The 57,671-nt window shown below is 73.0% G+C and carries 44 protein-coding genes; 12 read left to right on the plus strand and 32 right to left on the minus strand.

Annotated elements, in window-relative coordinates:
* Window positions 1-308: 308 nt before the first annotated feature.
* From ACFV1L_RS26195 to eccD, 9 genes are all read right to left on the minus strand, one after another.
* Window positions 309-1,994, minus strand: coding sequence for a ribonuclease J (locus tag ACFV1L_RS26195; RefSeq protein ID WP_380370007.1), 1,686 nt, complete (start codon window positions 1,992-1,994; stop codon window positions 309-311).
* Between the two features lie 171 nt (window positions 1,995-2,165).
* Window positions 2,166-3,065, minus strand: coding sequence for a 4-hydroxy-tetrahydrodipicolinate synthase (dapA, locus tag ACFV1L_RS26200; protein WP_380370010.1), 900 nt, complete (start codon window positions 3,063-3,065; stop codon window positions 2,166-2,168).
* A gap of 316 nt (window positions 3,066-3,381) precedes the next feature.
* The gene (gene thyX / locus ACFV1L_RS26205) at window positions 3,382-4,167 is read right to left on the minus strand and encodes an FAD-dependent thymidylate synthase (RefSeq protein WP_035866708.1); all 786 of its coding nucleotides are present in this window, start codon (window positions 4,165-4,167) and stop codon (window positions 3,382-3,384) included.
* Between the two features lie 34 nt (window positions 4,168-4,201).
* Window positions 4,202-4,663, minus strand: a complete 462-nt coding sequence (locus tag ACFV1L_RS26210) for a hypothetical protein (RefSeq protein WP_380370012.1) — start codon at window positions 4,661-4,663, stop codon at window positions 4,202-4,204.
* A gap of 1 nt (window position 4,664) precedes the next feature.
* Window positions 4,665-5,411 (minus strand): 4-hydroxy-tetrahydrodipicolinate reductase, encoded by a 747-nt coding sequence (gene dapB / locus ACFV1L_RS26215; RefSeq protein ID WP_380370014.1) that lies wholly within the window; start codon window positions 5,409-5,411, stop codon window positions 4,665-4,667.
* A gap of 22 nt (window positions 5,412-5,433) precedes the next feature.
* Entirely contained in the window at window positions 5,434-6,789 is a 1,356-nt protein-coding gene (locus tag ACFV1L_RS26220) for a M16 family metallopeptidase (protein WP_380370017.1), read from the minus strand.
* A gap of 113 nt (window positions 6,790-6,902) precedes the next feature.
* Complete coding sequence (locus ACFV1L_RS26225; protein ID WP_380370020.1) at window positions 6,903-9,113, minus strand: polyribonucleotide nucleotidyltransferase; 2,211 nt, start codon at window positions 9,111-9,113, stop codon at window positions 6,903-6,905.
* Between the two features lie 376 nt (window positions 9,114-9,489).
* Complete coding sequence (rpsO, locus tag ACFV1L_RS26230) at window positions 9,490-9,780, minus strand: 30S ribosomal protein S15 (RefSeq protein WP_030462697.1); 291 nt, start codon at window positions 9,778-9,780, stop codon at window positions 9,490-9,492.
* Between the two features lie 88 nt (window positions 9,781-9,868).
* Window positions 9,869-11,335, minus strand: coding sequence for a type VII secretion integral membrane protein EccD (gene eccD, locus ACFV1L_RS26235; protein ID WP_380370023.1), 1,467 nt, complete (start codon window positions 11,333-11,335; stop codon window positions 9,869-9,871).
* A gap of 514 nt (window positions 11,336-11,849) precedes the next feature.
* On the opposite strand from eccD, the gene eccCa reads away from it, so the two are divergent.
* Together eccCa and ACFV1L_RS26245 are read left to right on the plus strand one after the other, a co-directional pair.
* Window positions 11,850-15,809 (plus strand): type VII secretion protein EccCa, encoded by a 3,960-nt coding sequence (eccCa, locus tag ACFV1L_RS26240; RefSeq protein ID WP_380370025.1) that lies wholly within the window; start codon window positions 11,850-11,852, stop codon window positions 15,807-15,809.
* A 468-nt stretch (window positions 15,810-16,277) separates the two neighbouring features.
* Window positions 16,278-17,687, plus strand: a complete 1,410-nt coding sequence (locus ACFV1L_RS26245) for an APC family permease (RefSeq protein WP_380370027.1) — start codon at window positions 16,278-16,280, stop codon at window positions 17,685-17,687.
* 109 nt (window positions 17,688-17,796) lie between these two features.
* Here ACFV1L_RS26245 and mycP read toward each other — a convergent pair whose 3' ends face one another.
* The 4 genes from mycP to eccB all read right to left on the minus strand — a co-directional run bounded on the left by mycP (window position 17,797) and on the right by eccB (window position 21,659).
* The gene (gene mycP / locus ACFV1L_RS26250; protein ID WP_380370029.1) at window positions 17,797-19,074 is read right to left on the minus strand and encodes a type VII secretion-associated serine protease mycosin; all 1,278 of its coding nucleotides are present in this window, start codon (window positions 19,072-19,074) and stop codon (window positions 17,797-17,799) included.
* A 163-nt stretch (window positions 19,075-19,237) separates the two neighbouring features.
* On the minus strand, window positions 19,238-19,528 hold the full coding sequence (locus tag ACFV1L_RS26255) for a WXG100 family type VII secretion target (RefSeq protein WP_380370032.1): 291 nt from the start codon (window positions 19,526-19,528) through the stop codon (window positions 19,238-19,240).
* 72 nt (window positions 19,529-19,600) lie between these two features.
* Window positions 19,601-19,903, minus strand: coding sequence for a WXG100 family type VII secretion target (locus ACFV1L_RS26260; RefSeq protein WP_380370033.1), 303 nt, complete (start codon window positions 19,901-19,903; stop codon window positions 19,601-19,603).
* A gap of 181 nt (window positions 19,904-20,084) precedes the next feature.
* The gene (gene eccB / locus ACFV1L_RS26265; RefSeq protein ID WP_380370035.1) at window positions 20,085-21,659 is read right to left on the minus strand and encodes a type VII secretion protein EccB; all 1,575 of its coding nucleotides are present in this window, start codon (window positions 21,657-21,659) and stop codon (window positions 20,085-20,087) included.
* 256 nt (window positions 21,660-21,915) lie between these two features.
* Between eccB and eccE the strand changes: the two genes are divergently transcribed.
* The 3 genes from eccE to ACFV1L_RS26280 all read left to right on the plus strand — a co-directional run bounded on the left by eccE (window position 21,916) and on the right by ACFV1L_RS26280 (window position 26,300).
* On the plus strand, window positions 21,916-23,298 hold the full coding sequence (gene eccE / locus ACFV1L_RS26270; protein WP_380370037.1) for a type VII secretion protein EccE: 1,383 nt from the start codon (window positions 21,916-21,918) through the stop codon (window positions 23,296-23,298).
* Window positions 23,298-24,056, plus strand: coding sequence for a hypothetical protein (locus tag ACFV1L_RS26275; RefSeq protein WP_380370040.1), 759 nt, complete (start codon window positions 23,298-23,300; stop codon window positions 24,054-24,056). Before eccE ends, ACFV1L_RS26275 begins: the two co-directional genes overlap by 1 nt.
* Window positions 24,057-24,266: 210 nt before the next feature.
* On the plus strand, window positions 24,267-26,300 hold the full coding sequence (locus ACFV1L_RS26280) for an AAA family ATPase (protein WP_380370042.1): 2,034 nt from the start codon (window positions 24,267-24,269) through the stop codon (window positions 26,298-26,300).
* Between the two features lie 66 nt (window positions 26,301-26,366).
* Here the strand turns inward: ACFV1L_RS26280 and ACFV1L_RS26285 are convergent, their stop codons facing one another.
* Window positions 26,367-27,311 (minus strand): bifunctional riboflavin kinase/FAD synthetase, encoded by a 945-nt coding sequence (locus tag ACFV1L_RS26285; RefSeq protein ID WP_380370045.1) that lies wholly within the window; start codon window positions 27,309-27,311, stop codon window positions 26,367-26,369.
* A gap of 63 nt (window positions 27,312-27,374) precedes the next feature.
* Complete coding sequence (locus tag ACFV1L_RS26290) at window positions 27,375-30,800, minus strand: serine protease (protein ID WP_380370048.1); 3,426 nt, start codon at window positions 30,798-30,800, stop codon at window positions 27,375-27,377.
* 198 nt (window positions 30,801-30,998) lie between these two features.
* On the opposite strand from ACFV1L_RS26290, the gene ACFV1L_RS26295 reads away from it, so the two are divergent.
* Window positions 30,999-31,508, plus strand: coding sequence for a GNAT family N-acetyltransferase (locus ACFV1L_RS26295; protein ID WP_380370049.1), 510 nt, complete (start codon window positions 30,999-31,001; stop codon window positions 31,506-31,508).
* 59 nt (window positions 31,509-31,567) lie between these two features.
* On the opposite strand, the gene truB is transcribed toward ACFV1L_RS26295, so the two are convergent.
* The 8 genes from truB to rimP form a co-directional block, all read right to left on the minus strand.
* Window positions 31,568-32,473, minus strand: a complete 906-nt coding sequence (gene truB, locus ACFV1L_RS26300) for a tRNA pseudouridine(55) synthase TruB (RefSeq protein ID WP_380370052.1) — start codon at window positions 32,471-32,473, stop codon at window positions 31,568-31,570.
* A 112-nt stretch (window positions 32,474-32,585) separates the two neighbouring features.
* Complete coding sequence (locus ACFV1L_RS26305; RefSeq protein ID WP_380370054.1) at window positions 32,586-33,701, minus strand: bifunctional oligoribonuclease/PAP phosphatase NrnA; 1,116 nt, start codon at window positions 33,699-33,701, stop codon at window positions 32,586-32,588.
* Window positions 33,698-34,135 (minus strand): 30S ribosome-binding factor RbfA, encoded by a 438-nt coding sequence (rbfA, locus tag ACFV1L_RS26310; protein ID WP_380370057.1) that lies wholly within the window; start codon window positions 34,133-34,135, stop codon window positions 33,698-33,700. The genes ACFV1L_RS26305 and rbfA overlap by 4 nt, the downstream gene beginning before the upstream one ends.
* A gap of 141 nt (window positions 34,136-34,276) precedes the next feature.
* Window positions 34,277-34,573, minus strand: coding sequence for a DUF503 domain-containing protein (locus ACFV1L_RS26315; RefSeq protein WP_380370060.1), 297 nt, complete (start codon window positions 34,571-34,573; stop codon window positions 34,277-34,279).
* 124 nt (window positions 34,574-34,697) lie between these two features.
* Entirely contained in the window at window positions 34,698-37,787 is a 3,090-nt protein-coding gene (gene infB, locus ACFV1L_RS26320; protein ID WP_380370062.1) for a translation initiation factor IF-2, read from the minus strand.
* A gap of 192 nt (window positions 37,788-37,979) precedes the next feature.
* Window positions 37,980-38,282 carry a YlxR family protein gene (locus ACFV1L_RS26325; protein WP_380370126.1) on the minus strand — a complete coding sequence of 101 codons (303 nt, stop codon included), beginning with the start codon at window positions 38,280-38,282 and terminating at the stop codon, window positions 37,980-37,982.
* Between the two features lie 88 nt (window positions 38,283-38,370).
* Window positions 38,371-39,363, minus strand: coding sequence for a transcription termination factor NusA (nusA, locus tag ACFV1L_RS26330; protein ID WP_380370065.1), 993 nt, complete (start codon window positions 39,361-39,363; stop codon window positions 38,371-38,373).
* A gap of 2 nt (window positions 39,364-39,365) precedes the next feature.
* Window positions 39,366-39,908: a ribosome maturation factor RimP gene (gene rimP / locus ACFV1L_RS26335; protein ID WP_380370067.1), complete on the minus strand. Its 543-nt coding sequence runs from the start codon at window positions 39,906-39,908 to the stop codon at window positions 39,366-39,368.
* Between the two features lie 259 nt (window positions 39,909-40,167).
* Here rimP and ACFV1L_RS26340 point away from each other — a divergent pair, with 259 nt between their 5' ends.
* From ACFV1L_RS26340 to ACFV1L_RS26350, 3 genes are read left to right on the plus strand one after another with little or no spacing between them, the layout of a single operon-like run.
* Complete coding sequence (locus ACFV1L_RS26340; RefSeq protein WP_380370069.1) at window positions 40,168-41,157, plus strand: ferritin-like domain-containing protein; 990 nt, start codon at window positions 40,168-40,170, stop codon at window positions 41,155-41,157.
* A gap of 30 nt (window positions 41,158-41,187) precedes the next feature.
* Entirely contained in the window at window positions 41,188-42,096 is a 909-nt protein-coding gene (locus ACFV1L_RS26345; RefSeq protein ID WP_380370071.1) for an aminoglycoside phosphotransferase family protein, read from the plus strand.
* A 49-nt stretch (window positions 42,097-42,145) separates the two neighbouring features.
* Window positions 42,146-42,697: a GNAT family N-acetyltransferase gene (locus ACFV1L_RS26350; protein WP_380370074.1), complete on the plus strand. Its 552-nt coding sequence runs from the start codon at window positions 42,146-42,148 to the stop codon at window positions 42,695-42,697.
* Between the two features lie 7 nt (window positions 42,698-42,704).
* On the opposite strand, the gene ACFV1L_RS26355 is transcribed toward ACFV1L_RS26350, so the two are convergent.
* The 8 genes from ACFV1L_RS26355 to ACFV1L_RS26390 form a co-directional block, all read right to left on the minus strand.
* Window positions 42,705-43,580, minus strand: a complete 876-nt coding sequence (locus tag ACFV1L_RS26355) for a GNAT family N-acetyltransferase (RefSeq protein WP_380370128.1) — start codon at window positions 43,578-43,580, stop codon at window positions 42,705-42,707.
* Window positions 43,581-43,663: 83 nt separating this feature from the next.
* The gene (gene ispG, locus ACFV1L_RS26360) at window positions 43,664-44,824 is read right to left on the minus strand and encodes a flavodoxin-dependent (E)-4-hydroxy-3-methylbut-2-enyl-diphosphate synthase (protein ID WP_380370077.1); all 1,161 of its coding nucleotides are present in this window, start codon (window positions 44,822-44,824) and stop codon (window positions 43,664-43,666) included.
* Between the two features lie 119 nt (window positions 44,825-44,943).
* Window positions 44,944-46,251: a M50 family metallopeptidase gene (locus ACFV1L_RS26365; protein ID WP_380370080.1), complete on the minus strand. Its 1,308-nt coding sequence runs from the start codon at window positions 46,249-46,251 to the stop codon at window positions 44,944-44,946.
* A gap of 26 nt (window positions 46,252-46,277) precedes the next feature.
* Complete coding sequence (dxr, locus tag ACFV1L_RS26370) at window positions 46,278-47,507, minus strand: 1-deoxy-D-xylulose-5-phosphate reductoisomerase (protein WP_380370082.1); 1,230 nt, start codon at window positions 47,505-47,507, stop codon at window positions 46,278-46,280.
* A 31-nt stretch (window positions 47,508-47,538) separates the two neighbouring features.
* Window positions 47,539-47,946 (minus strand): hypothetical protein, encoded by a 408-nt coding sequence (locus ACFV1L_RS26375; RefSeq protein ID WP_380370085.1) that lies wholly within the window; start codon window positions 47,944-47,946, stop codon window positions 47,539-47,541.
* Window positions 47,947-48,061: 115 nt separating this feature from the next.
* A complete protein-coding gene (locus ACFV1L_RS26380; protein ID WP_380370088.1) occupies window positions 48,062-49,504 on the minus strand; it encodes an aldehyde dehydrogenase family protein in 1,443 nt (480 codons plus the stop codon).
* A gap of 139 nt (window positions 49,505-49,643) precedes the next feature.
* A complete protein-coding gene (locus ACFV1L_RS26385) occupies window positions 49,644-51,209 on the minus strand; it encodes a PucR family transcriptional regulator (protein ID WP_035866641.1) in 1,566 nt (521 codons plus the stop codon).
* Between the two features lie 152 nt (window positions 51,210-51,361).
* Window positions 51,362-53,374 carry an ATP-binding protein gene (locus ACFV1L_RS26390; RefSeq protein WP_380370090.1) on the minus strand — a complete coding sequence of 671 codons (2,013 nt, stop codon included), beginning with the start codon at window positions 53,372-53,374 and terminating at the stop codon, window positions 51,362-51,364.
* 222 nt (window positions 53,375-53,596) lie between these two features.
* On the opposite strand from ACFV1L_RS26390, the gene gabT reads away from it, so the two are divergent.
* From gabT to ACFV1L_RS26405, 3 genes are all read left to right on the plus strand, one after another.
* Window positions 53,597-54,937, plus strand: coding sequence for a 4-aminobutyrate--2-oxoglutarate transaminase (gabT, locus tag ACFV1L_RS26395; RefSeq protein WP_380370093.1), 1,341 nt, complete (start codon window positions 53,597-53,599; stop codon window positions 54,935-54,937).
* A 485-nt stretch (window positions 54,938-55,422) separates the two neighbouring features.
* On the plus strand, window positions 55,423-56,043 hold the full coding sequence (locus tag ACFV1L_RS26400) for a phosphatase PAP2 family protein (protein ID WP_380370095.1): 621 nt from the start codon (window positions 55,423-55,425) through the stop codon (window positions 56,041-56,043).
* 121 nt (window positions 56,044-56,164) lie between these two features.
* Window positions 56,165-57,265 carry a glycoside hydrolase family 18 protein gene (locus ACFV1L_RS26405; RefSeq protein WP_380370097.1) on the plus strand — a complete coding sequence of 367 codons (1,101 nt, stop codon included), beginning with the start codon at window positions 56,165-56,167 and terminating at the stop codon, window positions 57,263-57,265.
* Window positions 57,266-57,277: 12 nt separating this feature from the next.
* Here ACFV1L_RS26405 and ACFV1L_RS26410 read toward each other — a convergent pair whose 3' ends face one another.
* A complete protein-coding gene (locus ACFV1L_RS26410; RefSeq protein ID WP_380370099.1) occupies window positions 57,278-57,610 on the minus strand; it encodes a DUF2218 domain-containing protein in 333 nt (110 codons plus the stop codon).
* Window positions 57,611-57,671: the final 61 nt, after the last annotated feature.

Consider the following 57,671-nt stretch of genomic DNA (forward strand, 5'->3'; position numbering starts at 1 on the left):
TGGCGTTGACTTTTGGCACGCTGTTGAGTTCTCAAGGAACGGACGCTTCCTTCGAGCCGCATTCCTGCGAACCCTCCGGGCGCTTCGTTCTTTCGCGTTTCCAGCTTATCAGATGTTTTCCGCTCCGTTTTCCGGAGTTTCGATCCGATTCGCTTTCGCCTTTCGGCGCTCCCGAACTCTATCAGAGTTTTTCGGCCTGTTTTCCCCGCCCCATTCGAACGAATTCGAGTCCTGGAGCGAAGCCGCACGACCGTGGGGCAACCCGGAAAACGTTACGCACCGGGCTGCCCCAGGTCAAATCAGGTCGGTCAGACCTCGACGACGACCGGGAGGATCATCGGGCGGCGCCGGTAGTTGTCGGCGACCCACTTGCCGATGGTCCGGCGGACCAGCTGCTGGACCTGGCGGACCTCCAGCACGCCCTCCCCGGCGGAGCGGGTGAGGGCTTCCTCCAGCTTGCCGGCGATGGGCACGAACGCGCTGTCGTCGATGCCGGAGCCGCGGGCCTGGATGGTCGGGCCGCTGACGATCTTGCCGTTGGTGGAGTCGACCACCACGAAGACCGAGATGAAGCCCTCTTCACCGAGGATCCGGCGGTCCTTGAGCGAAGCCTCGGTGATGTCGCCGACGGACGAGCCGTCCACGTACACGTAGCCGGCCTGGACCTTTCCGGCGATCCGGGCGACGCCCTTGTCGAGGTCGACGCAGACGCCGTCCTCGGCGATGACCACGCGGTTGCGCGGGACGCCGGTGGCGATGCCGAGGTCGGCGGCGGCGCGCAGGTGCCGCCATTCGCCGTGGACCGGCATCAGGTTCTTCGGCTTGCAGATGTTGAAGAAGTACAGCAGCTCGCCGGCCGAGGCGTGCCCGGAGACGTGCACCTTGGCGTTGCCCTTGTGGACGACCTTGGCGCCCCAGCGGGTGAGGCCGTTGATGACCCGGTAGACGGCGTTCTCGTTGCCGGGGATCAGCGAGGAGGCGAGGACGACGGTGTCGCCCTCGACGATGCGGATCTGGTGGTCGCGGTTGGCCATCCGGGACAGCGCGGCCATCGGCTCGCCCTGGGAGCCGGTGCAGATCAGCACCACCTCCTTGTCGGGGAGGTCGTCGAGGGTCTTGACGTCGACGATCAGGTTGCCGGGGACCTTCAGGTAGCCGAGGTCGCGGGCGATGCCCATGTTGCGGACCATCGAGCGGCCGACGAAGGCGACCTTGCGCTTGTACTCGTGCGCGGCGTCCAGGACCTGCTGGATGCGGTGCACGTGGCTGGCGAAGGACGCGACGATGATGCGCTTGTCCGCGTTGGCGAAGACGTTGCGCAGCGCGGCGGAGATGTCGCGCTCGTGCGGGATGAAGCCGGGGACCTCGGCGTTGGTGGAGTCCACCAGCAGCAGGTCCATGCCCTCCTCGGCCAGCTTGGCGAAGGTCGGCAGGTCGGTGAGCCGGCCGTCCAGCGGGAGCTGGTCCATCTTGAAGTCGCCGGTGGCGACGACCATGCCCGCGGGGGTGCGGACGGCGACGGCCAGGGCGTCGGGGATGGAGTGGTTGACCGCGATGAACTGGCAGTCGAACGGGCCGATCCGCTCGCGGTCGCCCTCGGCGACCTCCAGCACGTAGGGGCGGATGCGGTGCTCGGCGAGCTTGGCCTCGATCAGGGCGAGGGTGAGCTTGGAGCCGATCAGCGGGATGTCCGGGTTCTCCCGGAGGAGGTACGGGACGGCGCCGATGTGGTCCTCGTGGCCGTGGGTCAGGACGATGCCGTCGACCTTGTCGAGGCGGTCCCGGATGTAGCTGAAGTCGGGGAGGATCAGGTCGACGCCGGGCTGCTCGTCCTCGGGGAAGAGCACGCCGCAGTCGATGATCAGGATGCGGTCGCCGTACTCGAGGACCGTCATGTTGCGGCCGATCTCGCCGAGTCCGCCGAGCGGGGTGATGCGGAGGGCGCCCTCCTTGAGAGCGGGGGGAGCGCCGAGTTCGGGGTGCGGGTGGCTCAAAAGACTCTCCTCACGACGCACGCCATATGCCCGGGGGGTTCGTCCCCCGGTGACATATGGCGTGCGTCCATCGTGGTTACCTGACTGCCGATTGCCGCGCGCCGTCGGTCCCGGTCCAGCGGCGGACCCGGTCGGGTCCGGCGAGCCGGGGGCGCGCACGTCTGTTGTTGATTACAGGTGTACCCCGCCGGCGGCGAGATCCTCCCTCAACCGGGCGATCTCCGCGTCCGTGGCGGGGACCAGGGGCAGCCGGAGCGGGCCGGCCGGGTGTCCCTGCAGGTTCAACGCCGCCTTGGAGAGGATCACTCCCTGGGTGCGGAACATTCCGGCGTACACCGGCAGCAGGGTCTGGTGGACGGCGAGCGCCTTGGCGTGGTCGCCGGCGACGAACGCCTCGATCATGGCGCGCATCTCGGCGGCGACGACGTGGCCGACCACGCTGACCACGCCGACGGCTCCGACCGAGAGCAGCGGCAGGGTCAGGTTGTCGTCGCCGGAGTACCAGGCGAGGCCGGAGTCGGCGATCGCCCGGGAGGCCGCGGCGACGTCGCCCTTGGCGTCCTTGTTGGCGACGATCCGGGGGTGCTCGCCGAGGCGGACCAGGGTGTCGTGTTCGAGGGCGACGGCGGCGCGGCCGGGGATGTCGTACAGCATGACCGGCAGGTCGGTGGCGTCGGCGACGGCCACGGTGTGCCGGTAGAGGCCCTCCTGCGGCGGCTTGCTGTAGTACGGGGTCACCGCGAGCAGGCCGTGCGCGCCGGCGGCCAGCGCCTGGCGGGCGAGTTCGATGCTGTGGTGGGTGTCGTTGGTGCCGACACCGGTGATGACGTGGGCGCGGTCTCCGACCGCCTCGACCACGGCCCGGACCAGCTGGGCCTTCTCCGCATCGGTGGTGGTGGGCGACTCGCCGGTGGTGCCGTTGAGCACCAGGCCGTCGTTTCCGGAGTCCACCAGGTGGGCGGCGAGGCGCTGCGCGCCGTCGAGGTCGAGGGCGCCGTCGGCGGTGAACGGGGTGACCATCGCGGTCAGGACCCGGCCGAAGGGCGTCTGCGGTGTGGAGGTCGGAGCCATGGGTCCAAAACTACTCGTAGGGCGGTGGTCGGTAGCCACGCAGGTCCAGGGTTTGGACAGTCCGAAGGGCCGGGGGCCGGGCCCGACATGGGATTCCGGTGCTGCGCGCTCGGGGGTTCACGCAGCACCGGAATCCGTGTCCTGAGCGTATGGAGCGGCCGAGAATGCCGCAATCCAGACATGCCGGACGGTCCGGCCATCTGCCCGTCGGCGCAGGTCAGCGGCCGGATCGGGCGCCGTCCGGGACGGGCCGCACGGGTGAGCGCCGCGGGCCGGGATCCGACGGTCCGTCAGGTCCCGGCCCGGGGCCCGCAGGTCAGACCTTGCGCCAGCCGGGGACCCAGGCGCCGTCCTCGACGGTGTAGTCGCCGAACAGCGACGGGGCCTCCTTGACCATCAGCTCGCCGATCTTGCCGAACAGCAGCCGGATCTCCTCCTCGGCGCCCGGCGCGGTGCGGTTCTCGATGACGTGGCGCAGCGTGCGCACGTTCGCGGTCCAGACCAGGCCGGTGGCGAGGCCCTCGGGGGCGAAGCGGCGCATGAAGGAGGTCTTCTCCTTCTTCTCGTGGAACTTCACGCCCTCCTCGTCCAGCCCGAAGTGGTCGGCCATCCAGTGCTGGAACTCCTCGATCTGCTGCATCAGGCCGGTGGCGCGGCCCATCAGCTCCTCGTCCTGCTGGGCCCACTCGGGGAACCAGAACGGGATGTCGTCGAGGCGGACGAAGCGCAGCGACTCCTGGGAGACGGCGACGCCGGCCCGGTGGCGGACCAGCTCGTGGGTGACCACGCGGCTGACGTTGTGCAGGACGAAGGTGAAGGAGACGTGCTCCAGGACCGAGCCGTGCGCGCTGGCCAGGATGTTCTTCAGGTAGACGTCCTGATCGGTGCGGACCTTGGTGACGTTCGGGTTGAGGCCCGGCTTCCACGAGCGGTAGCAGATCCGGCCGGCGAACTCGGCGAGGTTCTGGGCGTCGTCCAGGTCGCCGCGGTCGACGCGCTCCAGCCAGCTCTCGCCGCCGACGTCCTGCAGGTAGGCCGCGACCTCGTCGTAGTCGAGCTCGGGGCGGGCGATCAGGTGGACCTGGGGTTCGACTGCGCGCATGGGTGATGTTCCTGGCTGTTGGGGGCGGTACGGGTCAGTTTACGGCGGTGGCCGCGGCGTCCTGGTCGTGCAGCTTGATCGCGTGCTGCATGGCCTTGCGGGCGCGCGGGACGTCGCCGGCGTCCGCGTAGGCGACGGCGAGCCGGAAGAAGTTCCGCCAGTCGGTGGGGCCGGCCTCGGCCTCGGCCTTGCGGCGGGCGAACACGGCGTCGGCGGAGGCGCGGTCGATCCGGCCGCCGCCGGTGCGCTTCAGCTCGTCGACGGGCAGGCCGCCCTCGGCCTCCAGCTCGCGGGCCAGCCGCTCGCTGGCCCGGCCGAAGCGGACGGTCTGGCGCAGGAACCAGACGCCGATCAGCGGGATGACGAAGGCGCACACGCCGATGCCGATGCCGAGCGGCTTGCCGGTGGCGACGAGCTGGACGCCCTCGCCGACGCAGACGACGCTGACCAGCAGCAGGACGCCGGAGAGGACGAAGAAGCCGGTGCGAGAGGTCATGTCACAGGTCCAGGAAGTGTTCCAGGCCGAAGGTCAGGCCCGGGTGGTCGGCGATCTTCCGCACGCCGAGCAGGATGCCGGGCATGAAGCTGCTGTGGTGCATCGAGTCGTGACGGATCGTCAGGGTCTCGCCGGTGTCGCCGAACATCACCTGCTGGTGGGCGAGCAGGCCGCGCAGCCGCACCGCGTGCACCGGGACGCCGTCCACGTCGGCGCCGCGGGCGCCGGGCAGGCTGTGCGTGGTCGGGTCCTGCTGCGGCGGCAGGCCGGCCTCGGCGCGGGCGGCGGCGATCAGCTGCGCGGTGCGGGTGGCGGTGCCGGACGGGGCGTCGGCCTTGCGGTCGTGGTGGAGCTCGACCACCTCGACGGACTCGAAGTACTTGGCGGCCAGCTGGGAGAACTTCATGCCGAGGATCGCGCCGATGGAGAAGTTCGGGGCGATCAGCAGGCCCAGCTCGGGGGCCGCGGCGAGCAGGCCGCGCACCGTCTCCAGGCGCTCCTCGGTCCAGCCGGTGGTGCCGGTGACCACGTGGATGCCGTGGGTCAGGCAGTAGTCGAGGTTGCCCATCACCGAGTCGGGGTGGGTGAGTTCGACGGCGACGTCGACCCCGGCGTCGGTGAGTTCGGTGAGCTTCGAGTCCCGGCCGAGGGCGGCCACCAGCTCCAGGCCGTCGGCGGCCTCGACGGCCTTGACGGCCTCGGAGCCGATCCGGCCCTTGGCGCCGATCACGGCGACGCGCAGCGTCATGTCAGTTGTCCTCTCGGGCGGGTCAGGCGAGCAGGTCGGCGAGCTTGGCGGCCCGCCGGTCGTTGATCGGGCCGATCAGCGCGAGCGAGGGCCGGTGCGCCCCCAGCACATCACGGGCGACGGCGTGCACGTCGTCCAGGGTGACGTCGGCCATCTTCTGCAGCATCTCGTCCACCGACAGGTGGTGGCCGTAGGAGAGTTCGGCCTTGCCGATGCGGTTCATCAGCGAGCCGGTGTCCTCCATGCCGAGCACGGTGGAGCCGGAGAGCTGGCCGATCGCGCGGCGCAGCTCGTCCTCGGTGATGCCTTCCTCGACGACCCGGGCGAGCTCCTCGCGGCAGATCTTCAGCACTTCCTCGACCCGCTTGGGCTGGCAGCCGGCGTAGATGCCGAACAGTCCGGTGTCGGCGTACGAGGTGGAGTAGGAGTACACGGAGTACGCCAGGCCGCGCTTCTCCCGGACCTCCTGGAACAGCCGGGAGCTCATGCCGCCGCCGAGGGCGGCGTTGAGCACGCCCAGCGCCCAGCGGCGCTCGTCGTGGCGCGGGATGCCGGGGACGCCGAGGACCAGGTGCGCCTGCTCGGTGGGCCGGTTGAGGACGGCGGCCCGGCCGGAGGTGCGGACCGCCTTGACGCCGCGGCGGACCTCGGCGGGGTGGCCGGCGGACTTGGCCAGCACCGGCGCGAAGGCCTTCTCGACCAGCTTGACCACCTTGGCGTGGTCGAGGTTGCCGGCCGCCGCGACCACCAGGTTCTCCGGCTTGTAGCGGCGGTGGTAGAAGCCGGCGATCTGGTCGCGGCTCAGCCCGGAGACGGTCTCCTGGGTGCCCAGGATCGGACGGCCGAGCGGCCCGGTCCCGAAGATCACCTTGGCGAACAGGTCGTGCACCACGTCGCCCGGGTCGTCCTCGGCCATCGCCATCTCTTCGAGGATGACGCCGCGCTCGGACTCCACGTCCTCGGGGCGGATCAGCGAGCCGGTGAGCATGTCGCAGACCACGTCGATGGCCAGCGGCAGGTCGGTGTCCAGGACCCGCGCGTAGTAGCAGGTGTTCTCCTTGGCGGTGAAGGCGTTCATCTCGCCGCCGACCGCGTCCAGCGCGGCGGAGATCTCCAGGGCGTCGCGCCGGGCGGTGCCCTTGAAGAGCAGGTGCTCCAGGTAGTGCGTGGCGCCGTTGAGGACCGGGGTCTCGTCCCGGGAGCCGACGCCGACCCAGATGCCGAAGGTGGCGCTGCGCACCGTCGGGAGGGTCTCGGTGACGACCCGCAGGCCGCCGGGGAGCACGGTGCGGCGGACGGTGCCCGCGCCGCCTTCGGTGCCCTTGAGCAGGGTCCGGGTGGTGCCGGGGCGCTGCTTCGCCGCCGAGGCCTGGGCCACGGGTGTTCCTTCCAGCTACTGCTTCACGAGTGGAGCTTCAACGAACTTCACGAACAGGGCGCGGCCCGCACGCGCCGGATGGGGCGTGCGGGCCGCGGGGTGTTACCGGGGTGTCACTCGGAGGCGGCGGCCTCGCCGCCCTCCTCGCCCTCGATGACGGGGATCAGCGACAGCTTGCCGCGCGGGTCGATCTCGGCGATCTCGACCTGCACCTTGGTGCCGACGCCGAGCACGTCCTCGACGTTCTCGACGCGCTTGCCGCCGGCCAGCTTGCGGATCTGCGAGATGTGCAGCAGACCGTCCTTGCCCGGCATGAGCGAGACGAAGGCGCCGAAGGTGGTGGTCTTCACCACGGTGCCCAGGTAGCGCTCGCCGACCTCCGGCATGGTCGGGTTGGCGATCTGGTTGATCGTCGAGCGGGCGGCCTCGGCGGCCGGGCCGTCGGCGGCACCGATGTAGATGGTGCCGTCGTCCTCGATGGTGATCTCGGCGCCGGTGTCCTCCTGGATCTGGTTGATCATCTTGCCCTTGGGGCCGATGACCTCGCCGATCTTGTCCACCGGGATCTTGATGGTGATGATCCGCGGCGCGTTCGGGGACATCTCGTCGGGCGAGTCGATGGCCTCGTTCATGACGTCGAGGATGTGCAGGCGGGCGTCGCGGGCCTGCTTCAGCGCGGCGGCCAGCACGGAGGCCGGGATGCCGTCGAGCTTGGTGTCCAGCTGCAGCGCGGTGATGAAGTTGCGGGTACCGGCGACCTTGAAGTCCATGTCGCCGTACGCGTCCTCGGCGCCGAGGATGTCGGTGAGGGTCACGTAGTGGGTCTCACCGTCGATCTCCTGCGAGATCAGGCCCATGGCGATGCCGGCGACCGGGGCCTTCAGCGGCACACCGGCGTTCAGCAGCGACATGGTGGACGCGCAGACCGAGCCCATCGAGGTGGAGCCGTTGGAGCCCAGCGCCTCGGAGACCTGGCGGATCGCGTAGGGGAACTCCTCGCGGGTCGGCAGGACCGGGATCAGGGCGCGCTCGGCGAGGGCGCCGTGGCCGATCTCGCGGCGCTTCGGCGAACCGACGCGGCCGGTCTCGCCGACCGAGTACGGCGGGAAGTTGTAGTTGTGCATGTAGCGGCGACGGGTCTCCGGGGAGAGCGTGTCGAGCTGCTGCTCCATGCGCAGCATGTTCAGCGTGGTGACGCCCAGGATCTGGGTCTCGCCGCGCTCGAACAGGGCCGAGCCGTGCACCCGCGGGATGGCCTCGACCTCGGCGGCCAGGGTGCGGATGTCGGTGACGCCGCGGCCGTCGATGCGGACCTTGTCCTTGATGACGCGCTCGCGGACGATCTTCTTGGTCAGCGCGTTGTAGGCGGCGCTGATCTCCTTCTCGCGGCCCTCGAACTCCGGGAGGAGCTTGTCGGCGGCGACGGCCTTGATGCGGTCCAGCTCGTTCTGGCGCTCCTGCTTGCCGGCGATGGTCAGCGCCTTGGCGAGCTCGTCCTTGACGGCGGAGGTCAGCGCGGCCAGCACGTCGTCCTGGTACTCCAGGAAGCGCGGGAACTCGCCGGTCGGCTTGGCGGCCTGCTTGGCGAGCTGCACCTGGGCGGCGCACAGCACCTTGATGAACGGCTTGGCGGCCTCCAGGCCGGCCGCGACGACCTCTTCGGTGGGGGCGTCGGCGCCGCCCTCGACCAGCTTGATGGTCTTGTCGGTGGCCTCGGCCTCGACCATCATGATCGCGACGTCGCCGTCCGGCAGGACGCGACCGGCGACGACCATGTCGAAGACGGCCGACTCCAGCTCGGAGTGGGTCGGGAAGGCCACCCACTGGCCGTTGATCAGCGCGACGCGGACGCCGCCGATCGGGCCGGAGAACGGCAGGCCGGCCAGCTGGGTGGAGGCGGAGGCCGCGTTGATGGCCACCACGTCGTACAGGTGGTCGGGGTTGAGCGCCATGACCGTGACGACGACCTGGACCTCGTTGCGCAGGCCCTTGACGAAGGACGGGCGCAGCGGGCGGTCGATCAGGCGGCAGGTGAGGATCGCGTCCTCGGACGGCCGGCCCTCACGGCGGAAGAACGAGCCGGGGATGCGGCCGGCGGCGTACATCCGCTCCTCGACGTCCACCGTCAGGGGGAAGAAGTCGAAGTGCTCCTTGGGCTGCTTCGAGGCGCTGGTGGCCGACAGCACCATGGTGTCGTCGTCCAGGTAGGCCACGGCGGAGCCGGCGGCCTGACGGGCCAGGCGGCCGGTCTCGAAGCGGATGGTGCGGGTGCCGAAGCTGCCGTTGTCGATGACGGCCTCGGCGTAGAAAACGTTCTCTTCCACCTGGAAGATCTCCTCTTTCGTACGTCTCCTCAGGAGCGCCCCTGCGCTTGCCTGCCGTGGCCCGGGCAGTTGGGCCGGTCTTCGATCGAAGCCACCGGTTCCGTCCCCGCGTGTCGGGGGTTCCGGCGGCCACTACCGAGGACCGGCGCCTTTCGGCGTGCGGCGGCGTCGGCGGATGGACGCTCCTGTGGTGCGGGCGGCTTCCGTTTGAAGCCTTGTCGGCCCGCAAGGGCGGGCATGCCCTTTACCTTACAAATTCACACCCTATCGAGCGCGGCTTTACGGCCGGCCCGTTCGCGGGGCGTGGTCGCGGGGTGGCGCGGAAAGCGCCGAGGGGCGGCTCCCCCGGTGAGGGGAGCCGCCCCTGCGAGCGGTGTCAGCGGGCGCCGCCGGCGGCACCGCGGCGGATGCCGAGGCGGTCCACCAGGGTACGGAAGCGCTCGATGTCCTTCTTGGCCAGGTACTGCAGCAGGCGGCGGCGCTGGCCGACCAGGATCAGCAGGCCACGACGCGAGTGGTGGTCGTGCTTGTGGAACTTCAGGTGCTCGGTCAGGTCCGAGATGCGGCGGGAGAGCATGGCCACCTGGACCTCGGGAGAGCCGGTGTCGCCCTCCTTCTGGCCGAACTCGGCGATGATCTGCTTCTTGACGTCAGCGGCGAGGGCCACGGGCATCTCCTTCGGTTTCTGCCGAGTGGTCCTGGTCGGAAGCACAGGACCTGACAAGACTCGGACGGATCAACGATAGCAGCGCGGCTCAGCCGGTCGCGCCGCGCACCACGTTGTAGATGTTGAGCACGGCCAGCGCCAGCGGCACCAGGGCGATCAGCATCAGGCTGTCGACCATGTCCAGGATGCGGCCCCAGAACGGGGAGACTCCGGAGCGCGGGACGATCAGCGCGATCGCGGTCATGATCGCGGCGCCGGCCGCGATGGACGCGGACAGCCACACGGTGCGCAGGTCGCCGCTGCCGCTGCCGGGCGTGGCCGCGGCGATCGCCAGGTGCAGCGGGGTGTGCAGGGCGAGGCCGAGGATCAGCAGCGCCAGGCCGGCCAGGCCGGCGATGGTGAGCGCGAACACCTGGGCGGTGTAGCGGAACAGCCGGGCGCGCAGCATGGTCGAGACGCCGATGGCCAGGGCCAGCAGTTCGGCCCAGGTGCGGTCGCTGAAGCCGAGCACGGTGCAGGCGCCGACGATGGTGGTGGCGGCGCCGCCGACCAGGCCGACCAGCACCTCGTGGCCGCGGCGGGCCTGGGCGGCGATCCGCTCGTACTGGACGGTCTCGGTGCCGGCGTTCTCCTCGCCGTAGGCGGTGCCGCGGGTGCGGGTCTGGCCGGGGGCGCTGAAGCCGACGGGCAGGCGGGCGAACCGGGCGGACAGCGCGGGCAGGAAGCCGACCGCGGCGACCGCGGCGACGCCGGTGACGGCGGCGATGTCGGTGATCGCGGTGCCGGACATCAGCACGGCGGCGAAGGTGGCCAGGGTGCCGGCGGCGGCCACGAAGGCGGCGGCGACGAACACCGAGTCCTTCTCCGGCAGCAGGCCCACCAGCAGGACCGAGACGACCAGCACGGTGACGCAGCCGACCAGGAACTGGAGGCGGCCGGGGCCGTCGCCGACGTTCGGGACGTCGATGATGCCGGAGCCGGCCAGCATGGCGTGCGGCAGCGCGCCGAGGCCGAGCGCGAGCGCGGCGACGTGGTCGTCGTAGACCCGGGCGCGGACGGCCGAGAAGGTCACCAGCACGACGGCGGTGACGCCGGACAGGATGCCGGGCAGGCCGAACATGTTGTGCCGCAGGTCGGAGAACCACAGCGCGAAGGCCAGCAGGGTGAGCAGCACCGCGCCGGCGATCAGGCCGAAGGCCCGCATCAGGTCGGGGCTCCAGAACCGGCGGTCCGCCTCGACCGCGGAGGCGATGGCGTCGGCGACGTCGTCGTAGACGGCCGGCGGCAGCGACTCGGAGAACGGACGCAGGCTCAGCAGGTCTCCGTCGCGGACCTGCTGGGCCGCCAGCGGCAGGCCGCTGTCGAGCACGGTGCCGTCCCGGCGCACCAGATGGAAGCCGGTCGGTGTCCCGTCCACCTGGGTCTGCCCGGAGAGCCGAAGCACCTCCGGGTAGATGTCCGCGAGCGGGACGTCCTCCGGCAGGGCGACGTCGATCCGGCTGTCCGGTGCCACCACGGTGACCCGGCAGAAACCGGTCGTAGCGTTTGTGCTCACCGGCCCTCTCCCCCTCGTTGGCTAGTCGGCAAGTCTGCTGACCACTCGTCGACGGGGTTCCGGAACTGTCACGGCCCGAACGAGAGTTGGCGCGGCGACACCTTACCCCCTCCTGGCAAGGGTGCACTGCGGCGGGGGCGTGGACGGTGCGGGGGCGGCGTGCGGGGATGGAGGCGGTGCGCAGGTGCGCCGGGGGTTGTGTGTTGACGCCGGGTCAGTACCCTGCGGGGTGGGCGACCCCGTGGACGAACGGCTTGGCGTGCGCAGTAGGATCGGCCCCTGCGCACGGCGTACGGGGGCGGCGATCGAAGACGCGACAGCCCCGGCGCGCCTGCGGTTCGGCGGAGCGGGGGCGGCGTCATCACACGGGGCGCCCTCACCGTACGTATCCAGATGCGTGAGGGCGGATTGTGAGCGAGCGATGGGGGTGCCCCCGACCCTGTGCCCGGGGAGGGCGCACCGTTGACGACGGGGAGTCGCGCGCTGCGGCTGCCGCTGGGGGCGGGGTGATCGCATGAGTACGGTGACGGTCAAGCGCCCGCCGCGGGCGTTCCCGCCTCCGGTGTCGGAGGAACCGGTCGAGCTGGTTCCGCCGCCGGAGCTGCCGCGGGGCGGCGGCGAGGACTGGATGATGTCGCTGCTGCCGCTGCTCGGCATGGGCGGTTCGGCGGCGTTCTTCTTCTCTCCGGGCGCGCAGGGCCCGATGAAGATGATGGGTGTCCTGATGGTCGCGTCGACCGCCGCGATGGCGGTGGCGCAGATCGTCAAGGCGCGCAAGGGCGGTAACGCGGCGACCTCGGACGAGCGCCGCGACTACCTGAAGTACCTGCAGCAGAAGCGCCGCGAGGTGCGTCGCACGGCCGAACGGCAGCGCGGTGCGCTGCTGTTCACCCACCCGGAGCCGGACCAGCTGTGGTCGATCGTGGCCGAGGGCCGCCGGCTGTGGGAGCGCCGTCCGACCGATCCGGACTTCGCGCAGATCCGGGTGGGCCTCGGCCCGCTGCAGCTGTCGACGCCGCTGGTGGCGCCGCAGACCGCGCCGATGGACGAGTTGGAGCCGCTCGCCGCCGAGGCGATGGGCACCTTCATCAAGACCCACGGCACGCTGCAGGACCTGCCGTTGGCGGTCTCGCTGCGCGCCTTCTACCACATCACGGTGTGCGGCGACCCGGACTCGGTGTACGGCAACGTCCGGGCGATGGTGGCCCAGTTGGCGACCCTGCACTCCCCCGAGGACCTGATGATCGGGGTGGCCGCCGCGCCCGGCGCGGTGGAGGAGTGGGAGTGGGCGAAGTGGCTGCCGCACACCCAGCACCGCAAGGAGAGCGACGGCGCCGGTTCGCGCCGTCTGATCGCCTCCGGGCTGGGCGAGTTGGAGGAGCTGCTGGCCAACGAGCTGGCCGGCCGCAAGGGCTTCTCCCGGGACAGCACGCCGAGCGCGGACCAGCCGCACCTGGTGATCATCATGGACGGCGCCTCGGTGCCGGTCGACTCGGTGATCGCCGGTCCCGAGGGCGTCCAGGGCGTCACCGTGATCGAGGTCGTCCCGGGTGACCTGGACGAGCCGAACGGACACCTGGTGATCACCGTCGGCAAGAACGACCTGCTGCTGGAGGCCGCGTCCGGGGCGAGCTACCCGGGCACCCCCGACAGCCTGTCGGGGTGGCAGGCCGAGGCGCTGTCGCGGCAGTTGGCGCCGTTCCGGGCGTCCGCGGGCGGCGACGACAGCGACCCGTCGCTGGTCTCGATGGACTTCACCGAGATGATGCACACCGGCGACCCGGGCTCCTTCGACCCGGCCCGGCACTGGCGTCCCAAGCCGATCCGCGAGAAGCTGCGCGTCCCGCTGGGCGTCGGCAGCAACGGCGAGTACGTCTGGCTGGACATCAAGGAAGCCTCGCTGGAGGGCATGGGCCCGCACGGCATGTGCGTCGGCGCGACCGGTTCCGGCAAGTCCGAGGTGCTGCGCACCATCGTGCTGGCGCTGGCGGTCACCCACTCCTCCGAGGTGCTGAACCTGGTCCTCGCGGACTTCAAGGGTGGTGCGACCTTCGCCGGCATGGCGGAGATGCCGCACACCGCGGCCGTGATCACCAACCTCGAGGGCGAAGCGACCCTGATCGACCGCATGCGCGACGCGATCGAGGGCGAGATGAACCGCCGTCAGGAGCTGCTCCGCGCGGCGGGCAACTACGCGAACATCAACGAGTACGAGCGGGCCCGCACCGCGGGTGCGCCGCTCGACCCGCTGCCCTCGCTGCTGATGATCATCGACGAGTTCTCCGAGCTGCTCACCGCGAAGCCGGACTTCATCGACCTGTTCATCCAGATCGGCCGCATCGGCCGTTCGCTCGGCATGCACATGCTGCTCGCCTCGCAGCGACTGGAGGAGGGCAAGCTCCGCGGCCTGGACACCTTCCTGTCCTACCGCCTGGGTCTGCGCACCTTCTCGGCCGCCGAGTCGCGGGCCGCGATCGGCGTGCCGGACGCGTACCACCTGCCGCCGATCCCCGGCGTGGGCTACCTCAAGTTCGGCTCCGACGTGATGGAGCGCTTCCGGGCCGCGTACGTGTCCGGCAAGTACCGTCCGCCGGGCCAGCAGCGCGCGGTCGGCGGGCGGGTCATCACCGCCCAGCCGGTGCTGTTCACCGCCGCCGAGGTCGAGGTCGTCGAGCCCGAGGTGGAGGAGATCCTTCCCGATCCGACGGAGGAGGAGGAGAAGGACGACGCGCTGCTGGACACCATGCTCGACGTGTTCGTCCAGCGGATGATCGGCCAGGGCCCGCCGGCCCACCAGGTGTGGCTGCCCCCGCTGGAGGCGCCGCCGTCGGTGGACAGCCTGCTGGAGCCGCTGCAGGTCAGCCCGGAGCGCGGTCTGACCCCGGCGTCGATCCGCCAGGGCAACCTGATCGTCCCGGTCGGCATCGTCGACAAGCCGCGCGACCAGCGCCGCGACGTGATGTACCTGGACTACTCGGGCGCGGCCGGCCACGGCATGATCGTCGGCGGTCCGCGGTCCGGCAAGTCCACCATGGTGCGCACCATCGTGGCGGGCTTCTCGGTCACCCACACGCCGGTGGAGACGCAGTTCTACCTGCTCGACTTCGGCGGTGGCGGTTTCGGCTCGCTGGCCGACCTGCCGCACGTCGGCGGCGTGGCGGGCCGACTGGACGTCGAGAAGGTCCGCCGCATGGTCAGCGAGGTGCACGGGGTGCTCAACCGCCGTGAGGAGCTGTTCCGCTCCCAGGGCATCGACACCATCGCCACCTACCGCACCCGCCGGGCGAACGGCCAGCTGCCGGACGAGCAGTTCGGCGACGTGTTCCTGTTCATCGACGGCTGGCTGACCTTCAAGCAGGAGTTCGAGGTCCTGGAGCCGGTCATCGCCGACATCGCGCTGCGCGGTCTCGGCTACGGCATCCACGTGGTGATCACCGCGGCCCGCTACGCCGAGGTCCGCCCGGCGCTGAAGGACCAGCTGCAGAACCGCGTGGAGCTGAAGCTCGGTGACTCCATGGAGTCGGAGATCGCCCGCAAGGTCGCCGCGAACGTGCCGGCGATCCCGGGTCGCGGTCTGACCCACGAGCAGCTGCACTTCCTGTCGGGCCTGCCCCGGATCGACGGCTCCAGCTCCACCGAGGACCTGGTGGACGGCGTCGCCGACATGGTCGCCCAGATCAACGCGGCCTGGACCGGCCCGCGCGCCCCGCAGGTGCGCATGCTGCCGCCGGTGCTGGACGGGAACTCGCTGCCCAAGGGCTTCGAGCACCCGGAGCTGGGTGTCGCGTTCGGTGTCGACGAGGTCGAGCTGGCGCCGGTGTTCGTCAACTTCGAGACCGACCCGCTGTTCGTCGTCTTCGGCGAGAGCGAGTCCGGCAAGTCGGCGATGCTGCGCATGCTGATCAAGCAGATCACCGAGCGGTACACCCCGGAGCAGGCCGGCATCGTGGTCGGCGACTTCCGCCGCTCGCTGCTGGGCGTCGTTCCGCCGGAGTACCTGGTGGAGTACGCGGCCGCCGCGCCCGCCATGTCGGCGATCGTGGAGATGCTGCGCGGGGCCTGCTCGCGTCGTCTGCCCGGTCCGGACGTCACGCCGGAGCAGCTGCGCAACCGCAGCTGGTACAGCGGCAAGGACATGTTCGTGATCGTGGACGACTACGAGCTGGTCGCCACCCAGTCGGGCAACCCGATGGCGCCGCTGGCGGAGTTCCTGCCGTTCGCGCGCGACATCGGTCTGCGTCTGATCATCGCCCGCAACGCGGGCGGCGCCGGCCGCTCGCTGTTCGAGCCGGTGATGCAGCGCATGCGCGAGCTGGGCGGCCAGGGCCTCGTGATGTCCGGTGACAAGGGCGAGGGCGCGCTGCTGGGCACGGTCAAGCCGCAGCCGCTGCCGCCGGGTCGTGCCGTGTTCGTCTCCCGCCGGATCCAGGCGGGTCAGACGGTGCAGACGGGTTGGCTGCCGATCCAGCAGTAGCCGCGGGGCGCAGTTCACGCACCGTGACCGATGGGGCCGGGTTCCGAAAGGGATCCGGCCCTTCGGCATCCCGGGGTGTGAACGGTGCCATAACGTTATCTTCCGTTTTTCGGCCCCCACCTTCGATTCCCGCACCCGGAACGCCCAACGACCTGGCTTTTCGGGCCGCAAACCCACCCCCGGGCAGGGCCTTTGAATCGGAGTTGCGCAGATCACTTCACCTTCGATTCAAGCGCAGTTCACCGGAGTTGACACCGCTGAAACATGTGTCCCACCCGCCGGACAGCTGCGTTCCGCAGGAAAGGGCCGGTTACGACAACGGATTCCGCAGCCGATCGCGCGTTGACGGGGCCTTTTCACCCAGGCAACCTGGCGCATCGGGAGCGATGCAGAACCAGACCCGCGAGAACGTGTTTCGGAGGCGATACCGCTCCCCTCCCCTCACCGCACAGTCGATCGGATGCCCCCATGACCGACACGCTTCCCCCGCAGGCAGCCGCGCCCTCCACGGGCGCCGCCACCGGCGCGGACGCCCCGAAGAAGCTCGCCCGATCGCTCGGCGTCGTGGGCGGCACCCTGCTCACGCTGTCCTGCGTGACCCCCGCGTCCTCGCTCTTCGTGCTCGTTCCCGACCTGTTCGCGGACCTCGGCACCTTCACCCTGATGGCCATCGCCATCGGCTCGGTGATCTGCATCGCCGTGGCGTTCTGCTACTCCGAGCTCGGCACCCTGGTGCCCTCGGCGGGCGGCGAGTACGCGATGGTCGGCACCCTGGCGGGCAAGTTCGCGGGCTGGCTGGTGTTCATCCAGTCGCTGATCGTCGTGATGATCGTGCCCTCACTGATCGCCATGGGCACCGCCGACTACCTGGAACCGATCGTCCACATCGACCCGAAGATCGCCGGCGCCGTGGTGATGATCGCGGCCACCGTCGCCGGTCTGCTGGACCTGCGGGCCAACGCCTGGATCACCGGCATCTTCCTGGTGCTGGAGGTCATCGCCTGCGCCGTGGTGTCCTTCCTCGGCTTCGCGCACACCGAGCGCGGCGCGAGCAACCTGGTGCACGGCGCGGTCGCGGACGCGGCCGGCGGCTCCAGCGGAGTGGGCTTCGCGGCGATCCTGGCCGCGATGGGCACCGCCCTGTTCGTCACCCAGGGCTTCTCCACCGCGATCTACCTCTCCGAGGAGCTGGAGAACCCGCGCAAGAACGTGGCCCGCACCGTGCTGTGGACGCTGGGCCTGTCGGTCGCCATCATCGTGATCCCGGTGGCCGCCATCACCCTGGGCGCGCCGGACCTGTCCGCACTGACCGAGGGCAACATCTCGCAGCTGGTGATCGGCTGGAGCAACACCGGCGTCGGCACCTTCATCAGCCTCTGCATCGCGCTGGCGATCATCAACGCCGGCATCGTGATGGTCATCCAGAACTCCCGGGTGCTGTTCGCGTCCGGCCGTGACAAGGCCTGGCCGGAGCCGGTGAACAAGGCCTTCGGCACCCTCAACAAGTTCAGCGCCCCGTGGATCTCCACCCTGGCGGTCGGCATCCCCGGCGCGGTGCTCTGCTTCGTTCCGCAGAACCTGCTGATGAACATCACCGGTGTCGCGGTCGCCGCGCTGTACCTGCTGGTCGCGGTCGGCGCGCTGTTCTCCCGCCGCGGCGAGCACAAGCACGCCCCGGCCTGGCGCCAGCCGCTGTGGCCCGCGCTGCCCGTCCTGGTGATCGTGGTGCTCGGCTACACGCTGACCCAGCTGGACGTCACCGCCCTGCTGTGGACCCTGGGCATCACCGTCGCCGCCAGCCTGTACTGGGCGTTCTACCTGCGTCCCCGCCAGGAGACCCGCTGGGTGATCACCCTCCCCGAGGACGAGCGGGTCTGACCCCCGCAGACCGCTCTCCGCTCGGCCCCGCCGGTTCCCCCCGACCGGCGGGGCCGACCCCTTTCCGGGGCCGGCCGCACGAGCCTGCGGAAGGGCTGCCGACGGGCCGTCAGCCCTGGTTGCGGCGGCGGCCCAGGTCGCGGGTGACGATCGCGCCGCCGGCCAGGCCGGCCACCAGCAGGGCGCCCACGCCGAGCACGAAGGTGCCGGTCTTCCGGTCCCGGTCGGCCTGCGTCTCGGCCAGGCCGAGCGGCTGCGCGACCAGCGGGGCGGTGTCCAGCTTGGTCGGGGCGTCCGGGTGCGGCAGCTCCTTCGGGCCCGGCACGGTCGGGTAGGTGACCGCCTTGACCGGGTCGACCACGCCCCAGCCGATCCACTTGTTGCGGCCGTGCTCGGTGCGCTGCGCGGTCTGCTCGATCACGGTGCGGATCTGCTGCGGGGTCCAGTCGCCGTGCATGCCCTTGAGCACCGCCGCCAGACCGGACACGTAGGGCGCGGAGAAGCTGGTGCCGTTGTCGGTGCACTGCCCGCCGGCCGGGACGGTGGAGAGCATGTCGACGCCCGGGGCGACCACGTCGACGAAGTCGCCGTACTGCGAGAAGGTGGCCCGCTCGTTGTTCCGGTCGGACGCGCCCACGGCCAGCACGGTGTCGTAGTACGCCGGGTAGGTGGGGCCCTCGGCGCCGTCGTTGCCGGAGGAGGCGACCACCACCACCTTGGCCGCCTCGGCGCGGTCCAACGCCCGCTTCAGGTCCGGCTCCTCGGCGAACGGCACGGCGTCGGCGGGCTTGCTCGGGTCGATCTCGACCCGGACGTCCTGCGAGATGTTGATGACGCCGGCGCCCATGTCGACGGCCTTGTTGATGGCGTCGATCAGCGTGCTGACGCTGCCGTGGCCCTCGGAGTCGTTCTGCCGGATCGAGATGATCGTCGCGTCCTTGGCCAGGCCGACGAAGCCGGAGCCGTCCCGCGGCGAGGCCGCGATGATGCCGGCGACCTTGGTGCCGTGGCCGACCTTGTCGGTCGTGCTGCCGCCCTCCGGCCGCTGCTGGCCGGCCTTCTGCTGCGCGTCGCCGAGCAGGTCCGGACCGGCCGTCACCTTGCCCTTCAGCTGCGGGTTGCTGTCGTCCACGCCGGTGTCGATCACGGCGACCTTGACGTTCTGTCCGCTGTGCGGCACCTTCTCGCCGGTGCCCCACAGCTCGTCCAGGAAGACCCGCTGGAGGGCCCAGGGCTTGGCCGGGACGTCCTTGGAGGGGAAGGTGCAGTCACCGGCCGCGGCGATGGCCACCGGGGCCCGGTAGGCCCCTCCGGAGGCCGCGGGCGAGGGCTCGGCGTAGGCGGGCGCCGCGGCGGCAGTGCCGACCACCCCGAGAACCAGCAGCACCGCACCGGTCCGGCGCAACGATCCTGACGACACCTGAAGTCCACCCCTCATTGCTTCCACCCGTGTTCGGCGCGTGCCCCGTGCCACGCGCGAAGGGCGGGCGCCCCGTGGGACGCCCGCCCTGAAGAAGAGCGCTACCGCGCAGAGTCCCGGTTCGGGAGCCTCAGCTCCAGAGACCCTCGTTCTGCTTCTCGGTGTTCTGGTAGCTCTGCGCGGCGTTGTCCAGCGCGCCGGCGATCTGGCCGAGCACCTGCTGCAGGTCGGCGGCCTTGGCGTCCCACTGGGCCTGGCGGGCCTGGTAGCCCTGCTGGGCCGCGCCCTCCCAGGAGGAGGCGATGCGCTGCACGCCCGACTTGAGGTCGTCCAGCTGCGACTGGATGCGAGAGGCGGTCTGGCGGACCTCCGAGCTCGCGTTCAGGATCGTCTGGAAGTTGACGAGAATCTGTCCGGACATGATTTGTCTCCTTGTCGATGGATGCACAGTGCGCCCCCGCGAGGGCGCGTGTGACGGTTACCGGTTCCGGCGTCAGCCGGAGATGCCACCGACCGCGGCACGCTGCTCTTCTTCGGTCATCGAGTAGAGCTTGGTGGTCGCCTCGATGGCCTGCCGGATCTCGTCGAGCACCTTGTTCAGCGCGTTGGCGTCCTCGTTGAAGCGCTCCTGCATCTGCTGGTACGCGGTCGCAGCCGCGCCCTTCCAGCCGGAAGCGATCTCGGAGACCAGGTTGTTGAGGCGACCGATCTCGCTCTGCACCTGCTGGTTGACCTCGCCGATGCGGTTAGCGAACGCGGTCATTTCCTCCGCGGTCGTCGTGAACTGACCTGCCATGATCCACCGTCCCCCATGAGACAGACTTCGTCCGGACGCCCCTGTGGCGAACGCCCGTACGGGCACCACTTGGTGTGGTGCTCTCCAGCACTGTAACGGCCAAGTGCGACAGACCCAACACCGGGTAGCGGGTAGTTACCAGACCATGACACTGAACCGCCGCACCGCCGTTGACGATCCGTCAGGCGTTCTGGGCCTGAAGTGCAGTGTTCGTGTTGAGCACCGGACCGGCCGGCACCAGCTTCGACCAGACGATCGGCACCTTCTGCGGGTTGACGGACTTGTAGCCCAGGCGCACCTGTGACTCGTTCGTACCCTTCTTCTCGCCGCCCTGCGGGTTGGGGCTGGCGCTCGCACCGCCGTTGCCGCCGTCGCTGTTGGCGGGCAGCGAGTAGCGCAGGCCGGAGTCGGTGATCAGGAAGTCGCTGCCGGAGCCGTCGTCGCCCCCGTTGCCGTCCAGCGCGCGGTACAGCAGGCCGTGACCGGGCGTCACGTGCGCGCTGACCGAGTCGGTGGCGATGTCCGCCGGGTAGGCGGTGCTGGCCCACACGGTGCGCTTGATCTGGTTGTTCTCGTAGCCGGTGAAGGTCGAGCAGATCACCGTGCGGGGCGTCTTGCCGGTCACGTTGACCGCCGGGGACTTCTGGGTCGGCAGGTTCTTGGAGCGCTCCATCAGCTCCTTGCTGATCTTCGACTGGAGCTTGCTGATGTCGCCCGCGCCCAGGTCGCCCATGGCCGGCGGGCCGCCGTACGCCGCCTCCTGGACGTTCGGGTCGTTCAGCATCAGGTTCGCCTGGAACTCGGTGATCTGGTACAGCTTCGAGGCGCCGACCGCGTAGAAGGTGTTGTCCTGGAACTTCATCACCCGGCCGACCTTCTTCTCCTCGGGCTGCGACAGTTCGAGGCCGGAGTTGGCGGGCCGCTTGGCGGCGATGCCCTCGATCCGGGGGAACTCCACCGGGTCGCCGTTCTCCAGGGTGTCCAGCCACTCGTTGGTGACCCGCTGCGGCACCGCGTCCGAGCCGAACAGCGCGGTCACCAGCGACCTGCGGTCGGTGTCGCTGGTGTCGAGCACGCCGACCGCGTGCTTCACGCCGCGGTTGTCCACCAGGTACATCGAGCCGGGACGGCCCGGCAGGTCCGGCTGCTGCACGAACAGCGACTGCCCGTCGCCGAGCATCCGGTCCGGCGCCTGCAGGGTCTTGACGTCCGCACCGGCCGCGACGAACACCGACTGGGCGATCGTGGAGGGCAGGTTGTCCTGGCCCTTCTTGTCGCACACCGACCACAGCTTGGTGGTGCCCGCGTCGTCGCCCTTGGGCAGCTTGTCCGGGGCGTACGGGATTCCGATGGCGGCGCCGCGCCGCGGGTACTTGTCCAGCACGTCGTCGGCGACGGTCTGCACGGTCGCGCCCTCGGACAGCACCAGCCGGGCCGAGGACATGTTCAGCACCTGGTGCAGGGTCGGCTTGTTGCCGTTCGTCGGGTCCGGCAGGATCACGTAGCGCGTGGTCGAGGACTTGCCCTGCAGGATGAACTTGCCGTTGTCCCAGTTCGGCGGCGCACTCGGCTTGATGACGCCCCACATGCCGAAGCCCGCCACGATCACGGCCCCGATCACGAAGCTCGGCAGCACCGCCCGGATCGGACGCGGCGCGTCCTCGTCGTTGCCGCCGCCCCCCGGCTGCAGGAAGGCCCCGACCATCCGCTTCCGGGCGAAGGTGTAGGCGTTCAGCTCGTCCCGGCGTGATGCCATGCTCGTCCCCGTCTCCCCTGTGTGACCCGACCTGCGGGTGTCAACGCGCTTGTGCTGTGCGTGAGTCTGCCACCCGACGGGCGTCCGGAACGGTCAACCCTCTACGATGCGGCAGCAGACGGTGAGTACGGTAACGGGTAGGCTCCGACGGTCCGCCATCCGGGCCGCCGACCCGGCCCGCGGCCGACGGCCCCTTCCGGCCGCAGCCGCACGGGGATCTGACGGCACATCTGAAGCAGAGAGGGCAATTCGGGGGATGCCAAGCCAGTCCGCTCCAGCACGACGACGCTCCACCTCGCACGGTCGGAGGCCGGACGCCCAGGGCGGCCGGCGGGCCCGCACCGCCCCGGCCCCGGTGCCCACCGGCCCGGTCGCCCTGCGGCTGCTGCCCAGGCCCGGGCTGCTCGCCCGCCGGCTCGAACTCAAGCAAATCGTCCAACTCGAGGTCGCCGTCGCACTGGTGGCCGTCGGCTGGTCGATCAACAAGCTGATGGCCGCGGTCTTCGCGGTGCCCGCCGTGGTGCTCGTCGTGGTCGCCCTGCTGCGCCTCGGCGGCCGCACCATGGGCGAGGCGATGAGCGTCCGCTCCGCCTACAACTCCCGTCGCCGGGAAGCCAAGTACAACGTCCCGCCGCCCGGCACCGACCCGGCGCTGGCGCCGGTGATGGAGCTGGAGCCGGCCCTGCGCACCTGCACCCACGCCATCGAGACCGACCTCGGCGACGGCCGTCCGCTGCGCCGCGAGACCGGCATGGTCGGCGACGGCACCTTCTTCACCTCGGTGCTGCTGGTGCAGTCCAAGGACCAGCCGCTGCGCCCCGGCCGGGCCACCTCCGCGCTGCCGCTGGACCTGATCTGCTCGGTCCTCCAGGTCGACGACATCCCGCTGGAGTCGGTGCAGCTGATCCAGCACACCCAGCCGGCGCCCGCGCCGCACCTGCCGGAGCACTCGCTGGCCGCGCGCGCCTACCAGCAGGCACCCGGAGGAGTGAACACCCCGGCGCTGCGGCTGACCTGGATCGCCGTCAAGCTCGACCCGGAGCGCGCCTCCACCGCCGTGCTGGCCCGCGGCGGCGGCGAGGAGGGCGCCCGCAAGGCCCTCCAGCGGGTCACCGACCAGCTCGCCGGCCGGCTGAACAGCGCCGGCTTCACCGCCACCGTCCTGGACGAGCGGGAGCTGATCGCGGCGCTGGCCATCTCGGTGTGCGCCAACCCGGTCGCGGTCGCGGGCCGGCAGGGCTCCGGCGGCGGCGGGGTCGGCGTGCGCCGGGCCCAGGAGTCCGCGAAGTTCTGCCGGATCGACGACCGCTGGCACACCACCTACTGGATCTCCAAGTGGCCCGAACTGTCCCGGCCGGGCGCCGGCGGCGGCCGGGTCGCCGCCCCGGACCTGGTCAACCAGCTCACCAGCACCCCGGCGTTCGCCTCCACCTTCTCGGTCACCGCGACCCGCGCGATGGGCGGCTCGGTGGCGCTCAGCGGGCACCTGCGGCTGACCGGCCGCAACGAGAGCGAGGTCGCCCAGGTGGGCCGCCTGGTGGAGTCCCGCGCCCAGCACGCCGGCACCTCGATGACCCGGCTCGACCTGGAGCACGCCCCGGGCCTGCTCGCCACGCTGCCCCTGGGGGGGACTTCCTGATGGCCTACCAGACCTACTCCGGCCAGGCCCCGCAGCCGACCGAGCAGCGCCGGGTCCGGGTCCGTCCCGGCTTCGGCCTGCGCGGCCCGCGCCGGGAGAAGCACGTGCTGACCGTCGAGGACCTGTCGGCGCTGTCCTTCCCGGTCGGCGACGACGGCGTGGTGATCGGCCTCGACCAGCAGCAGCAGCCCGCCGTGATCGGCCTGTTCCGGCCCACCCAGTACGACGTGGTGCTGGTCGGCGGCATGTGGACGGCGCAGCTGATCGCGCTGCGCGCCGCCGCGACCGGCGCCCGGATCGCGGTGGAGACCGGCCGTCCGCAGGCGTGGGCGCCGATGGCGCAGGCCGCGGGCGGCGGGCAGCCGTGCGTGACGGTGCACCAGGTGGGTCGCCTGGGCGCGCAGGGCGCGTCGGTGGCGTCACCCGTCCTGGTGGTTCGCGACCTGGGTGCGCGCCCCTCGCGCAGCCGGCTGTCGGCGTCGCCGTGGCAGACCACGCTGACCGTGCTGCCGTACCTCGGTCCGAACGCGAGCCGGGTGCTGAACGCCGCCGACCTGATCGGCCTTCAGCGGGTGTCGCCGCAGGAGTCGGAGCTGGTGGGCCGGTTGCTGTCGCTCGCTCCGGGCGACGTCAGCGCGCTGCCCACGCTGCCGGACCACATCACCCTGTGGGCGACCCGGATGCGGCGCCAGTACGTGATGACCAATCCGGGCGAGGCCGAGACCCAGGTGCTGGGCGGCCCGCGCCGCATGGACTGACGAGGTGCGGCCGGGCGGGCCGCATCCGTGCGGGCCGGCCGGCCGGCGCGCCCGTGGGGACGGTGTTCCCCGTGGGGCGGGCCGGTCGGCCGCGTCCGCTCCGATCCGCCGTCAGGTCGGGCTCCGCCTTCATCGGACCGCCCTGCACGGCCTAGTCTTGTTGCCCGACGGCAACCGCCGAAGCAATTCGGCGAGAACGAGGGAGCCCCAGTGAGCAGCGATCGGGACGGCGTCTACGTCGGCGACAACGCGGCCGAGGACGACGATGACTGGTCCGACGCCCCGGACTACACCCCTCCGTCCTGGTACACCCAGAGTGCCGCTCCCGGTCCGGCCGCGCCGCAGCAACAGCAGCCGCAGCAGCAGCCCGTTCAGCAGCCGCCGGTCCAGCAGCCCCCGGTGCAGCAGCCGCCGCAGCCGGTGCAGCCGGAGGTCCAGCAGCCTCCGGTGACGCCGCAGCCGCCGGTCGTGCCGGACGCGCCGCAGCCGCCGCAGCCCGTTCAGGCCCAGGTCCCGCCGCCCGGTCCGGTGGCGCCGGGCCCGCCGGGCCCCCCGGTGGAGCCGGTGACGGCCGTGCCGAACGCGGCCCCGCCGCCGCCCCCGCCGGGCCCCGAGCAGCAGGCCGGGCCGGCCACCGACGGGCAGGGCGTGCCGACCGCGCCGCCGGTGGAGCTCGCGTCCACCCCGAATCCGGTGCCGGACGCGCCGCAGCCCCAGCCGCCGGTCCAGCCGCAGCCCCCGTACCCGCAGCAGGGCCAGCAGCCGCCCGTCCAGCAGCCCCCGGTGCAGCAGCAGCCGCCGGTGGCGCAGCAGCCGTGGCCGAACCAGCCGCCGCAGCCGCAGCCCCCGTACCCGCAGCAGGGCCAGCAGCCGCCCGTCCAGCAGCCTCCGTACCCGCAGCAGGGCCAGCAGCAGTGGGCCGGGCAGCCGCCGGTGGATCCGCGGGCGGGCGGGTGGCCGCAGCAGGCCGGGCCGGGCCCGGCGTACCAGCAGCACTCGGGTCTGCAGAACGCCCCGCAGGCGCCGGCGCAGTTCCAGCAGCCGGGGCCGCAGGCGGCGGCGCACGGCGCGGCGCTGGGGTACACGGCGGCGGTCGAGCTCTCCTCGGACCGGCTGCTGCGCGGTCAGCCGAAGGTGCAGAAGCAGTCCCGGTTCCAGTTCGGCGGCAAGTCGGCGCAGGCCGGCAAGCAGCAGAAGCTGGAGCTGATCCGGCATCCGGTGATGACCTGCTACCGGATCGCGGTGATCAGCCTCAAGGGCGGTGTCGGCAAGACCACGACCACCACCTCGCTGGGCGCGACGCTGGCCAGCGAGCGGCAGGACAAGGTCATCGCGATCGACGCGAACCCGGACGCGGGCACCCTGGGCCGCCGCATCAAGCGGCAGACCGGGGCGACCATCCGCGACCTGGTGACGGCGATCCCGCACGTGCGCAGCTACATGGACATCCGTCAGTTCACCTCGCAGGACCCGAACTCGGGCCTGGAGATCGTCGCCAACGACGTGGACCCGGCGGTCTCCACCACCTTCGACGACTCGGACTACCGCCAGGTCATCCAGGTGCTCGGGCAGCACTACCCGATCATCCTGACCGACTCGGGCACCGGTCTGCTGTACTCGGCGATGCGCGGCGTGCTGGACCTGGCGGACCAGCTGATCGTGGTGGCCACGCCCAGCGTCGACGGTGCGTCGAGTGCGTCCACCACGCTGGACTGGCTGTCCGCGCACGGCTACGCGGACCTGGTGCAGCGGTCGATCACGGTGGTCTCCGGGGTCCGCGAGACCAGCAAGATGATCAAGGTCGAGGACATCGTGGCGCACTTCCAGACCCGCTGCCGCGGCGTCGTGGTCGTGCCGTTCGACGAGAGCCTGGCGGCCGGCGCCGAGGTCAACCTGGCGATGATGCGGCCCAAGGTCCGGGATGCGTACTTCGAGCTGGCCACCCTGGTCGGCGAGGACATCGCCCGGGCCCAGCAGCAGGCCGGCTGGCAGGGGCAGCAGCAGGGCGGCTGGCAGCAGGGCCCGCCGCCGCAGCAGCAGTACCCCCAGCAGTACCCGCCGCAGCAGCAGGGCGGTTACCCGGCGCCCGGCCAGCCGTGGCAGCAGCAGCCGCCGCAGCAGTACCCGCCGCAGCAGCCCGGCGGCTACCCGCCGCAGGGCCCGCCGGTGCCGGGCTACGGCTACCCGCCGCCGCACGAGGCCCCGCCGCCCGGCTACGGGTACCCGCCGCCGCAGCACGGCTGAGCGCACGTCAGAAAGCCCCCCGCGAAGGATTCTCTCCTCCGCGGGGGGCTTTCCCGTGTCCGCCGGTCAGGGGCGCTCGGTGAGCTCCCGGGCGCGCTTGACGTCCTCGGCCATCCGCTCCAGCAGGGCGTCGATGGAGTCGAACTTCTCCATGCCGCGCAGCCAGGCGAGGAAGTCGACGGCGACGTGCTTGCCGTACAGGTCGAGGCCGACCCGGTCGATGGCGTACGCCTCGACGGTGCGGGTGGTGCCGTCGAAGGTCGGGTTGGTGCCGACCGAGATCGCGGCGGGCATGGTCTCGCCGTCGGCGGTCAGCCAGCCGGCGTACACGCCGTCGGCGGGGATCGCCGAGTGCGGGACGGTGTCCACGTTGGCGGTGGGGTAGCCGAGCTCGCGGCCGCGCTGGGCGCCGCGGACGACCTCGCCCTCGACCCGGTGCGGGCGGCCGAGGACCTCGGCGACGCCCGCCATGTCGCCGGCCGCGACCAGCCGGCGGCACAGGCTGGACGAGAACGGCTCGCCGTCGCCGGCGGCGCCGCGCACCTGCAGGTCGACCACCTCGACCGCGAAGTCGTCGGCCCGGCCGAGCTCGGCGAGCAGCTCGACGTTGCCCGCCGCGCGGTGCCCGAAGCGGAAGTTGGGGCCCTCGACGACGGCCTTCGCGCGCAGCGCGTCGACCAGCACCGACCGCACGAAGTACTCCGGCGACTCCTTGGAGAACTCGGCGGTGAACGGCAGCACCAGCACGGCGTCCACGCCGAGCTGCTCGACCAGTTCGGCCCGCCGCGGCTGCGGGGCGAGCAGCGGCGGGTGGCTGCCCGGGCGGACCACCTCGCTGGGGTGCGGGTCGAAGGTGACGACGACGGACTTCGCCCCCAGCTCCCCGGCCAGCTCCACCACCCGATTGATGATCAACTGGTGTCCGCGGTGGACCCCGTCGAACGATCCGATGGTGACGACGCTGCGCCCCCAGTCCCCGGGGATCTCCTCCAGGCCGTGCCAGCGCTGCACCTGACCGCTCCTTGTTCCTACGGTGTGCACACCCGGTGCACTCGAAAGACCGAAACCGAACCCCTATAGCGTGCCATGCGACCGACCCTGCCCAGGTACCGGAAGGCCCCCGGTGTGACCGGTCAGACGGCCGCCGGGGCGGTCGACCTGCCGTTCCGCCTCCGCGGCGGCGTACTGCGGGTCGCGGCCGGCCGCGGTGAGCGCCCGCATCACGGCCAGGCGGGGCCCTGCGGGCGGCGGCGGGGCGTCCGCGGGCCAGTCGGCCAGCAGCCGGGCGAAACCCGCCCAGCGGCCCGCGCAGCGCACCAGGACGGCGTCCGCGCCGGGCCAGCGGTCGGCGACCCGGCGGAGCAACTCGCGTACCCGCGACGGCGGGTGGCCGGCGTGCCGGGCCGCCAGCGCCTCCACCACGGCGCCCAGCACCACCGGTTCCCGCTCGGCCGCCAGCAGGGCGTCCAGCAGCCCCGCACGGCCGTTCCCGGGGGCGGCCAACACCGGCGCGAACCTGGCCCGCTCGGGCGGGGCGGCGGCCAGCACCGCGGGCAGCAGCGGGCGGCCGTCGCGGCCGGCGTCCAGCAGCCGGTCCAGGTGGTCGGCGATCTGCCCGGCCTGCTCCGGCCGTTCGCGCAGCAGTTCGGCGGCGAACAGCATCCCGGAGCGCACCACCGCCGGGTCGACGGCCCGGCCGAGCGCCCGCAGCCCGTCGCCGGCCCGCGCCCCGGGCACCGCCAGCCGGGCCCGGACCGCCTCCAGCACCTCCACCGGGTACTCCTCGACGAGTTCGCCGAGCACGTCGTCGGTCAGGAACGGGTCGCCCGCCCGGTACGCGGCCAGCGCGGCCGGCAGGTGCTCGGCCCGGGCCTGCGGGTCGCGCACCAGCAACGCCAGCGCGGCACCGTGCAGGCCCGGTTCGTCGTCCCGGGCGAGCAGCGTGCGGGCGGCCAGCCGCAGCAGCTGCGCGCCCGAGCCGCCCGCGTGCGGGGCGGTGCGCAGGGCGTGCACGGCGGCGGCCACGTGCCGTTCGGGGCGCGGGTCGTGGCTCCACCGGTCGACCGCGCGGCACAGCGCGGACGGTTCGCGTTCGGCGAGCCGGCCGAGCAGCGCGTCGGCGCGCGGGTGGGCGGCGGCGACCAGGGCCTCCGTCAACTCGTCGAGCGCCAGCGCCCGGTGCTCGAACAGCAGGGCGTCGGCGAGGTCCGCGGCGGCCGGCCCGGCCTGCTCGTACCAGCCGCACAGCAGCGGCAGCACGGTGCGCGGGTCGGCGGCCAGCAGCTCGGCGGCGCTCCCGCGGACCGTGCCGACCCGGTCGGCGGGGCCGTCGGCGAGCCGGCCGAGCAGGGCGATCCGGTCGGCGGCGGGCAGCGGGAGGCCGGCCCAGAACGCGGGGCCGAACCGTTCGTCGTGGCCGGCCCGGGCGGCGAGCAGCTCCAGCAGTTGCCGGTGCGCGCCGGGCTCGGGGCTGCCGGCGATCCCGGCGGTCAGCAGCCGGCCCGCCCACCAGTCGGCGTCCCCGCCGCGTTCGGCGCGTTCCAGCGCCAGCCGGATCCGGTGCAGCCACCCGTCCAGCGCGCCCGCGCCGCGGGCCGCCCCCACCCGCCGCAGGGCGCCCACCACCACGCCCACCCGGGCCCGGCCGACCGGTCCCTGACGGATCGTCGTGCCGCCGGCGGGCGGCTCCTCCGCCGGCGGCAGCGCCGCCGGTCCGCCCGCGCCGACGGCGGCGCCGGCGCTCCGGCCGTCCTCCGCGAGCAGCTGGCGCAGCGCCGCGCCGAGGTCCAGGTGCAGGCTCTGCAGCCACTCCCCCCACGCCTCGTGGCCGGCCCGGTGGCCGGCGCCGGCCGGTACCAGCAGGTGCTCCTCGCGGACGGCCCGCGCCCAGCCGCCCGCGGCCGGGAACAGCCGGTCGAACTCGTCGGCGGGCAGCGCCCCGTCGCCCGCGCCGAGCATCAGCCGGGCGGCCTCGTGCAGCCGCCCGGCGGCGACGGCGGCCAGCCGCCGCACCTGCCGGGCGTCCTCACCGGGCGGGACGGGCGCGCCGCGCCGGTGCCGGCGCTGACCGCCGGACGCCTGGGCGACCCGGCGGGCGACGGCCAGGCAGGCCAGGTCCAGCCAGCCCTCGAAGAGTTCGGCCCGGTCGGCGACCGGGCCGTGCACGCCCGCCGCGCGCAGGTCCCCGGCCAGCCGCAGGGCCAGCGGGTGGCCGCGCTCGGCGGGGCCGAGGAAGCCCTCCGGCAGGCCGTAGCGCCGCCCGGCCCGGGCCGCCGCGTCGTCGGTGAGCGGGCCCAGCCACAGCGCCCGGGCGGCGGTCCGCCACGGGCCGAGCTGCTCCCAGCCGTCCGGGCGGCAGGCGACCAGCGCCCGGGCGCGGTGCGCGCGCAGCCAGTCGAGGCCGGCGGCCAGCCAGTCGGCGGACAGCGCCAGCGGCGCCTCCTCGGGCCCGTCGAGCACCACCAGCAGCGGGCGTCCGCCGTCCGCGCAGCGTTCGGCGAGCTCCGCCGGGCCGGCCTCGGGGAGGCCGGAGCGGCGGGCCGCGGCGGCGAGCCGGCGGCGCAGCGCGTCTTCGAGCGAGGCGTCGCCGGCGGCCAGGTCGGCGCCGCGCAGCCAGAGCGTGGGCAGCGGTTCGGCGGCGCCGGCCCGGCGGACGGCGAGCGCGGCGAGTTCGGTGCTGCGCCCGCTGCCGGCGTCGCCGAGCAGCACGGTCAGGGTGTCCTGCGGTTCCTCGCCGCTCAGGCCGTCCGGCCGGTCGACCCGGTCGGCGGCGAGTTCGGTGATCCGGCCGGGGCCGGCGGTGGCGGCGTCCAGCTGGGCGGCGGTCAGGCGCAGCCCGCCGGCCAGGTTGAGGGCCCGGCCGAACGCGGGCACGCCGGCGGCGTTGCGGGCCAGCAGCCCGCCGAGCGGGCCGTCCCCGGACGGCCGGTCGACGGCGAGCGGGACGGCGGCCACGCCGGGCCCGGGGACGGCGCGCACCCGGGGCGCGACGACGGCCAGCACCGCGCCGGTCGCGGGGTCGAGGACGGGCGAGCCGGCCACCGGCGCCGCCGCGAGGTCGAGCAGCAGCACGCCGGGCACGGTGCGGACCTGTGCGCCGTCGCCGCAGCGGCCGTTCTCCCGGCCCAGCGGGCCGCCGCGGGCCAGCGCCGGTGCGCCGTCCTCCCAGCGCTGGTGCGGCACCACGACCTGGCCGTCGACCTCGCCGCGCCCGATCGGCAGCGCGGGGCCGGGCACGCCGCCGACCGCCGCCGTCCGCAGCAGGGCCAGCCCGCGGTCGGGCAGCAGGTCGACGCTCTCCGGGCCGAGCACCCGGGACTGCCCGCCCGGGGTGTGCAGCACCAGCCGGGGCAGGCCGGCCACCACCTCGTGCGCGGTCACCACCGTGCCCTGCCGGTCGGCGACGAACCCCAGGCCGCACAGCCGGCCCTGCACGTCCCGGATCCGCAGCAGCCCGTGCGCCGGGTCCGCCACGAAGCCGGCGCTCGCGCCCTCGCCCATCCCGCCAGTCCTCCCGCCGCTCTACCAGCCGCCGGTCAGCCTGCCCCCCACCAGCCCCACAGCACCCCGCGCGCCCCGCTCACCACACCCGTTCACCTCGCGCGCCCCCGGCGACACGCCGCGCACCGCCCCGGCCGCCCCGCTCCCGCCGCCGGAAAACCGCGTGCCGGGCGGCTCCCCCGCTGTCACCATCCCGGCATGGATGTCCGCCTCGTTCCCTGGTCCGAGTCCCACTTCTCGCTGCTGGAGCGGATCAACACCCCGCTGATGCGCCGTCACGTCGGCGGTCCCGAGAGCGCCGAACAGCTGCTCGACCGGCACCGCCGCTACCTCGGGCTCCCGTCGCTGGGCGGCGTGATGTTCGCGGTCCTCGCCGACGGCGCCCCGGCCGGCTCGATCGCCTACCACCGCCGCGACTGGCAGGGCGAGGAGATCTACGAGACCGGGTGGAACGTGCTGCCGGAGTTCCAGGGCCGCGGCCTCGCCGTCGCCGCCGGCCGCCTGATGCTCGCCGCGCTGCGCGGCGCCGTCGCCGCCGACCCCGCCGCGCCCGGGACGCTGCACGCCTTCCCCGCCACCGGCAACGCCGCGTCGAACGCGCTCTGCGCCCGCCTCGGCTTCACCGACGCCGGCCCCTGCGCCTTCGAGTACCCGCGCGGCTCCGGCCGCTTCCTGCACAGCAACGACTGGCGCCTGGCACTGCGTTGAGACGCCGAGCGGCCCCGGCGGATGCTCCACCGGGGCCGCTCGCGCCGCATGACGGGCCGTCAGCCGACGAACACCGCGACCGGCTTGGCCTTGCCGCCGTGCTCCTCCACCAGGGCCAGGAAGCGGCCGTCCGGGTCGAAGACCGCGATCGGGCCGTCCACGCCGAGGCCGGGGGCGGGCAGCCGCATGCCGTTGGAGAGCAGCCTGGCCTGCTCGGCGTCGATGTCCCAGCGCGGGAACGCGGCCGCGGCGGCGTCCGCGATCGGCAGGACGTCGAGCTTCTCCTCCAACTGCTCCAGGGTGTGCGCCGATTCGACCGCGTACGGGCCGACCTTGGTGCGGCGCAGCGCCGTCAGGTGCCCGCCGACGCCGAGCGCGGCGCCCAGGTCGCGGGCGAGCGCGCGGATGTAGGTGCCGGAGGAGCACTCCACGGTGACGTCGAGGTCGAGCACCGGCGTGCCGTCCTCGGCGACGGCGCCGCGCACCTCGTGCACCGTGAAGGAGTGCACGGTGGTCGGCCGGGCGGCGAGTTCGAAGTCCTCGCCCTCGCGGACCCGCGCGTACGAGCGCTTGCCGTCGATCTTGATGGCGCTGACCTTGGACGGCACCTGCATGATCTCGCCGGTGAGCTTCGCGATCTCGGCGTCGATCGCCTCCCGGGCCACCCCGTCCGCGGGGGTGGCGGCGGTGACCTCGCCCTCCCGGTCGTCGGTGATCGTGGTCTGGCCGAGCCGGACGGTGGCGTCGTACGTCTTGGCGGTGAGCATCAGGTGCCCGAGCAGCCGGGTGGCCCGTTCCACGCCGATCACCAGCACGCCGGTGGCCATCGGGTCGAGGGTGCCGGCGTGGCCGACCTTGCGGGTGCCGGCCAGCCACCGGAGCTTGGCGACCACGCCGTGCGAGGTGATGCCCTCCGGCTTGTCGACGATCACCAGCCCGTCGGGGCCCGTCCCTTTACGCTTCATCGCTTCATCGCTTCATCGTCGTGTCGAAATCTGCACGCGTTCCCGCGCCGCAGCCGCCCGGGCAACCCGTCCCACCGGCCGGTCGGCGAGCCGTCCACCGAACCGGACGAGCCTAGCGCGCGCACTCCTCGGCCAGCGCCACCCGGAACCGCTCGACGGTCTCCGGCACCCCGTCGCGGGCGGAGAACCCGGCCGCGAAGACGTGCCCGCCGCCGCCCAGCCGGGCGCACACCGCGGCTACGTCGACCGCGCCGCGGGAGCGGCAGGAGCCGCGCAGCGTGCCGTCCGGGTCCTGCTTGAGCACCAGCGCGACGTCCGCCTCGGCGGGCTTGCGCAGCACGTCGATCAGGCCCTCGATCTCCTCGACGGTGACGCCGAACAGCGCCAGGTCCTGGTACGGCACCCAGGTCCACACCAGTCCGTTCCCGCCGGCCTCCTCGGGTTCGAAGGCGGCGCGGTCCAGCGCCCCGGCGAGCACCTTCAGGAAGCCGAACGAGGTGGTGTCCCACAGTTGACGGGAGATCAGGTCGTGCCGGATCCCGGTGGCCAGCATCCGGCCGGCCATCTCGTGGGTGGCGGGCGTGGTGGCCCGGTACTTGAACGAGCCGGTGTCGGTGGCGATGCCGGTGTACAGGCAGGCCGCGATCGACCGGTCCAGCGGGACGCGCAGCCGGCGCAGCAGTTCGTCGACCAGCACGGCCGTGGCGGGCGCGGCCGGGTCGATCAGCCGGACGGTGCCGAAGCCGGGGTTGGAGGCGTGGTGGTCGAGGACCACCAGCTCGCCGGCCGCGAACGCGTTGTCGCGCAGCAGGCCGAGCCGCTCCTCGGAGGCCGCGTCGAAGGCCAGCACCAGCGCGGGCGCGGCGGGCACCTCGGCGGCGGGGACGATCAGTTCCTGCCCGGGCAGGAAGGACAGCGACTCCGGGATGATCTGCGGGTCGTCGCCGAACGACACCCGGACCCGCTTGCCCAGCCCGCGCAACGCCAGTCCGGCGGCCAGCGCCGAGCCCAGCGCGTCGCCGTCGGGGCAGATGTGGCAGATCAGGTCGATCTCGTCGGCGTCCGCGACCAGTTCCAGGGTGCGCGCCCACTGGGCCTCGAACGGCCCTCCGGAGTCGGGCGACGACTCGCTGCGCTGGCCCGGAAGCACCGCGAGGGCGGTCTCCACCTCGACAGTGGAGACCGCCCCCGCGGCGCCGGACTCGGCCGGCTTCCCGGCCGTGGTCACTCGTCCTCGTCGTCGTCGCGGGCCGACTTGTAGGGGTCGGCGTCGCCGGCGTAGGCGGCCCCGGCCGCGGCGGTGCGGACGGCGGCGTCGGAGATCCGCGCCTTGTCCAGCAGGTCGTCGATGTTCCGGGCGTTGTCCGGCAGGGCGTCGGCGACGAAGGTCAGGGTCGGCGTGAACCGCACCCCGGTCTGCTTGCCGACCTCGGAGCGCAGGATGCCCTTGGCGCTCTCCAGCGCGGCCGCGCTGGACTCCCGCTCGGTCTCGTCCCCGTAGACGGTGTAGAAGACGGTGGCCTCGCGCAGGTCACCCGTCACACGGGCGTCGGTGATGGTGACGTACCCGAGTCGCGGGTCCTTGATCCGGCGCTGCAGGGTCTCCGCCACGACCACCTGAATGCGGTCGGCGAGCTTGCGCGCCCTTGCGGTGTCGGTCACGTTGCCTCCTCGTGCAGTAGGCGCGGTACCCGGGTCATCACGCTCGACCCGGTGGGGCCCTCTCCCCAACGTACCCGCCCGCGCCCAGCCTTGTGGGCGCTCTCGGTCCGGTGCGGGTGTGACGGTGGTGACGCCCGCAGGTCATTCGTCGTCGTCGTGGTGGTACCGCCTCCTCGCGGAGAGCAGCATCACCTCGGGGCGGCCGGCGACGAGCCGCTCACAGCTGTCCAGGATCTCGTTGACGTACCCGGCGTCGCCGGACACCACCGCACAGCCGATCTCGGCCCTGCGGTGCAGATCCTGGTTCCCGACCTCTGCGGCGCACACGCTGTACTTGCGCTGCAGTTCGGCCACGATGGGCCGCACGATCGACCGCTTCTCCTTCAGCGAGTGCACGTCGCCGAGGAGCAGGTCGAAGGTGAGAGTTCCTACGAACATGTAGTGACAGGCCTGGCCGGCCTGGGGGCCTCGAAGGATTCCCGACAGCCAGGACCCTAACAGCGCGGCCGGGGCCGGCCAACGGGATAACTGCACCCCGTCGGCCGACCCCGGTCAGCAGCCGTTACGCGCGCGGCTTCTCGCGCATCTCGTAGGTCTCGATGACATCGTCGATCTTGATGTCGTTGAACGAGCCCAGCGTGACACCGGCCTCGAAGCCCTCGCGGACCTCGGTCGCGTCGTCCTTGAAGCGGCGCAGACCCTCGATGTTGAGGTTCTCCGCCACGACCTTGCCGTCGCGCAGCAGGCGGGCCTTGGTGTTGCGGCGGATGATGCCTTCGCGCACCAGGACACCGGCGATGTTGCCGAACTTGGAGGAGCGGAACACCTCGCGGATCTCCGCGGAGCCGAGGCGCACCTCCTCGTACTCGGGCTTGAGCAGGCCCTTGAGCGCGGCCTCGATCTCCTCGATCGCCTGGTAGATGACCGAGTAGTACCGGATGTCGACGCCCTCGCGCTCGGCCGCGGTACGGGCACGCCCCTCGGCGCGCACGTTGAAGCCGATGATGATGGCGTCCGAGCCCATCGCCAGGTCCACGTCGGACTCGGTGATGGCACCCACACCGCGGTGCAGGACCCGCAGCTCGACCTCTTCGCCCACGTCCAGCTTGACGAGGGCGTCTTCCAGGGCCTCGACCGAACCGGAGACGTCACCCTTGATGATGAGGTTGAGCTTCTCGATGTTGCCGGCGGCCAGCGCGGCCTCGAAGCCCTCCAGCGACACGCGGACGCGGCGCTGGGCCATCGAGGCGTTGCGGTCGCGGGCGGCGCGCTTCTCGGCGATCTGACGGGCCGTGCGGTCCTCGTCGACGACGATGAAGCTGTCGCCGGCGCGGGGCACCGAGGTCAGACCGAGCAGCAGCACCGGACGGGACGGGCCGGCCTCGGAGAGGCTGTTGCCGTTCTCGTCCAGCATCGCGCGGACGCGGCCGTAGGAGTCGCCGACGACGATCGAGTCGCCGACCCGCAGGGTGCCGCGCTGGACGAGCAGCGTCGCCATGGCGCCGCGGCCCTTGTCCAGGTGGGCTTCGATCGCGATGCCCTGGGCGTCCTGCTCCGGGTTGGCGCGCAGGTCGAGCGAGGCGTCCGCGGTCAGGACCACGGCCTCCAGCAGTTCCTCGATGTTGAGGCCCTGGCGGGCGGAGATGTCGACGAACATGGTGTCGCCGCCGTACTCCTCGGCCACCAGGCCGAACTCGGTCAGCTGGCCGCGGACCTTCGTCGGGTCCGCGCCCTCGACGTCGATCTTGTTGACCGCGACCACGATCGGCACACCGGCGGCCTTGGCGTGGTTGAGCGCCTCGACCGTCTGCGGCATGACGCCGTCGTTGGCCGCGACCACCAGGATCGCGATGTCGGTGGACTTGGCACCACGGGCACGCATGGCGGAGAACGCCTCGTGACCCGGGGTGTCGAGGAAGGTGATCGGGCGCTGCTCGCCGTTCACCTCGGTGACCACCTGGTACGCACCGATGTGCTGGGTGATGCCGCCGGCCTCGCCCGCGACCACGTTGGTCTTGCGGATCGCGTCCAGCAGTCGGGTCTTACCGTGGTCGACGTGACCCATGACGGTCACCACCGGCGGACGCGGAGCCAGCTGCTCCTCGTCGCCCTCGTCCGCGCCGAAGTCGATGTCGAACGACTCCAGCAGCTCGCGGTCCTCGTCCTCCCGGCTGACGATCTCCAGCACGAAGCCCATCTCGTCCGCCAGCAGCTGCAGCGTGGCGTCGGAGACCGACTGCGTCGCGGTGACCATCTCACCGAGGTTGAACATGACGGAGACGAGCGCGGCCGGGTTGGCGTTGATCTTCTCCGCGAAGTCCGTCAGCGACGCACCGCGCGACAGGCGAACGGTCGAACCGTTGCCGCGCGGCAGCATCACACCGCCGACGGACGGGGCCTGCATGGCCTCGTACTCCTGGCGCTTCGCGCGCTTCGACTTCCGGCCGCGCGCCGGACGGCCACCGGGGCCGCGACCGAACGCACCCTGCGTGCCGCCACGGGCACCCGGGCCACCGGGACGACCGCCGAAGCCGCCGGGACGGGCACCGCCGCCGCCGAAGCCGCCGCCACCACCGGCACCGGCCGGACGGGGACCGCCGAAGCCGCCACCGGCCGGACGCGAGCCCGGACCGGCCGGACGGCCCTGGAAGCCGGGACGGGCACCACCCGGAGCACCCGGACGCGCGCCGGGACCACCCGGACGCGGACCCGGACCCGGGCGCGGGCCCGGACGCTGCGGCATCATGCCGGGGTTCGGACGGGGCATCCCGGACGGGCTCGGCGCACCGGGGCGCGGAGCGGCCGGACGCGGCATGCCGTCGGGACGCGGAGCGCCGGCACCCGGACCACCGGGACGCGGGGCGCCGCCGGGACGGGGACCGCGCTCACCGGCCGGGGCACCCGGACGCGGAGCGCCGGCACCCGGACCACCGGGACGCGGGGCACCGGCGGGACGCGGACCGCGCTCGCCGGCCGGACCGCCCGGACGCGGAGCACCCGCGCCGGGAGCACCCGGACGCTGGCCGCGCTCGCCGGCCTGACCGCCCGGACGCGGGGCGGACGGACGGGCCATGCCCGACGCGCCGCCCGAGGTGAAGGGGTTGTTGCCCGGACGCGGGCCGGCCGGACGCGGGCCCGGACGGGCCGCGGGGTTGGCCGGGGCCGGCCGCGGAGCGGCCGGACGCGCCGGAGCCTCACCGGCCGGAGCCGGGGAGGAGAACTCGGCCGCCGGGGCGGGCGCGGCCGGAGCGGCCGGCGAAGCCGGACGGGCGGCCGGGCGCGGGCCCGGGGTCGGCGCCCCGGCGGGCTTCGGCGCAGCCGAGCCCGCGGCGGGCGCGGGGGTGGTCGGACGGGGGCCCGGCGTCGCGGTGGGACGCGGGCCGGGGGTGGGGGCACCCGGCTTGGGTGCAGCCGCACCGGCACCGCCGGACGGCTGGGGCGCCGCGGGCTTCCGCGGGCCAGGCTTCGCGGACGACGCGCCGCCGGACGGCGGGGTCGCTCCCAAAGCGTCAGTCAACTTGCGCACGACCGGCGCCTCGATCGTCGAGGACGCCGAACGCACGAACTCGCCCAGCTCGGTGAGCTTGGCCATGACGGCCTTGCTCTCCAAGCCAAGCTCCTTGGCGAGTTCGTATACCCGGACCTTAGCCACTTCGCTCCTGTCTATACGTCCGGGGTATTCGTCCGCCGGACTGTCGCTACTTCATGGGCGTACTCATCGCGTACTCATCGAGTGCTCATCGCAATCTCGACCTACTTCCATCTCGCGAGGTACCTGACCTTGTGGCGCACGGCGGCGTACCCACTGCCGTGCGCTGGTGCGTGTTGCCGGGCGCGATGCCCGTCAGCGGGCCGACTGACCGTCGGCCGGACTTGCTCCTGCCCCGAGGTACTCCCGCAGGGCGCCGGGTTCGAGCGCGCCCTGGACCCGGAGGGCCCTCGGGAACGCCCGGCGGCGGACCGCGAGGTCGAGGCAGGTCGGGACGGGGTGCAGATACGCACCCCGGCCCGGCAGTGTGCCGCGCGGATCGGGGACGCACTCGCCCTCGCCCGCCACGACACGCAGCAGCTCGTGCTTGGCCGCCCGCTTGCGGCAGCCCACGCAGGTGCGTTCAGGGCATGCGCGGACATGCGTCCGGCCAGACACGCTCAAGTCTACCCCTCCGAAGGGACTCGCCGCCTCCGAGTAGATCTCCGAAGGCTTTGTTCAACGCTGGTACTGCCCGGCCTGTTCCCTACTGGGCGTCGGCCGGGGCCTCGGTGTCCGGGCGGATGTCGATCCGCCAGCCGGTGAGGCGGGCGGCCAGGCGGGCGTTCTGCCCCTCCTTGCCGATCGCCAGCGACAGCTGGTAGTCCGGCACGATCACCCGGGCGGAGCGCTGGGCCAGGTCGACGATCTCCACCTTCGTCACCCGCGCGGGGGACAGCGCGGCGGCGACCATCTCGGCCGGGTCCTCCGACCAGTCGACGATGTCGATCTTCTCGCCGTGCAGCTCGGCCATCACGCCGCGCACCCGCATGCCGTTCGGGCCGATGCAGGCGCCCTTGGCGTTCAGGCCCGGTCGGCGCGACCAGACCGCGATCTTGGTGCGGTGGCCGGCCTCGCGGGCGATCGCCGCGATCTCCACCGAGCCGTCCGCGATCTCCGGGACCTCCAGCGCGAACAGCCGCTTCACCAGGTTCGGGTGGGTCCGCGACAGGGTGACCGACGGGCCGCGCACACCGCGCCGCACGCCGACCACGTAGCACTTCAGCCGGGTGCCGTGCCGGTAGTCCTCGCCCGGGACCTGCTCCTGCGGCGGCAGGATGGCCTCCAGCTTGCCGATGTCGACCAGGATGTTCTTCGGGTCGTTGCCCTGCTGGACGACACCGGTGACGATGTCGCCCTCCTTGCCGGCGTACTCGCCGAAGGTCTGGTCGTCCGCGGCGTCCCGCAGCCGCTGCAGGATGACCTGCTTGGCGGTGGACGCGGCGATCCGGCCGAACCCGCTCGGGGTGTCGTCGAACTCCTTGGGCTCCACGCCCTCGTCCAGCTCGGCCGCGTCCTCCAGGGCCCACACCGTCACGTGGCCGGTCTTGCGGTTCAGCTCCACCCGCGCCCGGCGGCGCGATCCCTCGGTGCGGTGGTACGCGATGAGGAGGGCCGACTCGATCGACTCGACCAGCAGGTCGAACGGCACGCCCTTCTCGGTGACCAGCCCGCGCAGGGCACTCATGTCGATGTCCACGATTACGCCTCCTCTTCCTCTTCGTCCGTGTCCGCGATGTCGGCGGCGGCGTCGAGCAGTTCCTCGTCCTTGCGGTTGAACTCGACCTGCACCCGGGCCCGCGCGATCTCCGCGAACTCCAGTCGGCGCTCCTTGGGGCGGCCGCGCCCCTTCACCGGCTGCACCTCGACCAGCGCGCCGTCCTCGTCGCTCTCCAGCACCCGCGCGGTCAGCTCCGCGCCGTCCACCAGCTTGATCGCCGCCAGCCGGCCGGTCGCCCGGCGCCAGTGCCGCGGCTCGTTCAGCGGACGCTCGGCGCCCGGCGAACCGACCTCCAGCACGTACGGGGCGTCGCCCATCAGGTCGGAGTCGTCCAGCGCCTGGCCGACCAGGCGGGAGAACTCGGCGATCGCGTCCAGGTCGACACCGCCGTCGGCGTCCACGTCGATCTGCACCTGGCGGCGGCTGCCGGCCTGGGTCACCTTGACCTCTTCGAGGTCCAGCCCGGCCTCGGCTGCCAGCGGCTCCAGCAATGTGCGCAGCCGGTCAGTGGGGGTGGTGCTCATCCGGGTGACTCCTCGGCCGCGTCTGCTGTTGTCAGAGGTGCTAACTCACGGCGAAGCCTATCCGGTCAACCCCCGAACCGCCGATTCCGACCCTCCCCCGGCCCCAAGGGGGAACTGGGAGGCGCCCCCGGCCGGGCCACCCCGCTGCGAGGAAGGTCACACCGACCCGGTACCGTCCAAGCTCCCGCCGGGCGCGCCCGGCTCCGGTCAAGATTCTCCCGACGGGGGCTTGCGGCCCCCCGAACACGCTGGAGTGCCGATGCCCGCGCCCACACGGCGGACCGTCCTGGCCCTCGGGGCGCTCGGCGGCCTCCAGTTCCTCTGCGGCTGCACCGGCGACCACTCCCACGCCGCCGACAAGGCGGCCGAGGACACCGACCGACCGCTGCGCCTGCGCCAGCTCGCCGCCACCGACGCGCTCCTCGCCGACTACGACGCCGTGCTCGCCGCCGCCCCCGCCGACCCGGACCGGCTCGCCGACCAGCGCGACGACGTCGTCCAGCACCGCGAGGCGCTCGCCCGGTCCCTGCCCGCCTCCCCGCCGTCCGCGAGCCCGGGTGCGAGCGCCTCCGCGGTCCGCACGGTCGCCGACCTGGCCGCGTCCGAACGGCGCACCGCGGGCCTGCGGCTGGCCGACCTCGCGGCCGCCTCCCCCGCCCTGGCCAGGACGCTCGCCGCGGTGTCCGCCTCCGGGGCCGCGCACGCCGCCGCCCTCGGCGACACCGGCCCGGTCGCCGCCGACGGCCCCGCGCCGTCGGCGACCCCGTCGCCGTCCGCCTCCCCGTCCGGCTCGGCGACGCCCGCCGCCCTGGCGAGCGCCGACTCGGACGCCCTGCAGGCGGCGCTCGCCGCCGAGCACGCCGCCGTGTACGGGTACGGCGTCGTGGGCGCGTTCCTGCCGGTCGGCCCCCAGCGCGAGGACGGGCGCGCCGCGTACGCCGCCCACCAGGCCCGCCGGGACGCCTGGCAGCGCCTGCTCGCCACCGGCGGCGTCTCCCCCACCGCGGCCGCCCCCGGCTACCGGCTCCCGTTCCAGGTGACCGACGCCGCCTCCGCCGGCCGGCTCGCCGCCTTCCTGGAGACCCAGCTCACCGCCGCCTACGCCGACCTCTGCGCCGCCCCCGCGCTCCGCGCGCAGGCCGCCGCAGCCCTCCGCGAGTCCGCCCTGCGGGCCGCCCACTGGGGCGCCGACCTCCCCGCCCTGCCGGGCCTCGCCGCCGACCCCGCGCCGTCCGCCTCCGCGACGTGACGGCCCGGCGGCTGGGCGATGATGGACCGCATGTCCGCACAGCCCGCGCAGTTCACCGTCCCCGAGCGTCTGGTCGAGTCCGTCCGGTCGGGGGGTGACCCGGAGGACGCGCAGTGGCTGGCCGCGCTGCCGGGCCGGTTCGCGGAGCGGGTGGCGGGCTGGGGGCTGGTGCCGGAGCGGGTCGCCGTGCCCGGCGGACGGGACAGCCTGGTGGGGTACGCGCACCGGGCCCGGGACCGCACGCCGGTGGTGGTGAAGGTGCCCCGGCCCGGCGCCCGCGTGGCGGGAGAGGCGGCGGCGCTGCGGGCCTGGGCCGGACGCGGGGCCGTGCTGCTGCTGGACGAGGCGGACGGGGCGCTGCTGCTGGAGCGGCTGCACGGCGAGATCCCGCTGCGCTCGCTCGCCGAGGCGAAGGCGACGCTGGAGGCCACCAGCCTGCTGCGCCGCCTCTGGGTGCGGCCCCCGGCCGGGCACACGTTCGACACCCTGGAGGAGCGGGCCGGGCGGCTGGCCCGGCGGATCGCCCGGCACCGGGCGCTCGCGGCGGACGCGGCGCCGCTGGTGGACGAGGCGCTGGAGGCGGTCGCGGCGGCCGCGGACGACGACGGGTGGCTGCTGCACGGGGACTTCCACCACGGGCGGGTGCTGGCCGCCGACCGGGCGCCGTGGCTCGCGGTCGGGCCGCGCCCGCTGGTCGGCGACCGGGCGTACGACCTGGCCCGGCTGGTACTGGACCGGGTGGACACCCTGGCGGCCTCGCCGGGCCCGCGCGGGGCGGCCCGGCGGAGGCTGGCGCAGCTGTCGGAGGCCGTGGAGCTGCCCGCCGACCGGGTGCGCGCCTGGACCCTGCTGCGGGCCGTGGACGCCGCGCTGACGGCCCTGCGGCGGGGTGACGCGGCGGGGGCGGAGCTCCGTCTGGAGTTCGCGGCCTGGCTGTGAGGACGGGCCGCGCGGACTCCCGGGACGGCAGGTAGTAACGTCCCGCTACATGGAGCAGCGCACCGGGGTGACGATCGAGGCCATCGACCTGGCGGCGTGGGCGCCCGCCGTGCTGGAGGTCCAGGCGGTCGCGTTCGGGCTGGGTCCGCAGGAGGTGGCGGTGCGGCTGCCGATCGTCGGCCGGCACGCGCTGCAGCCGGGAGTGATCGCGCTGGGGGCGATGGCGCAGGGCCGGCTGGTGGGGTTCGGCTACGGGATGCCCAATCAGCGCACCCACTGGTGGTCGACGGTGATCGAGCCGTACCTGGCGGCGCGCGGCCACGCGGACTGGCTGGACGGGGTGTTCGCGGTGACGGAGCTGCACGTGCTGCCGGAGTTCCAGGGCCTCGGGGTGGGCACCCGGCTGATCCGGGCGCTGTGCGAGCGCTCCGGCCTGGACCGTTCGATCCTGTCGGCGATCGACGCGGAGACCCCGGCCCGCCGGCTGTACCGCTCGCTCGGCTACCGGGACCTGGCCCCGGCGGTGCGCTTCCCGAACACGGTGCGCCCGTACGCGGTGATGGGCGCGCACCTGCCGCTGCGCGACCCCGCCCGCCCCTGAGGCGCCGTCAGAACAGCACGCTCATGAACGCGCCGACCTCGCGGAAGCCGACCCGGCGGTAGGCGGCGCGGGCCCGCAGGTTGAAGTCGTTGACGTACAGCGACACCACGGGGGCGACCTCGGCCAGCGCGGTGTTGACGACGGCGGCCATGCCGCTCTCGGAGAGCCGCTTGCCGCGGTGCTCGGGGGCCACCCAGACGCCCTGGATCTGGCAGGCGCCGGCGGTGACGGCGCCGATCTCGGCCTTGAAGACGACCTTGCCGTCCTCGTCGAAGCGGGCGAAGGACCGTCCGGAGGAGACCAGTTCGGCGACCCGGGCCTGGTAGAGCAGGCCGCCGTCGCCGGCCAGCGGGGAGATCCCGACCTCCTCGGTGAACATGGCGACGCAGGCCGGCATCAGCGCCTCGATCTCGCCGCGGTGCACCCGCCGCACCAGCGGGTCGGGTTCGACGTCGGTGACGGGCGTGGAGGTGGCCATCAGCGGCTGGTGGCCGCGCACGTCGCGGGCCGGGCCCCAGGAGCGCTCCAGCAGCGCCCACAGGGCGGCGGTGGGTTCGGCCGGGCCGACGATCGAGGAGCAGCGGCGGCCCTGCCGGCGGGCGCGCTCGGCGAACGCGCGGACGGCCTCCGGGCCGGCGTTGACGGGGACCAGGTTGGCGCCGGCGTAGCACAGCGCGTCGAGCCGCCCGTCGGCGTCGTGCCAGCCCCACATCTCGCCGCCGAGCCGCCACGGGTCGAGGCCGACGGCCTCCACCCGGGTGGCGACGAAGGCGTTGGCGACCGGGTCGCGGTGCAGGATCTCCAGCGCCTCGTCGAGGTCGGGCGCCTCCAGCACGCGGGTTGCGGCCAGTGCCCGGGCGACCTGGAACGGTCCGGGCAGCATCACACCTCGGTCGAGCACGGGAGGCACCTCTCGCAGGGGGGCGGGACCGTCCGGGGACGGCCCCGCCCGGGGAGTTCAGACCGTCACTCGGCGGCCACGACGACGGGAGCGCCGGACTCGACGCCCTCCTCCTGCATCTGCTCGGCCAGCTTCATGGCCTCCTCGATCAGGGTCTCGACGATCTTCGACTCGGGGACGGTCTTGATGACCTCGCCCTTGACGAAGATCTGGCCCTTGCCGTTGCCGGAGGCGACGCCCAGGTCGGCCTCGCGGGCCTCGCCGGGGCCGTTGACGACGCAGCCCATGACGGCCACCCGCAGCGGCACCTCCATGCCCTCCAGGCCGGCGGTGACCTCCTCGGCGAGCTTGTAGACGTCCACCTGGGCGCGGCCGCAGGACGGGCAGGAGACGATCTCCAGGCCGCGCTGGCGCAGGCCCAGCGACTCCAGGATCTGGTTGCCGACCTTGATCTCCTCGGCCGGCGGGGCGGACAGCGAGACCCGGATGGTGTCGCCGATGCCCTCGGCGAGCAGCGCGCCGAACGCCACCGCGGACTTGATGGTGCCCTGGAAGGCGGGGCCGGCCTCGGTGACGCCCAGGTGCAGCGGGTAGTCGCAGGCGGCGGCGAGCTGCCGGTAGGCGTTGATCATCACGACCGGGTCGTTGTGCTTGACCGAGATCTTGATGTCGCGGAAGTCGTGCTCCTCGAACAGCGAGCACTCCCACAGCGCGGACTCCACCAGCGCCTCGGGGGTGGCCCGGCCGTACTTCTCCAGCAGGCGCTTGTCGAGCGAGCCGGCGTTGACGCCGATCCGGATCGGCACGCCGGCGTCCTTGGCGGCCTTGGCGATCTCGCCGACCTTGTCGTCGAACGCCTTGATGTTGCCCGGGTTGACGCGCACCGCGGCGCAGCCGGCGTCGATCGCGGCGAACACGTACTTGGGCTGGAAGTGGATGTCGGCGATCACCGGGATCTGCGACTTCTTGGCGATGATCGGCAGCGCGTCGGCGTCGTCCTGCGAGGGGACCGCGACCCGGACGATCTGGCAGCCCGACGCGGTCAGCTGGGCGATCTGCTGGAGCGTCGCGTTGACGTCGGAGGTCAGCGTGGTGGTCATCGACTGCACCGAGACCGGCGCGTCGCCGCCCACCGGTACGTTGCCGACCATGATCTGCCGCGAGTACCGGCGCTTGGCCAGCGGCTTGAGCGGCAGGGAGGGGATACCGAGCGAGATCGCGGTCATGTGCGCAGTGTTTCCTCTGCAGAATTTCGGTGAGCCGACGCACGCCGCAACCGGCGCGCCCGGCGTCCAACGGTACGGCACGGCCGGGCGGCGGAGCACACCCGGCCGTGGTGGCGCGGCTAGTTGAGGCGCACCGGATTGACGATGTCGGCTGCCATCACCAGGGCGGTGAAGCAGATGAACACCCCGGCCACCACGTAGGCCAGCGGCATCAGCCGGGCCACGTCGAACGGTCCGGGGTCGGGGCGGCGCAGCAGCCGGGCGGCGCCGCGGCGCAGCGACTCCCACAGGGCGCCGGCGATGTGGCCGCCGTCCAGCGGGAGCAGCGGCAGCATGTTGAACAGGAACAGCATCAGGTTGATCCCGGCCAGCAGCTGGACGGTGAACGCGAGCTGCTGGGTGGCGGGCAGGTCCATCGCGAAGACGTCGCCGCCGAGCCGCGCGGCGCCCACCATGCCGATCGGCGAGTCGGTGTCGCGCGGGGTGCCGTCGACCACGGCGTGCCACAGGCCGGGAATCTTGCCGGGCAGCTGGGTCAGCGACTCGATGCTGTGCCGGGCCATCGAGTCCATCTGGTCGACGCTCTCGCCGAACGACAGGTGGTGCACGCCGGTGGCGGGGGTGATGCCGAGGAAGCCGGCGGTGACGGTCTGCCCCTTGATCGGGGTGCCGTCCTTCTCCTGCGCCTGGAGGGTGTTGGTCTTGATGTCGGCGCTCAGCGTGGCGAGGCTGCCGTCCTTGTGGCGGACCTCGATGGCGACGTGCTTGCCGGCCGAGTCCCGGATCAGGTTGGACAGCTGCGGGTAGTCGTGGATCGGCACGCCGCCGAAGCTCAGCACGGTGTCGCCGGCCCGCAGGCCGGCCAGGTTGGCCGGGGTCTTCTCGGCGCCGGGCTCGCAGGTGTCGGTCTTCGCGCCGACCGGCACCACGCATTCGCTGACGGACTGCACGGTGGGCACCGACTGCTGGATGCCGATGCCCATGAACAGGGTCAGGAACAGGCCGATCGACAGCACCAGGTTCATGCCCGGGCCGGCGAACATGACGATGACCCGCTTCCACGGCTTGCGGGTGTAGAACAGCCGGTTCTCGTCGCCGGGCCGGATCTCCTCGTAGGACGCCGCCCTGGCGTCCTCGATCATGGTCCGCCAGGGCGAGCTGGACCGCTTCGTTATCCGGCCGTCCGCGCCGGGCGGGAACATGCCGATCATCCGGATGTAGCCGCCGAACGGGATCGCCTTCAGGCCGTACTCGGTCTCGCCGCGCTTGACGGACCAGATGGTCTTCCCGAAGCCGACCATGTACTGGGGCACCCGGATGCCGAACAGCTTCGCGGTGGAGAGGTGGCCGAGTTCGTGCCAGGCGATCGAGAACAGCAACCCGACCACGAAGATCAGGACGCCCAACACCCACATCAGCTTGTCCACCGCGTCGCCTCCGTCGTCCTACTGCCTCAGCCGGCCGCCAGTTCGCGGGCCCGGGCGCGGGCCCAGCTCTCCGCGTGGAGTACGTCCTCCACCGTGAGCGAAGTTCCCGACTGCGGGGTGCCGTGTTCGGCGACCACCTTCGCCACAGTGTCCACGATTCCGGTGAAGGGCAGCGCGCCCTTCAGGAAAGCGTCCACACATTCCTCGTTGGCGGCGTTGAAGACCGCCGGGGCGGTCCCGCCGAGCGTACCGACCTCGCGGGCCAGCTCCACCGCCGGGAAGGCCTCGTTGTCCAGCGGGAAGAACTCCCAGGTGGCGGCCTTCGTCCAGTCGCAGCCGGGGGCGGCGTCCGGCACCCGGTCCGGCCAGCCGAGGCCCAGTGCGATCGGCATCCGCATGTCCGGCGGGCTGGCCTGGGCGAGCGTCGAGCCGTCCACGAACTCCACCATCGAATGAACGACCGACTGCGGATGGACCACCACCTCGATCCGGTCGAACGGCACGTCGTACAGCAGGTGCGCCTCGATCACCTCCAGGCCCTTGTTCACCAGGGTCGCCGAGTTGATCGTCACCACCGGGCCCATCGCCCAGGTCGGGTGCGCCAGCGCGTCGGACGGCGTGACGCCCGCCAGCTGCTCGCGGGTGCGGTTGCGGAACGGGCCGCCGCTGGCGGTCACCACCAGCTTGCGGACCTCGGCGCGGGTGCCGCCGGCCAGCGCCTGGAACAGCGCGGCGTGCTCGGAGTCCACCGGCACGATCTGGCCGGGCTGCGCCACCGCCTTCACCAGCGGGCCGCCCACGATCAGCGACTCCTTGTTGGCCAGCACCAGCACCCGGCCGGCCCGCAGCGCGGCCAGCGTCGGCGCCAGGCCGATCGAACCGGTGATGCCGTTCAGCACCGAGTGGCACTCCACCGCGGCCAGCTCGGTCGCCGCGTCCGGGCCCGCCAGCACCCGCGGCAGCGGCGCCCCCTGCGCCCTCGCCGCCAGCGCCTCGCGCAACGGCCGCTCGGCGGCCGGGTCGGCCACGGCGACGGTGTGCACGCCCAGCGCGACGGCCTGCTCGGCGAGCAGCTCCACCCGGCCGCCGGCCGCGGACAGCGCGACCACCCGGAACCGGTCGGGGTTGCGGAGCACCACGTCGACGGCCTGGGTGCCGATCGACCCGGTCGAGCCGAGGACGACCAACTCCCGCGGCCCGTCCGGGTCGGCGACGGTGGGGGTGAAGCGCAGTTGCGGATGGGCGAGCGAGTTCATGCCCCCCATTGTGGCGGGTGCGGTGCAGTGGTCACCGCCAGGCCCAGAGCTTCCCTTCGGCGTCGCCGTCCGCCGAGGTCTCCCATTCGAACACGCCCGCGACGCCGCGCAGTTCGGCGAACTCGGGCGAATCGCTCTCGTACACGATCGCGCCGCGGAAGCTGTTGCCGCCGCTCTCGGTGAACGTGCCGACGCCGTGGCCGCGCCAGCTCGCGTGCGCGCCGCCCGGGCCCATCAGCACGCCCTGGCCGGCGCCCTCCAGGGTGCCGTCCGCGCGCAGCCGCGACGTGTAGGTGCCCAGGTCCCGGACCCGGACGCCCAACAGGGTGCCGCTCGCCGCGAACGAGGACTCCACCGTGGGCGGCAGCCCGTGCTCCCCCGCCAGCACCCGCTGACCGGTGATCCGGCCCTTCTCCTCGCCGATGAGGTCGCCCAGCATGACGGGACCTCCTTCCTTCCTGCCTCCCGGCCTACGCCCGGCCCCGGGAGCTGTCAAGGCAGGCCGACGCCCCGCCGCCGCAGGCGCGGTGACGGGGCGTCAGGAAGCGGCCCGATCAGAGGTCGAGGCCGGTCAGCACCATGACCTTCTCGAAGGTGAAGTCGTCCATCGCGTAGCGGACGCCCTCGCGGCCCACGCCGGAGTCCTTCACGCCGCCGTACGGCATCTGGTCGGCGCGGTAGGACGGCGCGTCGCCGATCACCACGCCGCCGACCTCCAGCTCGCGGTGGGCGCGGAAGGCGGTCTGCACGTCGTGCGTGAAGACGCCCGCCTGCAGGCCGAAGTCGGAGTCGTTGACCATCGCGAAGGCCTCGTCGGTGGACGACGCCTTGTGCAGCGACAGCACCGGGCCGAACACCTCGGACTTCGCCAGGATCGCGTCCGCCGGCAGGTCGGCGAGCACGGTCGGCGCGTAGGCGGCGCCGTCCCGCTTGCCGCCGGTGAGCACCTTGGCGCCCTTGGCGACGGCGTCCTCGACCCAGGACTCGACGCGCTTGGCGGCGTTCTCGTCCACCAGCGGGCCCACGTCGGTGGCCTCGTCGCGCGGGTCGCCGGTCACCTGCGCCTGCACCTTGGCGACGACCTTCTCCACCAGGCGGTCGTAGACGCTCGCGTCGGCGATCACCCGCTGCACCGAGATGCAGGACTGGCCGCCCTGGTAGTTCGAGAACAGCGCGATCCGGGTCGCGGCCCAGTCGAGGTCCGCCTCGGAGCTCCAGTCCGCCAGCACCACGGCCGCGGCGTTGCCGCCGAGCTCCAGGGTGACGTGCTTGCGCGGCACCGAGTCCATGATCTGGTACCCGACCTTGTCCGAACCGGTGAACGAGATCACCGGCAGGCGCTTGTCCTGCACCAGCGCGGGCATCTTGGCGTTCTCCACCGGCAGGACGCTCCAGGAGCCCGCCGGCAGGTCCGTCTCGGCCAGGATCTCGCCCAGCACCATGGCGGACAGCGGGGTCGCCGGCGCGGGCTTCAGGATGATCGGCGCGCCGACCGCGATCGCCGGGGCCACCTTGTGCGCCACCAGGTTCAGCGGGAAGTTGAACGGCGCGATGCCCAGCACCACGCCGCGCGGGAAGCGGCGCACCAGCGCGTAGCGGCCGGTGCCGCCCGGGTCGGTGTCCAGGCGCATGGTCTCGCCGTTGGTCCGGCGGGCCTCCTCGGCGGCCCAGCGGAACACCGACACGGCACGGCCCATCTCGCCGCGCGCCCACTTGATCGGCTTGCCGTTCTCGGCGGTGATCAGCTGGGCGATCTCCTCGGTGCGCTCCGCCAGCCGCTTCGCGACGTGGTCCAGCGCGGCGGCGCGCACGTGCGCCGGGGTCGCGGCGAACACCGGAACCGCGGCGGCGGCGGCCGCGACGGCCTCCTCCACCTGCGCGTCGGTCGGCACACTGACCTTCGCCACCAGGCTGCCGTCGTGCGGGTGGCGGACCTCGAAGTCCGCCTCGCCGCTCGCCCGCTGCCCGGCCAACCAGAACTCGTACGTGGTGGTCACGGTCGCACCGGCCCCTTCCCTCGAATGCTTCGCTTTCCCGTTCACGGTAGGGGGAGGGGGACGGCTTTCCGATTGGACGGACGGGTGGAAAGCAGCCCGTCGATTTCTACGGACAGGACAGGCCCGTCCGGGGCGGGACTCAGTCCTCGCCCGCCCGCAGCGCCAGCCACAGCTCCATCCGGACGTCCGTGTCGTCCAGCGAGCGGCCCAGCAGCTCCTCGACCCGGCGCATCCGGTAACGCAGCGTGTGCCGGTGCACGCCGAGGTCGGCGGCGGCCGCGTCCCACTGGCCGTGCCGGGACAGCCAGGCCCGCAACGAGGCGACCAGGTCGCCGCGGGCGGTGCGGTCGTGGTCGCGCAGCGGACGCAGCAGGCCCTCCGCGAACGCGGTGACGGCCTCCTCGCCGAGCAGCGGCAGCAGCGAGCCCGCGCCGACCTCCTCGTGGTCGACGGTCCGGCGGCCGCCGCGCTGCGCCACCGCGAGGGCCCGCTCGGCCTGCGCGTGCGCGGTGCCGGCGTCCTCCAGGGCGGCGGGGGCGGAGACGCCCAGCGCCAGGCCCTCGTGCTCCTCCACCGCGCCAAGGCAGGCCCGGTGCACCGAACCGTTGTCCAGGGCGAGCACCATCAGACGCGGGCCGTGCGCACCGTCCTCCCGGGCCACCAGCAGCTTCTCGCCGACCTTGCCGCCCGCCTGCTCGGCGCGGTCGCCGAGCTCGCCGAGCGCCTCGGCGGCCTCCGGTCCGGGCCCGGCGGCGGCCACCAGCACCCGGACGGTGCCCTCCGGCAGGCCGCCGAACAGCCCCGCGGCCACCTGGCGGGCGGTGCCGACCTCGCCGGCCAGCACCATCCGCAGCAGCGCCGCGCCCATCTTCTCCTCGGCCTGCCGCAGCTCCCGGGAGCGCTCCAGGGTGAGGGTGAGCAGCGCGACGGCGGCGTTCAGCACGTACCGCTCGGTCGGGGTGATGCGGTCCTCGGTGCCGACCGCGAGGAAGCCGCGCGGGCGGCGGTCCGCGCCCAGCGACTGCACCACCACGTAGTCCTCGTCGGCGGTGTCGATGGTGCCCGCCCGGCCCTGCAGCGCGGCACTCGACGGCGCGGGGCGGCGGCGCAGCCGGTCCACCTCGGCGGCCAGCCGGCCGGCCCGGCGGGCGGCCCAGTCCGGGGCGACCGCGGACAGCGCGCCGGAGCCGTCGTACAGCGCCGCCCAGCCGCCCAGCCGGGCGGCCAGCCGGCGGACCACCGCCGTGGTGCCGTCCTTGCCGAGCGCGGCCCGGGTCAGCTCCTCCTGCGCCTCGAAGCTGGTGGTGACGGCCTCGTACTGCTCGGCGGCGAGGGCCGCGGAGACCGCCTTCGAGATGGCGATGAACGGCGTCGCCTCCGGCACCCGCAGCAGCGGCAGCCCGCGCTGCGCGGCGGCGTCCACCAGGGCCTGCGGCACCTCGGTGTGCGAGAGGCCGACGCCCAGGCCGAGCCCGACCACGCCGGCGTCGGCCAGCCGGTGCACATAGGCCTGCAGGCCGGCGGCGCTCTTGCCGAGCTTGATGCCGGTGGTGAGGAGCAGCTCGCCGCCCTCGAGGAACGGGGTGGGGTCGTCCAGCTCGCTGGTGTGCACCCAGCGGACCGGGCGTTCCAGGTGGTCCGCGCCGGCCAGCACCGTCAGGTGGAGCGTGCTGGTGCGGACGACGGAGGCGAGTGTGGGGGGCATGGCACCTTCGGTGGTTCGACCTGGTCGCGCCGTTGCGACCGGGCGAGTGAGGGTTCTCCCCCCATTATGGACGCTCCGGACAAGCCGATACGCCGAAATCCGCCGGTCCGTAACTTCCGTGACCCAATGCTGACCGCCCCGCGACCCCGACCTCAGTGCCGCAGGTCGACCAGCAGCGGCGGCACCTGCTCCCCCGACACCGAGGTCAACGAGATCACCGCGTGCCCGGACGGCAGGGCGTGCGCCAGGTCGGACGGCGACCAGCGGTGCCGCTCGACGTCCCGGGTGGTCACCGACTCGGTCTGCGCGGTGGTGCCCGACAGCGCCTTGCGGACCAGCCGGCCGGCCCGCCGCACGGCGCCGCCGGAGGTGTCCGGGGTGTGCGTGACCGCGGTCTCCCGGACCAGGTGAGTGCCCCAGGCCTCGGAGAACAGCCGGCCGTCCCACGGCGCGATGCCGGGGAAGGCCATCCGGTTGCCGACCGCGCCGAACAGCGGCGCGCGCAGCGCCTCCGGCAGGTCCGACAGCGTGCGCAGCAGCAGCACCACACCCGCGTTGGCACCGCGCAGCCGCTGGATCCCGCGGATCGTCTGGGCGTCCACGGCGGCGGTGGCGTCGTCCAGCACCAGGCCGGCGAACAGCTCCCGGTCGGCCCGGTCGGCGGCGGCCTGGGTGAACTGGCCCAGCAGCAGCCGCGACAGCATCCGCGCGGCCTCCGGATGGCTGCGCTCCGGCAGCTTCACCCGCACCCGCAGCGGGTGCTCCAGGGCGCGCATCGCGAACGCCGGTTTGGCGTCCGGGCCACCGGAGAAGCCCGGCGCCAGCGCGGGACGGTCCAGCAGCGCCAGCCGGTCCGCGAGCAGCGCGCCCGGGTCGTCCACCCGGCCGTGCATCCGCTCCCGCTGCTGCACGTCCGCCTCGAACTCCGGCCGCCGGCCCGACTTCTGCAACTGCTCCGCGAGCTCCGCCCAGCCGTCCGCGTCCCCGGCCAGCAGCGCGCGCAGCTCCCGCACCCCCGGGTAGCGGCCGTACGCCGCCCGGAACGGCCCGACCACCTGCTGCATCGCCGTCCGCGCGCTCTCCGCGCGCGGCGCCAGCTCGTCCGGCAGCAGCGCGTCCGCGAGGCGGGCCGCCGCCTCGTCCGGGTTCGGCGCCGCACCGTACAGGTCCAGGCCGTACGGGGCGGACGGGTCGCCGGGGGCGATCACCACGTCGTACCAGTCGTCCGGGCCCAGGTCCGCGTCGGACGCCCCGACCACCACCGCACAGGCCGCACCGGCCAGCGCCTGCAGACACAGCGCCTCGGCGACCGGACGGGCCAGCGCGGCGGTCTTGCCGGTACCGGCCGGGCCGACCGCCAGCAGCGAGGTGCCGAGCAGGGCGGGGTCCAGCGCGAAGCCCGCGTTGCGGTGCGTCGGCGGGTTCTTCGGCACGTCCTGCGCGGTGCCCAGCCGCACCTGGCGCACCATCAGGTCGTGCCGCGCGGCCCGCCCGCCCGGCAGGTCGCGCTGCTCGGACGGGTGCGCGCAGGCGGCCGCACCGCGACCGGCCACCTGCGCGGCGAACTCGTGCCGGCCGGCCGCGTCCGCGCCGACGCTCCGCCAGGCCTGGTGCAGCCGCACGTAGTCCACGTCCCCGACCGGCTCGCCCTCCAGCCGCCGCACCGCCTCGCCGGCGGGCCGCAACTCCGCCCACACGTCCACCACGGGCGCGGCCTCGGGCTCGGGCGGCACTTCGGTGACGGTGCGGGAGACCAGCGGCCGCAGGAAACGGCGGCCGACTTCGCGCCAGCGGCCCATCCGGCCGAAGATCCTGATGACCAGGGCGATGACCAAGAGGTTCACCAGCAGTGCGAGCAGGATGGTGGGCGTGGTCGGCAAGTCACCGAGTCCCAGCATTCCGAGGCCGGAGAGCGCGAAGCCGCGGCCGTAGATGAAGACGAACCAGGCCACCACCAGGTTCAGCGCCGCCCGCAGCAGCAGCGGCCCCGCCGGGGTCTCGGCGTCCCCCGCCTTCTTCGGGTCGTACGGGGTGTGGTGCTGGCGGTAGATGCCGGGCGGGGCCTGGGGGCGGGGGGCGGTGGCCCAGGTGGGGAGGTGGAAGGGGGTGCGGGGCGGGGGGAGGTGGGGGTGGGCGTGCTGGGTTCGCGCGTCGTTCTGTTCCACTTCGGGCCCCTCCTACGTTGCCGGCGGTGCCGGACCCGCTCCGCCGTCCCGCCGACACACCCGGGGCCAATGTAGTGGAGGGAGCGGGGGCGGGAGCCGATCTTCGGCCACTGGCCGCGCAGGACAATTCGTACAGCGCAGCAGTACCGAGTGGCGCATGCCCGCCGAACGGGGCCGGTCGTAGCCTGCGTCTACCGCGCCTTGAGAACTTGGAGATGACAGATGAGCGCTGCAACGCCGCTCCCGCAGGAGCGCCGCCTGGTCACCGCGATCCCCGGCCCGAAGTCGCAGGAGCTGCAGTCGCGCAAGCTCGGTGCGGTCGCGGCCGGCGTGGGCACCACGCTGCCGGTGTACGTGTCGCGCGCCGGTGGCGGCGTGCTGGAGGACGTGGACGGCAACAGCCTGATCGACTTCGGTTCGGGCATCGCCGTCACCAACGTGGGCAACAGTGCCGCCGCCGTGGTGGAGAAGACCACCGCGCAGCTGGCCGCGTTCACCCACACCTGTTTCATGGTGACCCCGTACGAGGGTTACGTGGCGGTGGCCGAGGCGCTGAACGAGCTGACCCCGGGCGACCACGAGAAGCGCACCGCGCTGTTCAACTCGGGTTCCGAGGCCGTCGAGAACGCGGTGAAGATCGCCCGCGCGTACACCAAGCGCCAGGCGATCGTGGTGTTCGACCACGGTTACCACGGCCGCACCAACCTGACCCTGGCGCTGACGGCGAAGAACATGCCGTACAAGCAGGGCTTCGGTCCGTTCGCCCCCGAGGTCTACCGCGTGCCGGTGGCCTACCCGTACCGCTGGCTGACGGGTGCGGAGAACGCCGCGTCCGAGGCTGCCGCGCAGGTGATCGAGGCGATCAACAAGCAGATCGGCGCCGAGAACGTCGCCGCGATCATCATCGAGCCGATCCAGGGCGAGGGCGGCTTCATCGAGCCGGCCAAGGGCTTCCTGCCGGCGATCGTGGAGTTCGCGAAGGCGAACGGCATCGTGTTCGTCGCGGACGAGATCCAGACCGGCTTCTGCCGCACCGGCCAGTGGTTCGCGTGCGAGGACGAGGGCATCGTCCCGGACCTGATCACCACCGCCAAGGGCATCGCGGGCGGCCTGCCGCTGTCGGCGCTGACCGGCCGCGCCGAGATCATGGACGCCGCGCAGACCGGTGGTCTGGGTGGCACCTACGGCGGCAACCCGGTGGCCTGTGCGGCTGCGCTGGGCGCCATCGAGACGATGAAGGAGCAGGACCTCAACGGCAAGGCGCAGCGGATCGGCGAGATCATGCTGGGCCGCCTGCGGGCGATGCAGGAGAAGTTCGACATCATCGGTGACGTCCGCGGCCGCGGCGCGATGATCGCCGTCGAGCTGGTGAAGCCGGGCGGCAAGGAGCCGAACGTGGAGGCCACCGCGGCCATCGCGAAGGCCTGCCACGCCGAGGGCCTGGTGGTGCTGACCGCCGGCACCTACGGCAACGTGCTGCGCTTCCTGCCGCCGCTGGTGATGCCGGAGCACCTGCTGATCGAGGGCCTGGACATCCTGGAGTCGGCCTTCGCGGGCGTCTGACCCTCGGGCGATTCCCCCTGAGCGACGCGGGGGCCGGACGGAAGCGGATCCCGTCCGGCCCCCGCGTTTCGTCTTCTCCGGCCCTGCGTCCGCCGCTGCCCGGCCTGTTCCCGTTCTCCCCCCTCCTCCCGTTCGCCCCGCCGACCCCGTGCGTTCGTCCCGCCGGTCCCGCGCGTTCCGGCTGTTCGGTCCCGTGCGTGCGGCCGTTCGGACACCGGGTGGAGGTTGCCCCGCCGGTGGTGAAGATGCTGTGCACGAAAGCCTGTCGGCCGTTGGTGCGCCTCGGCTTTGACGTACTGTCATCACAGATGGACAGCGAACCTCAACCACTGCCCACATCGCCGTCCGCCGTCGAGGCGGGCGCACTGGACCGATCGACCGGCCGTCCCGCCCACACCCCCCGGGCCGCACGGCGCGGCGATCGCCTTGGCCGCCCCGGAGCTCTCCCCCCTGCTCCGGGGCGGCCTGTTTTTGCTGTTCTGCCCATGACACTCGCGGTGCTGCTGGTGGCGATCTCCTGGCAGGTGGCGGTGGACGGCCCACTGCTGGGAGTGGACACGGCGGTGCGCGACGGGGTGCGGGAGCTGCGCGGGGCGCTGCATTCGGCACTGCTGAACCGTCTCGGGGTGGCGCTGTCCGATCTCGGCGGCGGGGTGCCGGCGGTTCCGGTGCTGCTGGGGTCTGCGGGGCTGGCGGCCTGGCTGGCCCGGCGGGACGGCCGGCCGCGCTGGTGGACGCCGGTGCCGGTGGCGGTGCTGGCGGCGGTGCTGGTCCCGCTGCTGGTGGTGCCGGCCAAGGCGTGGTTCGCCCGGCCGGGCCCGTTCGGGCTGCCGCTGGCCGCGGACCAGTGGGGCTGGTACCCGTCGGGGCACACCGCGACCTCGGCGATCGCGTACGGGACGGCGGCGCTGCTGCTGGCCCGGGTGCTGCCGCCGTCGCGGGCCCGGCAGGTCGGACGGGCCACCGTGCTGGTGTGCGTGGGGGTGGGCGCCGGGCTGGTGTGGAGCGACTTCCACTGGCTGCTGGACGTGCTCGCCAGCTGGTGCCTGTCGGGCCTGCTGCTGCTCGGCCTGCACCGGCTGCTGCCGAGACTCGCATCGAGCTGACTGCCCGTCAGGCTGCGGTTCGGTCCAGACCATTGACGCCTTCCCGGCTCGCGCGCACCCTGTTCCCCACCCATCAGCACGCGATCGCCGGGAGGCGAATGTGCGTTCCCCAGTCATGCCCATGACGCGTTTCTCGGTGGCGGCCTCGCTGCTCGCCCTCGCGGTGACGGCACTGCCCGCACCCGCGACCGCGCTGCCCGCACCCGCGGCGACGGCGGCCGCCGCCCCGATGCAGGTCTACGGCGCCTGGCACTGCAGCGACGACGCCTGCACCTGGGCGAAGGTCCGGGACATGGCGCAGTTCGACGCCGCCAACCACTGGCTGGTCGACCGCGGCGACGGCCGGCCCTCGGTGAACGTGGTGGTGCTGAGCTTCGTCAATCCGCTGCGGCTGCTGAACGGCACCGACGACGCGGGGGACGCCGCGGGCGTGCCGGTGGGCATGAACCAGCAGGTGGTGGACTACTTCACCGCGCGCGGGATCCGGGTGATGCTCTCCATCGGCGGCATCACGTACACCGGCGACTGGGACTCCGCGCTGGCCCAGGACGGCGGCCTGCTCGGCCGGAAGGCGGCCGCGCTGGCGTCGAAGCTCGGGGTGGGCATCGAGATCGACTACGAGAACAGCAGCAGTCCGAACCTGACGGGCCTGCAGGCCTTCGTGGACGCCTACCGGGCCGTCCACCCGTACGACGCCTCGGGCGCCGACCCGACCGCTCGGCTGACCATCGACGTGGCGGCGGGCGACCGCTGGCTGATCGGCATCGACCAGTACGCCACCGCGCACTGGCTGACCACCGCGAACCCGGTGCTGGACTACGCGAACGCGATGGTGCCGAACAGGCAGCCCTCGGCGTCCACGGCGATCGCCAACTGGCAGGAGCACCTGGACGGCAAGCCGACCTACAACCCCGCCATTCCGCCGCTGGCGCCGGCCAAGTTCACCGGCAGCCTGTACATCGCGGAGGGCTCGCAGGTCCGCCCGGAGTGCACGAACTTCGCCAACTCGGTGCAGAGCGCGACGGGCAGCTGGGTGCAGAGCGCCGCGCCGAACGGCGCGGGCACCAGCGCGGGACTGCTGGGCTTCATGTTCTGGGCGGCCGAGAAGCCCTCGACCCGGGGCGTGACCACGGCGCCGCCGAACAGTTGCCAGGGCGGTGTCGGCGCGGGGGCGACGGCGTTCTCGGTGCCGGTGCCGATGCCGCCGCTGCGGCAGGGCTGAGCGGGCGGCCGGTCAGTCCTCGTCGCCGGTCAGGCGCTGGACGGTGCCGGCCTCGCCGCTCTCGCGCTGCCAGGCGACCACCAGCTCGTCGCGGGTGCCGAAGCGGACCAGGTGGCGGCCGACCACGTCCTCCAGTTGGGGCAGGTTCTCCTCGGCGCCTTCGACGGCGAGCAGCAGCGCGCCGTCCTCGGCGGTGAGTTCGGCCTGTCCGGCGCCGAAGGTGAGCGTGCCGCGGCCGGTCTCCTCGGACCAGTCGGCGGGGATCTTGCGGCCCATGTGGGCGGCGAGCTGCTTGGCGTAGCGGCCGGGGCGGTCGGTGGCGACGCGGGCGGTGGAGCGGGCCATGGCGGTACTCCTCGTTGGACACGGGTGACTTAGGTTGACCTAAGTTACTCGATTGCTGAGC

It is taken from the genome of Kitasatospora sp. NPDC059646, from assembly GCF_042734615.1.
Taxonomy (GTDB): Bacteria; Actinomycetota; Actinomycetes; order Streptomycetales; family Streptomycetaceae; genus Kitasatospora.

What these genes read in the sequence shown, in the direction of transcription:
- dapA (WP_380370010.1), bottom strand. Translation starts at nt 3,065, where the DNA reads ATGGCTCCGACCTCCACACCGCAGACGCCCTTCGGCCGGGTCCTGACC.
- thyX (WP_035866708.1), bottom strand. Translation starts at nt 4,167, where the DNA reads ATGCGCGCAGTCGAACCCCAGGTCCACCTGATCGCCCGCCCCGAGCTC.
- ACFV1L_RS26210 (WP_380370012.1), bottom strand. Translation starts at nt 4,663, where the DNA reads ATGACCTCTCGCACCGGCTTCTTCGTCCTCTCCGGCGTCCTGCTGCTG.
- dapB (WP_380370014.1), bottom strand. Translation starts at nt 5,411, where the DNA reads ATGACGCTGCGCGTCGCCGTGATCGGCGCCAAGGGCCGGATCGGCTCC.
- eccCa (WP_380370025.1), top strand. Translation starts at nt 11,850, where the DNA reads ATGAGTACGGTGACGGTCAAGCGCCCGCCGCGGGCGTTCCCGCCTCCG.
- ACFV1L_RS26245 (WP_380370027.1), top strand. Translation starts at nt 16,278, where the DNA reads ATGACCGACACGCTTCCCCCGCAGGCAGCCGCGCCCTCCACGGGCGCC.
- ACFV1L_RS26255 (WP_380370032.1), bottom strand. Translation starts at nt 19,528, where the DNA reads ATGTCCGGACAGATTCTCGTCAACTTCCAGACGATCCTGAACGCGAGC.
- ACFV1L_RS26260 (WP_380370033.1), bottom strand. Translation starts at nt 19,903, where the DNA reads ATGGCAGGTCAGTTCACGACGACCGCGGAGGAAATGACCGCGTTCGCT.
- eccB (WP_380370035.1), bottom strand. Translation starts at nt 21,659, where the DNA reads ATGGCATCACGCCGGGACGAGCTGAACGCCTACACCTTCGCCCGGAAG.
- eccE (WP_380370037.1), top strand. Translation starts at nt 21,916, where the DNA reads ATGCCAAGCCAGTCCGCTCCAGCACGACGACGCTCCACCTCGCACGGT.
- ACFV1L_RS26275 (WP_380370040.1), top strand. Translation starts at nt 23,298, where the DNA reads ATGGCCTACCAGACCTACTCCGGCCAGGCCCCGCAGCCGACCGAGCAG.
- ACFV1L_RS26290 (WP_380370048.1), bottom strand. Translation starts at nt 30,800, where the DNA reads ATGGGCGAGGGCGCGAGCGCCGGCTTCGTGGCGGACCCGGCGCACGGG.
- ACFV1L_RS26295 (WP_380370049.1), top strand. Translation starts at nt 30,999, where the DNA reads ATGGATGTCCGCCTCGTTCCCTGGTCCGAGTCCCACTTCTCGCTGCTG.
- truB (WP_380370052.1), bottom strand. Translation starts at nt 32,473, where the DNA reads ATGAAGCGTAAAGGGACGGGCCCCGACGGGCTGGTGATCGTCGACAAG.
- ACFV1L_RS26315 (WP_380370060.1), bottom strand. Translation starts at nt 34,573, where the DNA reads ATGTTCGTAGGAACTCTCACCTTCGACCTGCTCCTCGGCGACGTGCAC.
- rimP (WP_380370067.1), bottom strand. Translation starts at nt 39,908, where the DNA reads ATGAGCACCACCCCCACTGACCGGCTGCGCACATTGCTGGAGCCGCTG.
- ACFV1L_RS26340 (WP_380370069.1), top strand. Translation starts at nt 40,168, where the DNA reads ATGCCCGCGCCCACACGGCGGACCGTCCTGGCCCTCGGGGCGCTCGGC.
- ACFV1L_RS26345 (WP_380370071.1), top strand. Translation starts at nt 41,188, where the DNA reads ATGTCCGCACAGCCCGCGCAGTTCACCGTCCCCGAGCGTCTGGTCGAG.
- ACFV1L_RS26350 (WP_380370074.1), top strand. Translation starts at nt 42,146, where the DNA reads ATGGAGCAGCGCACCGGGGTGACGATCGAGGCCATCGACCTGGCGGCG.
- ACFV1L_RS26355 (WP_380370128.1), bottom strand. Translation starts at nt 43,580, where the DNA reads ATGCTGCCCGGACCGTTCCAGGTCGCCCGGGCACTGGCCGCAACCCGC.
- ispG (WP_380370077.1), bottom strand. Translation starts at nt 44,824, where the DNA reads ATGACCGCGATCTCGCTCGGTATCCCCTCCCTGCCGCTCAAGCCGCTG.
- dxr (WP_380370082.1), bottom strand. Translation starts at nt 47,507, where the DNA reads ATGAACTCGCTCGCCCATCCGCAACTGCGCTTCACCCCCACCGTCGCC.
- ACFV1L_RS26375 (WP_380370085.1), bottom strand. Translation starts at nt 47,946, where the DNA reads ATGCTGGGCGACCTCATCGGCGAGGAGAAGGGCCGGATCACCGGTCAG.
- ACFV1L_RS26385 (WP_035866641.1), bottom strand. Translation starts at nt 51,209, where the DNA reads ATGCCCCCCACACTCGCCTCCGTCGTCCGCACCAGCACGCTCCACCTG.
- gabT (WP_380370093.1), top strand. Translation starts at nt 53,597, where the DNA reads ATGAGCGCTGCAACGCCGCTCCCGCAGGAGCGCCGCCTGGTCACCGCG.
- ACFV1L_RS26400 (WP_380370095.1), top strand. Translation starts at nt 55,423, where the DNA reads ATGACACTCGCGGTGCTGCTGGTGGCGATCTCCTGGCAGGTGGCGGTG.
- ACFV1L_RS26405 (WP_380370097.1), top strand. Translation starts at nt 56,165, where the DNA reads ATGACGCGTTTCTCGGTGGCGGCCTCGCTGCTCGCCCTCGCGGTGACG.
- ACFV1L_RS26410 (WP_380370099.1), bottom strand. Translation starts at nt 57,610, where the DNA reads ATGGCCCGCTCCACCGCCCGCGTCGCCACCGACCGCCCCGGCCGCTAC.